The sequence below is a fragment of the Comamonas trifloxystrobinivorans genome, from assembly GCF_043359985.1.
GTDB lineage: Bacteria > Pseudomonadota > Gammaproteobacteria > Burkholderiales > Burkholderiaceae_C > Comamonas > Comamonas trifloxystrobinivorans.
Map to the genome: position 1 here is coordinate 1 of NZ_JBHZGV010000012.1, position 55,916 is coordinate 55,916.

General features: G+C 63.0%; 50 protein-coding genes (1 of these 50 running past the window's edge). 16 read left to right on the forward strand and 34 right to left on the reverse strand.

What is annotated here, in order from left to right:
- Window positions 1-833: 833 nt before the first annotated feature.
- The 5 genes from ACFIQF_RS15485 to ACFIQF_RS15505 form a co-directional block, all read right to left on the reverse strand.
- Window positions 834-2,267, reverse strand: a complete 1,434-nt coding sequence (locus tag ACFIQF_RS15485) for an aminopeptidase P N-terminal domain-containing protein (protein ID WP_393944199.1) — start codon at window positions 2,265-2,267, stop codon at window positions 834-836.
- A 285-nt stretch (window positions 2,268-2,552) separates the two neighbouring features.
- Complete coding sequence (locus ACFIQF_RS15490; protein ID WP_393944200.1) at window positions 2,553-3,536, reverse strand: N-carbamoyl-D-amino-acid hydrolase; 984 nt, start codon at window positions 3,534-3,536, stop codon at window positions 2,553-2,555.
- 79 nt (window positions 3,537-3,615) lie between these two features.
- The gene (locus ACFIQF_RS15495) at window positions 3,616-4,854 is read right to left on the reverse strand and encodes a Zn-dependent hydrolase (protein ID WP_393944202.1); all 1,239 of its coding nucleotides are present in this window, start codon (window positions 4,852-4,854) and stop codon (window positions 3,616-3,618) included.
- Entirely contained in the window at window positions 4,851-6,104 is a 1,254-nt protein-coding gene (locus tag ACFIQF_RS15500; protein ID WP_393944203.1) for a diaminopropionate ammonia-lyase, read from the reverse strand. Before ACFIQF_RS15500 ends, ACFIQF_RS15495 begins: the two co-directional genes overlap by 4 nt.
- Before the next feature lie 40 nt (window positions 6,105-6,144).
- Window positions 6,145-7,020: a MurR/RpiR family transcriptional regulator gene (locus ACFIQF_RS15505; protein WP_393944204.1), complete on the reverse strand. Its 876-nt coding sequence runs from the start codon at window positions 7,018-7,020 to the stop codon at window positions 6,145-6,147.
- A 288-nt stretch (window positions 7,021-7,308) separates the two neighbouring features.
- Between ACFIQF_RS15505 and ACFIQF_RS15510 the strand changes: the two genes are divergently transcribed.
- From ACFIQF_RS15510 to ACFIQF_RS15530, 5 genes are all read left to right on the forward strand, one after another.
- Window positions 7,309-8,106: a transporter substrate-binding domain-containing protein gene (locus ACFIQF_RS15510; protein WP_393944206.1), complete on the forward strand. Its 798-nt coding sequence runs from the start codon at window positions 7,309-7,311 to the stop codon at window positions 8,104-8,106.
- A gap of 81 nt (window positions 8,107-8,187) precedes the next feature.
- Window positions 8,188-8,841: an amino acid ABC transporter permease gene (locus tag ACFIQF_RS15515; protein ID WP_393944208.1), complete on the forward strand. Its 654-nt coding sequence runs from the start codon at window positions 8,188-8,190 to the stop codon at window positions 8,839-8,841.
- Window positions 8,842-8,855: 14 nt separating this feature from the next.
- Window positions 8,856-9,506: an amino acid ABC transporter permease gene (locus ACFIQF_RS15520; RefSeq protein WP_393944209.1), complete on the forward strand. Its 651-nt coding sequence runs from the start codon at window positions 8,856-8,858 to the stop codon at window positions 9,504-9,506.
- Between the two features lie 47 nt (window positions 9,507-9,553).
- A complete protein-coding gene (locus ACFIQF_RS15525) occupies window positions 9,554-10,309 on the forward strand; it encodes an amino acid ABC transporter ATP-binding protein (RefSeq protein ID WP_393944211.1) in 756 nt (251 codons plus the stop codon).
- A 54-nt stretch (window positions 10,310-10,363) separates the two neighbouring features.
- Window positions 10,364-10,873, forward strand: a complete 510-nt coding sequence (locus ACFIQF_RS15530; RefSeq protein WP_393944213.1) for an NUDIX hydrolase — start codon at window positions 10,364-10,366, stop codon at window positions 10,871-10,873.
- Window positions 10,874-10,934: 61 nt separating this feature from the next.
- Here ACFIQF_RS15530 and ACFIQF_RS15535 read toward each other — a convergent pair whose 3' ends face one another.
- From ACFIQF_RS15535 to ACFIQF_RS15550, 4 genes are all read right to left on the reverse strand, one after another.
- The gene (locus ACFIQF_RS15535; protein ID WP_393944215.1) at window positions 10,935-11,918 is read right to left on the reverse strand and encodes a Bug family tripartite tricarboxylate transporter substrate binding protein; all 984 of its coding nucleotides are present in this window, start codon (window positions 11,916-11,918) and stop codon (window positions 10,935-10,937) included.
- A 139-nt stretch (window positions 11,919-12,057) separates the two neighbouring features.
- Window positions 12,058-13,266, reverse strand: coding sequence for a tricarballylate utilization 4Fe-4S protein TcuB (gene tcuB / locus ACFIQF_RS15540; RefSeq protein ID WP_393944217.1), 1,209 nt, complete (start codon window positions 13,264-13,266; stop codon window positions 12,058-12,060).
- Between the two features lie 3 nt (window positions 13,267-13,269).
- The gene (gene tcuA, locus ACFIQF_RS15545; RefSeq protein ID WP_393944219.1) at window positions 13,270-14,709 is read right to left on the reverse strand and encodes an FAD-dependent tricarballylate dehydrogenase TcuA; all 1,440 of its coding nucleotides are present in this window, start codon (window positions 14,707-14,709) and stop codon (window positions 13,270-13,272) included.
- Between the two features lie 216 nt (window positions 14,710-14,925).
- Window positions 14,926-15,864: a LysR family transcriptional regulator gene (locus tag ACFIQF_RS15550; RefSeq protein ID WP_393944221.1), complete on the reverse strand. Its 939-nt coding sequence runs from the start codon at window positions 15,862-15,864 to the stop codon at window positions 14,926-14,928.
- 156 nt (window positions 15,865-16,020) lie between these two features.
- On the opposite strand from ACFIQF_RS15550, the gene ACFIQF_RS15555 reads away from it, so the two are divergent.
- Window positions 16,021-18,501 carry a penicillin acylase family protein gene (locus ACFIQF_RS15555; protein ID WP_393944223.1) on the forward strand — a complete coding sequence of 827 codons (2,481 nt, stop codon included), beginning with the start codon at window positions 16,021-16,023 and terminating at the stop codon, window positions 18,499-18,501.
- Between the two features lie 139 nt (window positions 18,502-18,640).
- Here ACFIQF_RS15555 and ycaC read toward each other — a convergent pair whose 3' ends face one another.
- The gene (gene ycaC, locus ACFIQF_RS15560; RefSeq protein ID WP_393944224.1) at window positions 18,641-19,264 is read right to left on the reverse strand and encodes an isochorismate family cysteine hydrolase YcaC; all 624 of its coding nucleotides are present in this window, start codon (window positions 19,262-19,264) and stop codon (window positions 18,641-18,643) included.
- 218 nt (window positions 19,265-19,482) lie between these two features.
- On the opposite strand from ycaC, the gene mnmA reads away from it, so the two are divergent.
- Window positions 19,483-20,640, forward strand: a complete 1,158-nt coding sequence (gene mnmA, locus ACFIQF_RS15565) for a tRNA 2-thiouridine(34) synthase MnmA (RefSeq protein WP_393944226.1) — start codon at window positions 19,483-19,485, stop codon at window positions 20,638-20,640.
- A gap of 45 nt (window positions 20,641-20,685) precedes the next feature.
- Here the strand turns inward: mnmA and ACFIQF_RS15570 are convergent, their stop codons facing one another.
- The 8 genes from ACFIQF_RS15570 to ACFIQF_RS15605 all read right to left on the reverse strand — a co-directional run bounded on the left by ACFIQF_RS15570 (window position 20,686) and on the right by ACFIQF_RS15605 (window position 29,238).
- Window positions 20,686-22,029 carry a hypothetical protein gene (locus tag ACFIQF_RS15570; protein WP_393944228.1) on the reverse strand — a complete coding sequence of 448 codons (1,344 nt, stop codon included), beginning with the start codon at window positions 22,027-22,029 and terminating at the stop codon, window positions 20,686-20,688.
- A 144-nt stretch (window positions 22,030-22,173) separates the two neighbouring features.
- The gene (locus ACFIQF_RS15575; RefSeq protein WP_393944230.1) at window positions 22,174-23,712 is read right to left on the reverse strand and encodes a rhomboid family intramembrane serine protease; all 1,539 of its coding nucleotides are present in this window, start codon (window positions 23,710-23,712) and stop codon (window positions 22,174-22,176) included.
- A gap of 167 nt (window positions 23,713-23,879) precedes the next feature.
- Window positions 23,880-24,356: a YbaK/prolyl-tRNA synthetase associated domain-containing protein gene (locus ACFIQF_RS15580; RefSeq protein ID WP_393944232.1), complete on the reverse strand. Its 477-nt coding sequence runs from the start codon at window positions 24,354-24,356 to the stop codon at window positions 23,880-23,882.
- Between the two features lie 2 nt (window positions 24,357-24,358).
- Complete coding sequence (locus tag ACFIQF_RS15585) at window positions 24,359-25,093, reverse strand: ABC transporter substrate-binding protein (protein WP_393944234.1); 735 nt, start codon at window positions 25,091-25,093, stop codon at window positions 24,359-24,361.
- A gap of 77 nt (window positions 25,094-25,170) precedes the next feature.
- Window positions 25,171-25,560, reverse strand: coding sequence for an ectoine synthase (locus tag ACFIQF_RS15590; RefSeq protein WP_393944236.1), 390 nt, complete (start codon window positions 25,558-25,560; stop codon window positions 25,171-25,173).
- 12 nt (window positions 25,561-25,572) lie between these two features.
- Complete coding sequence (locus tag ACFIQF_RS15595; protein WP_393944238.1) at window positions 25,573-26,901, reverse strand: amidase family protein; 1,329 nt, start codon at window positions 26,899-26,901, stop codon at window positions 25,573-25,575.
- Window positions 26,885-28,390 carry an amino acid ABC transporter permease/ATP-binding protein gene (locus ACFIQF_RS15600; RefSeq protein ID WP_393944240.1) on the reverse strand — a complete coding sequence of 502 codons (1,506 nt, stop codon included), beginning with the start codon at window positions 28,388-28,390 and terminating at the stop codon, window positions 26,885-26,887. The genes ACFIQF_RS15595 and ACFIQF_RS15600 overlap by 17 nt, the downstream gene beginning before the upstream one ends.
- Window positions 28,391-28,404: 14 nt before the next feature.
- Window positions 28,405-29,238: an ABC transporter substrate-binding protein gene (locus ACFIQF_RS15605; RefSeq protein ID WP_393944241.1), complete on the reverse strand. Its 834-nt coding sequence runs from the start codon at window positions 29,236-29,238 to the stop codon at window positions 28,405-28,407.
- Between the two features lie 294 nt (window positions 29,239-29,532).
- Here ACFIQF_RS15605 and ACFIQF_RS15610 point away from each other — a divergent pair, with 294 nt between their 5' ends.
- Window positions 29,533-30,384 (forward strand): urea carboxylase-associated family protein, encoded by an 852-nt coding sequence (locus tag ACFIQF_RS15610; protein ID WP_393944243.1) that lies wholly within the window; start codon window positions 29,533-29,535, stop codon window positions 30,382-30,384.
- A 24-nt stretch (window positions 30,385-30,408) separates the two neighbouring features.
- Window positions 30,409-31,092: a GntR family transcriptional regulator gene (locus tag ACFIQF_RS15615; RefSeq protein WP_393944244.1), complete on the forward strand. Its 684-nt coding sequence runs from the start codon at window positions 30,409-30,411 to the stop codon at window positions 31,090-31,092.
- 82 nt (window positions 31,093-31,174) lie between these two features.
- On the opposite strand, the gene ssb is transcribed toward ACFIQF_RS15615, so the two are convergent.
- Together ssb and ACFIQF_RS15625 are read right to left on the reverse strand one after the other, a co-directional pair.
- Window positions 31,175-31,780: a single-stranded DNA-binding protein gene (gene ssb, locus ACFIQF_RS15620; RefSeq protein WP_393944246.1), complete on the reverse strand. Its 606-nt coding sequence runs from the start codon at window positions 31,778-31,780 to the stop codon at window positions 31,175-31,177.
- Between the two features lie 228 nt (window positions 31,781-32,008).
- On the reverse strand, window positions 32,009-33,202 hold the full coding sequence (locus ACFIQF_RS15625) for an MFS transporter (RefSeq protein ID WP_393944542.1): 1,194 nt from the start codon (window positions 33,200-33,202) through the stop codon (window positions 32,009-32,011).
- A gap of 391 nt (window positions 33,203-33,593) precedes the next feature.
- Between ACFIQF_RS15625 and uvrA the strand changes: the two genes are divergently transcribed.
- Both uvrA and ACFIQF_RS15635 read left to right on the forward strand, forming a co-directional pair.
- Window positions 33,594-36,758, forward strand: a complete 3,165-nt coding sequence (gene uvrA, locus ACFIQF_RS15630) for an excinuclease ABC subunit UvrA (protein ID WP_393944247.1) — start codon at window positions 33,594-33,596, stop codon at window positions 36,756-36,758.
- 13 nt (window positions 36,759-36,771) lie between these two features.
- Window positions 36,772-37,230, forward strand: a complete 459-nt coding sequence (locus tag ACFIQF_RS15635) for a GNAT family N-acetyltransferase (RefSeq protein WP_393944249.1) — start codon at window positions 36,772-36,774, stop codon at window positions 37,228-37,230.
- 48 nt (window positions 37,231-37,278) lie between these two features.
- Here ACFIQF_RS15635 and ACFIQF_RS15640 read toward each other — a convergent pair whose 3' ends face one another.
- Window positions 37,279-38,430 carry a PQQ-dependent sugar dehydrogenase gene (locus ACFIQF_RS15640; protein WP_393944250.1) on the reverse strand — a complete coding sequence of 384 codons (1,152 nt, stop codon included), beginning with the start codon at window positions 38,428-38,430 and terminating at the stop codon, window positions 37,279-37,281.
- 57 nt (window positions 38,431-38,487) lie between these two features.
- On the opposite strand from ACFIQF_RS15640, the gene ACFIQF_RS15645 reads away from it, so the two are divergent.
- Window positions 38,488-39,678 (forward strand): NAD(P)/FAD-dependent oxidoreductase, encoded by a 1,191-nt coding sequence (locus ACFIQF_RS15645; RefSeq protein ID WP_393944252.1) that lies wholly within the window; start codon window positions 38,488-38,490, stop codon window positions 39,676-39,678.
- A 97-nt stretch (window positions 39,679-39,775) separates the two neighbouring features.
- A complete protein-coding gene (locus tag ACFIQF_RS15650; RefSeq protein ID WP_393944254.1) occupies window positions 39,776-40,735 on the forward strand; it encodes an EamA family transporter in 960 nt (319 codons plus the stop codon).
- 56 nt (window positions 40,736-40,791) lie between these two features.
- On the opposite strand, the gene ACFIQF_RS15655 is transcribed toward ACFIQF_RS15650, so the two are convergent.
- Together ACFIQF_RS15655 and pyrF are read right to left on the reverse strand one after the other, a co-directional pair.
- Window positions 40,792-41,349 (reverse strand): 2TM domain-containing protein, encoded by a 558-nt coding sequence (locus ACFIQF_RS15655; RefSeq protein WP_393944256.1) that lies wholly within the window; start codon window positions 41,347-41,349, stop codon window positions 40,792-40,794.
- 125 nt (window positions 41,350-41,474) lie between these two features.
- Complete coding sequence (gene pyrF, locus ACFIQF_RS15660; protein ID WP_393944258.1) at window positions 41,475-42,302, reverse strand: orotidine-5'-phosphate decarboxylase; 828 nt, start codon at window positions 42,300-42,302, stop codon at window positions 41,475-41,477.
- A gap of 113 nt (window positions 42,303-42,415) precedes the next feature.
- Between pyrF and ACFIQF_RS15665 the strand changes: the two genes are divergently transcribed.
- Window positions 42,416-43,297: a DMT family transporter gene (locus ACFIQF_RS15665; RefSeq protein ID WP_393944260.1), complete on the forward strand. Its 882-nt coding sequence runs from the start codon at window positions 42,416-42,418 to the stop codon at window positions 43,295-43,297.
- Between the two features lie 18 nt (window positions 43,298-43,315).
- Here ACFIQF_RS15665 and ACFIQF_RS15670 read toward each other — a convergent pair whose 3' ends face one another.
- From ACFIQF_RS15670 to def, 9 genes are all read right to left on the reverse strand, one after another.
- Window positions 43,316-43,834 (reverse strand): DUF2165 family protein, encoded by a 519-nt coding sequence (locus tag ACFIQF_RS15670; protein ID WP_393944262.1) that lies wholly within the window; start codon window positions 43,832-43,834, stop codon window positions 43,316-43,318.
- A 362-nt stretch (window positions 43,835-44,196) separates the two neighbouring features.
- Window positions 44,197-44,775: a FlgO family outer membrane protein gene (locus ACFIQF_RS15675; RefSeq protein ID WP_393944264.1), complete on the reverse strand. Its 579-nt coding sequence runs from the start codon at window positions 44,773-44,775 to the stop codon at window positions 44,197-44,199.
- Window positions 44,772-45,422 carry a hypothetical protein gene (locus ACFIQF_RS15680; RefSeq protein ID WP_393944266.1) on the reverse strand — a complete coding sequence of 217 codons (651 nt, stop codon included), beginning with the start codon at window positions 45,420-45,422 and terminating at the stop codon, window positions 44,772-44,774. The genes ACFIQF_RS15675 and ACFIQF_RS15680 overlap by 4 nt, the downstream gene beginning before the upstream one ends.
- A 188-nt stretch (window positions 45,423-45,610) precedes the next feature.
- Window positions 45,611-46,804 (reverse strand): phosphoglycerate kinase, encoded by a 1,194-nt coding sequence (locus tag ACFIQF_RS15685; RefSeq protein ID WP_393944268.1) that lies wholly within the window; start codon window positions 46,802-46,804, stop codon window positions 45,611-45,613.
- Window positions 46,805-47,002: 198 nt separating this feature from the next.
- A complete protein-coding gene (locus ACFIQF_RS15690; protein WP_393944270.1) occupies window positions 47,003-47,347 on the reverse strand; it encodes an AzlD domain-containing protein in 345 nt (114 codons plus the stop codon).
- Window positions 47,344-48,168, reverse strand: a complete 825-nt coding sequence (locus ACFIQF_RS15695) for an AzlC family ABC transporter permease (RefSeq protein ID WP_393944272.1) — start codon at window positions 48,166-48,168, stop codon at window positions 47,344-47,346. Before ACFIQF_RS15695 ends, ACFIQF_RS15690 begins: the two co-directional genes overlap by 4 nt.
- On the reverse strand, window positions 48,165-49,151 hold the full coding sequence (gene fmt, locus ACFIQF_RS15700) for a methionyl-tRNA formyltransferase (protein WP_393944273.1): 987 nt from the start codon (window positions 49,149-49,151) through the stop codon (window positions 48,165-48,167). The genes ACFIQF_RS15695 and fmt overlap by 4 nt, the downstream gene beginning before the upstream one ends.
- 84 nt (window positions 49,152-49,235) lie before the next feature.
- Window positions 49,236-49,748 carry a hypothetical protein gene (locus tag ACFIQF_RS15705; protein ID WP_393944274.1) on the reverse strand — a complete coding sequence of 171 codons (513 nt, stop codon included), beginning with the start codon at window positions 49,746-49,748 and terminating at the stop codon, window positions 49,236-49,238.
- Window positions 49,749-49,758: 10 nt separating this feature from the next.
- On the reverse strand, window positions 49,759-50,280 hold the full coding sequence (def, locus tag ACFIQF_RS15710) for a peptide deformylase (RefSeq protein ID WP_393944275.1): 522 nt from the start codon (window positions 50,278-50,280) through the stop codon (window positions 49,759-49,761).
- Between the two features lie 175 nt (window positions 50,281-50,455).
- On the opposite strand from def, the gene ACFIQF_RS15715 reads away from it, so the two are divergent.
- Together ACFIQF_RS15715 and dprA are read left to right on the forward strand one after the other, a co-directional pair.
- Window positions 50,456-51,679 (forward strand): LysM peptidoglycan-binding domain-containing protein, encoded by a 1,224-nt coding sequence (locus ACFIQF_RS15715; RefSeq protein WP_393944276.1) that lies wholly within the window; start codon window positions 50,456-50,458, stop codon window positions 51,677-51,679.
- Window positions 51,680-51,709: 30 nt separating this feature from the next.
- Entirely contained in the window at window positions 51,710-52,888 is a 1,179-nt protein-coding gene (gene dprA, locus ACFIQF_RS15720; RefSeq protein ID WP_393944278.1) for a DNA-processing protein DprA, read from the forward strand.
- Window positions 52,889-52,922: 34 nt separating this feature from the next.
- Here dprA and ACFIQF_RS15725 read toward each other — a convergent pair whose 3' ends face one another.
- Both ACFIQF_RS15725 and secF read right to left on the reverse strand, forming a co-directional pair.
- On the reverse strand, window positions 52,923-55,376 hold the full coding sequence (locus tag ACFIQF_RS15725; protein WP_393944280.1) for a DUF1631 family protein: 2,454 nt from the start codon (window positions 55,374-55,376) through the stop codon (window positions 52,923-52,925).
- Window positions 55,377-55,426: 50 nt separating this feature from the next.
- Window positions 55,427-55,916, reverse strand: the 3' portion of a protein-coding gene (gene secF / locus ACFIQF_RS15730; protein ID WP_393944281.1) for a protein translocase subunit SecF. It continues 461 nt past the right edge of the window; only the last 490 of its 951 coding nucleotides appear in the window; its start codon lies off the right edge, out of view; its stop codon occupies window positions 55,427-55,429.

Consider the following 55,916-nt stretch of genomic DNA (forward strand, 5'->3'; position numbering starts at 1 on the left):
GCAAAGAAACGTGCCCTACATCCAGCGTCCCCGAAAGCTTCGCAAAGCGAATCTTTCGCGGCAACCTGCGCTCGAAGCAAACGGCGGCGCGCATACCAACTCCCTCCGCGCCAAGGCGCTCCGCTCAAACAGCGTCTGCGAGTCAGAGCACGAAGTTTGGCTGTCCTGCGGCAGCCAAACCGCCGCCGTTTACTCCGATCGCAGGCGCAGGCTGAAGGGGTGGAGGAACTACCAACAGCCTGCCAGGGCTGCGCTCACTAACTACGACAGGTGCGAGTTTCTGGCTGTTGGCTGTCTACTCCTTCTCCCGCTGGAGGGAGAAGTGGGAGAAAAAACCGTCAGCCATCGTTAACGACCTCCGCTCATCCACGAAGCTATCCCGGCCCCACCCCTTTTGCATGCGCCGAGGAGCACAGGGCGTGGGCTGGCAGTTGCACCGCAGAGTGCAACTGCTTCGTGCTCTGACTCACCGTGTCTGTTTGAACGGAGAGCCTTTGGCTCGCAGTGAGTTTCACGGTGCAGGCCACGCCCGAGCACTCGCAGGTTGCCCTCTTGAATTTCGCCAAAGCGAAATTCAAAGGGACGCAGGCAGCAGGGGCCGCCTTGCTTTGGTTACTTTCATTGGCGGCGCAATGAAAGTGACTGCGCCGCCGGGCGCACATCCCGGCATCTGCGCGAAGCGCAGACGTCCTCGCAGAGTAAACGGACGCCCACCGCTACGCGTTCGCAGCCAACCCGCAAGCAATAACAAAACCCCATAAAAAAACTGCGAGCGCCTAACCAAAGGCACTCGCAGTGTGCGACATGAGCGCTGCGAAAAGCTAAGCCGCGCTTTACAGCGCAGCCGGCACCTCTGCCCCTTCCCGCATCAGCGCTTCAATCTCATCGGCTTCCACCGGCACATTGCGCGTCAGCAGCTCACAACCGTCTTCGGTGATCAGCGCATCGTCTTCAATGCGGATGCCGATGTTGTGGAACTGCTCGGGCACGCCGTCGGCCGGGCGCACATAGATGCCGGGCTCGATGGTCGAGATCATGCCGGGCTTGAGGATGCGGCTCGGGCGGTTCAAGATCAGCTCGCCCGAGAGCGGATCGCGGCGCTCGCTGATGTGGCCCAGCTCGCTGGGCTCCACATAGCTGCCGCAATCGTGCACGTCCATGCCCATCCAGTGGCCGGTGCGGTGCATGTAGAACTGGAAGTAGCTGCGGTTCTCGATCACGTCCTGCACGCCGCCCACCACGTTCTTGTCGAGCAGGCCCAGATCGAGCATGCCTTGCGCCAGCACGGCGACGGTCGCGTCGTGCATGTCGTTGAAGCGCTTGCCTGGCTTGGCTTGCTCAATCGCAGCGTACTGGCTGGCCAGCACCAGGTCGTACAGCGCGCGCTGCGGGCCCGTGAACTTGCCGTTGGCGGGAAAGGTACGGGTGATGTCGCTGGCGTAGCCGTCGAGCTCGCAGCCCGCGTCGATCAGCACCAGATCGCCGCTCTTGATTTGCGCGGCATCCGCACGGTAGTGCAGCACGCAGGCGTTGGCGCCACCGGCCACGATGGAGCCATACGCAGGGTACTGCGAGCCGTATTCGCGGAAAGCCTGCAGCAGCTCGGCGTCCAGATGGTATTCGCGCAAATCCTGGCCGGCGCGCAGCATGCGGGCCGAGCGCTGCATGGCCAGAATATGGGCGCGGGCGCTGATGACACCAGCGCGGCGCAAAATTGGCAGCTCGTGCTCGTCCTTGATCAGCCGCATTTCATCGAGAATCGCGCACAGATCGCGCTGCTGCTCGGGCACCAGCGCGCCATAGCGGGCACGGGCGCGCACCGCGTTGAGCCACTGCGCCAGCGTGCCTTCCAGGCCTTGGTGAATGGCAAACGGGTACCACACGGTGCTGCGGTTTTCCAGCATCTTGGCCATGCGCGCATCGCGCTCGGTGCTGGCAAAAGCCTCGTTCACGCCCAGCGTGGGCACGGCGGCATCGGGGCCCAGGCGGTAGCCATCCCAGATCTCGCGGGCCAGATCCTTGGGCGCGCAAAACAGCGTGCTTTTGCCGTCGGCGGTGATCACCAGCGTGGCATTGGGCTCGCTGAAACCGGTCAGGTAGTAGAAGTAGCTGTCGTGCCGGTACAGGTAATCGCTGTCGCGGTTACGCATGCGCTCGGGCGCGGTGGGGATGATGGCGATACCGCCCTCGCCCAGCTGGCGCGCAACTCGGGCGCGGCGTTCAGCATAGACGGCGGCAGCAGCGATAGGGGTGGCTGTGGTTTGCATCCTGCTATCGTACTGCCGAAACAAAGGCACTGGCAGCGCCATGTCCCCGCAGAAACCATTAAATAACAGCCCATTTTCCAAGGAATATGGTGCGCACCAGCCAAGTGGCGAAACAGGCAAAGCTCTGGACTTTGAGAGTCTTCGTGCTGGGTTGGTGATATGACCGCGCAGGCTTTGTTGCGGGGGCTGGCCGTACGTACTGCCGAAACAATGGCACTGGCAGCGCCATGTCCCCGCAGAAACCAGTAGAACGGGCCACCCCAGGCGACCCGTTTCAGCGTGGTACTACACCGCCACTGCCGGCCAGCGGCGCTGCGCGGGCGCGATGGGCTGGCCCTTGGCGTCCAGCGTCTCGCCTTTGCGGCTGGCAATCAGGCCATAGCATTCGGGGTGGCGGTGCAGGTCGAAATTGAAGGTGGTGCGTTTGTAGACGGCGCAGAAATCCAGGTCGGCGCGGCCCAGCACCACTTCGTCGTCCTTGGTCACGCAGCGCGCCACTACTTCGCCGCTGGGCGCCACCAGCAGGCTGCCGGCAATGCTGTCCACGCCCTCTTCCACGCCGCCCTTGGCCACGCTGGCCACCCAGCAGCCGTTCTGGTAGGCGCCTGCCTGCACGGCCAGTTGGTTGTGGAAGAGCGAGAGGTCGTCGTGCAGCGGCGCGGGCGCGTTGTGCACCGGCGTGTTGTAGCCGATAAAAATCATCTCGGCGCCCTGCAGCGCCATCACGCGGTAGGTTTCAGGCCAGCGGCGGTCGTTGCACAAGGCCATGCCCACCACGCCGCCAAAGGCCTCGGTCACGCCAAAGCGCTCGCCGGGCGTGAAGTAGCGTTTTTCCAGGTGCTGGAATTTGCGCCAGGGCTCGTGCTCAAAATGGCCGGGCACATGGATCTTGCGGTACTTGCCGATGATCTGGCCGGCCTTGTTCACCAGGATCGAGGTGTTGTACTGGCCGATCTGGCCGCCCTCGTTGGCCAGCTCGGCATAGCCCAGGTAAAAGCCGATGCCCAGCTCACGCGCCAGGTCGAACAGCGGCTGCGTGCTGGCATTGGGCATGCTGTGCTCGTAGTAGCTGTGCAGCTCTTGCCGGTCTTCGATATACCAGCGCGGGAAGAAGGTGGTCAGCGCCAGCTCGGGGTAGACGATGACGTCGGCGCCCAGGCTTTTGGCCTCGCGCATCATGCTGCACAAACGCGCCACCACGGCGGCGCGGGAATCGGCTTTTTGCACCGGGCCGAGCTGGCCCAGGGCGACGTTGACAATACGGGTCATTCTTGTTTTTCCATGTATTTGGTGGCAGCTGGCGCAGGCCTTGCCGCGCCAGCTGCCTGGGTTTCAATAGCTGCTTGTCTTATGCACGCTGCGCTTGTTCCAGCAGCACTTGCAGCAACACGTTTGCGCCTTGCACCAGTTGCTCGGCATCGGTGTGTTCACGCACGTTGTGCGACAGGCCGCCGGCCGATGGCACAAACACCATGGCCGTGGGGCAGACACGCGCCAACATTTGCGCGTCATGCCCGGCGCCGCTGGGCATGCGCAAGGTGGACAAGCCCTGGGCCTGCGCGTGGCGTTCCACGCTGCTCACCAGTGCGGCATCGAACGCCACCGGCGCAAAATCGGCCAGTTGGCGGTGCGAAAAACGCACGCCTTGCTCGGCTGCCAACTGGCGGGCAAAGGCCAGTACTTCGGCCTGCGCTTGCTGTAGCAAAGCGCCATCGGTGTTGCGCAGATCAACCGTCATCACTGCTTGCGCGGGAATGACGTTGATGAGATTAGGCTTGAGCTGCAAAGCGCCCACGGTGCCCAACTGGCGCCCGCCGTAACGCGCAACCAGCTCTGCAACAAATGCGGCTGTGCGCATGGCGCAAACGCCGGCGTCGTGGCGCAAAGCCATGGGCGTGGTGCCGGCGTGGTTGCTGGTGCCGTCAAAGCTGAACTCCATCCAGCAAATGCCTTGCACGCCTTCGACCACGCCAATTTGCACGCCCTCTTGCTCCAGCACCGGGCCTTGCTCGATGTGCAGTTCCACAAAGCAATCCACTTGCGGCGCACCTACCGGCGCACTGCCTGCGTAGCCAATGCGCTGCAGCTCAGCGCCTACGGTAGCGCCGTTGTCGACAGCTTTCACCGCCAGCGCTTCTTGCAGCGCCATGCCGCCCACCAGCACCAGGCTGCCCATCATGTCGGGCTGAAAGCGGGCCCCTTCTTCGTTGCTAAAGAAAGCCACCTGGATCGGCCGGCGCGTGCGCACACCGGCAGCACGCAAGGTGGCCACCACTTCGAGCCCGGCCATCACGCCGTAGTTGCCGTCGTACAAGCCGCCGGTGCGCACTGTGTCGATATGGCTGCCGGTCATCACCGGCGGCAAAGCCTCGCTGCCCGCGTAAGTGGCGACCACGTTGCCGATGGCGTCCACCTGCACGCTCATGCCCAGCGCTTGCATTTGCGCCACGGTCCAATCGCGGGCAGCCTTGTCCGCATCGCTCAAAGCCAGGCGGTTGGTGCCGCCACCGGGCAAAGCGCCAAATTGGCCTAGCTCGTGCAAGCTTTGCAGCAAACGGGGGCCATTGATCTGCAGTGCTGCGCTCATGCTGTTGCCTTGGCTGCTTGGCGCTCGGCGCGTTGCTGCACCGAGGCAGCGCTTTCGCCTACCAGTTCTTCGTACAGCACGGGGTCGGTAGCGGCTTCGCTGCCGAAGAAGAGAATGCGGCTTTCTGCCGTCAGCCCCAAGCTGGCGCGCGCCTGAGCGCTCTGGCAAGCGGCCACGGCAGCGGCCACCCCGGCCACCGCAGATTCGCCGGCCACCACCACCGGGTCGTTTTGCAGCGGGTAGGCCATCAAACGCATGGCGGCTACTGCGGCCTGGTCTGAGATCACGGCGAAAGCGTCCGTGCCTTTTTCCAGAATCTCCCAGGCCAGGTGCGATACCTCGCCGCAGGCCAGGCCGGCCATCAAGGTGTCCAGATCGCCCGTCACCGCGGTGATGGCGCCGGCCTTGCCGCTTTGCGCCAGGCAGTCGGCGCGGTCAGGCTCCACCACCACAAACACCGGGCGCTCAGCTCCGTCGCGCTCCCAGAAATAGGCGCACACCGCAGCGGCCAAACCACCCACGCCCGCTTGCACAAAAATATGCGTGGGGCGCTGCGCCAGCTGCGTGGCGGCTTCGTCGACCATCAGCTGGTAGCCCTGCATCACATCGCGTGGCACGTCCATGTAGCCAGGGTACGAGGTGTCCGATATGACAAAGCGCCCGTGCAGCTTGGCGTCACTGTCGGCCTGGCGCACGGCGTCGTCGTAGTTGCCTGCAGTGCGCACCACATCAGCACCGTACTTGGCGATGGCTTGTTTGCGGCCTTCGCTGACGGTGGCGTGGATGTAGATCACGCAACGGCAGCCAAACAGCTGTGCGCCCCAGGCGACCGAGCGGCCATGGTTGCCGTCGGTTGCGCAGGTGACGGTGATGTCGGCACACAGCGCACGCACTTCGGGCGCCTGCAAATCCTGGCTGCTCAGCGTGCGGCCCAGCTTGGCGCCCAGCTCGCGGCACAGCAGGCGCGCCACGGCATACGCACCGCCCAGCGCCTTGAAGCTGCCCAGGCCAAAGCGGCCACCTTCGTCTTTGTAGTGCACTGCTGCCACGCCCAGCTCTTGCGCCAGCGCGGGCAGGCTGTGCAGCGGCGTGACCGCATAGCCTTGCCAGTGGCTCAGCGCCTGGCGGGCTTGTGCCAGCGCGGCCTGGCCCAGTATCTCGGTACGGCGCGCGCCATAGGCTTGTGCACGGTCACGCGCAGGGTTGTCAAAACAGCTCAGGGGCAAGGTTGGCAATGGGTTTGCTTGCATCAACAGTTTCTCTTTCTTCAGGGCAAGTCGGACAAAAAATTCAGGGAGTGGGCGCCAGATCGTCCAGCGCCACATGGATGTGTTCTATGCGTTGCAGTTGCTCTTGCGCACGCGTACCGCGCTGGCGTGCTACGGCGGTGGCCAGGTAGTTGATCAGGCTGACCGCGCCGGCATACGAATCGAACAGATCGGTCTGCGCCAGACCATCGCAGCGCAGCACTTGGGCGGCTTGCGCATCGAGGCGCGAAGCCGGGCAATCGGTGATCAGCAGCAAAGGCAATGGCACGGCGGCAGCGCCTGCCAGCAAGGCCGGCAAGCGCTGGCTGCGACGGCGAAAATCCACCGCCAGCAAAACATCTTGTGGGCTGGCAGCGGCCAGCCAATCGGCCTCGCGGCCTGCCGGGTCGTTCAGGCCCAGCACATCGGGGCGCACTTGCGCCAGCAGCGACTGCGCATAAAAAGCCGTCACATAGCTGTGGCGAAAACCGACCACCCAAATCTTGCGTGCCGCAGCCAACAGGTGCACCGCTTTTTCAGCGGGCGCGCTGTCCACCGTCTGCGCCCACTGCGCCAAACGCCGCGCATCGGCAGCCAGGTGAGCACGCAGCGGATGGCCTGGCTCGTTGGCCTGCGCGCCGGTCTCGCCAAAGCGGGCAAACGGCGAATACTGCTCGCCTTGCGTGCGCAAAGCCTGGCGGAATTCGGCAAAGTCGGCATAGCCCAGGCGGCGGAAAAAGCGCGCCGCCGTGGCCTTGGAGACGCCGGCTTGCAAAGCCATTTCTGTGGCGCTGAAGCCTTGCAGCTCAAAGCCGCGCTTCAAGGCCACGTCGGCCAGGCGGCGCTCGGCGTCGGGCAGGCTGACATAGGCTTCGCGCAAGCGCGCATCGAGTGGGGTTTTGACAGTCATCTTGCGCATCGGAAACTCCTGCTGCAGTAGCACCACGGGTGTTTCACATCTTGGTGCGCCGTGCACCAAATAGAAACAGGGGTTTCACCAAAAAGGTTAGTTCGAACAAATATTTCATCCACACCCGCCCCTCCATGCAAAAGCAATGCCTGCTTGCATCTAACGGCCTACACCAGAGAAAAACACATTCAGAAACAAGGACCTGAGAACGCTCGCCGGCGCCCGCCCGGCCCGGCGGCAGCGCTTGGCACGCTATCTGCAATAGAGCCTGGCATCCCTCACTCACTGGAGCCTTTCATGCAATTCACCAAGCGCGGTTTTCTGGCCTGTTCCATCGCTGTGGCAAGCAGCTTTGTCTGCTCGGGCAGCTGGGCCCAAGACGATGCCCTGCAGCGCGTGCTGGACAAGAAGTCCATCACCATCGGCATTCCTACCGACTACCCGCCTTATGGCTATATGGGCCCGGATTTCAAGCCGACCGGCGTGGATGTGGCGGTGGCGCAGCTGATTGCCGACAAGCTCGGCGTCAAGGCCAATCTGATGCCGGTGACCACGCCCAACCGCATTCCCTTCCTCGAAGCCAAGAAGATCGACCTGATCGTCTCGGCCCTGGGCAAGACGCCCGAGCGCGAGAAGGTGATCGACTTCACGACCTCGTACGCGCCTTTCTTCCAGGCGGTGTTCGGGCCCAAGAACCTCAGCGTCAAATCGTTTGACGATCTGGCAGGCAAGACCATGGCGGTGACACGCGGCACCATCCAGGACGATGCGCTCGTCAAACTGGCACCGGCCTCGCTCAAGATCCAGCGCTTTGAAGACGACAGCGCCACCATGGCCGCCTTCATGACGCAGCAGACCCAGTTCGTCACCGTGGGCGCTGCCGTGGCTGCCGCCGCGCTGCAGAAGAACCCCAAGGTCGATGCCGAGTACAAGCTGCTGATCAAGGATTCGCCCAACTATGTGGGCCTGCGCAAGGGCGAGACCACGCTGCTCAACAAGGTCAACGAGATTTTGCGCAGCGCCAAGCAGGACGGCACGTTGGAGAGCTACTCGCAAAAGTGGCTGGGCCGTGGCACCGGCAACCTGCCTGACTGAGGCCGCGCCCGCACGCCCCGCGCAGGCGGTGCTTGAGCACCGCCTGCTCCTCTCACCCTCACCGCACAGCCATCACCACCCATGGAGTTCACCCCGATTCTTGCCGCCTGGCCCATGCTGCTCAAAGGCCTGGCGCTCACCTGCCTGCTGACCCTGGTGGCCACGCCGCTGGGCGTGGGCCTGGGCATTGGCTGCGCCTGGAGCCGCGTGTATGGCGCGCCCTGGTTGCGTTGGCTGGTGAGCAGCTATGTGGAGCTGTTTCGCAACACGCCCTTCATCATCCAGCTGTTCTTTCTGTTTTTTGGTTTGCCCTCGCTCGGCCTGCGCCTGCCGCCTGAGGTAGCCGGCATGCTGGCCATGGTGCTGAACCTGGGCGCCTATGCCTGCGAGCAAATTCGCGCCGGTATCGAGGCCACACCGCGCGGCCAGATCGAAGCGGCCAACAGCCTGGCGCTGACGCCGTGGCAAGTGTTCTCGCGCGTGGTGCTGCCGCCTTCGCTGGGCCGCGTGTGGCCGGCGCTGGTGGGGCAAATCATCATCGTGATGCTGGGCTCGTCAGTGTGCAGCCAGATCTCGACCGAAGAGATCTCCTACGCCGCCAACCTGATCGCCAGCCGCAGCTTTCGCAGCTTCGAGGCCTACATCGTGGTCACCGTCGTCTACCTCGGCCTGGCCGTGCTGCTGCGCAGCCTGCTCAACTGGATCGGGCCCCGTTTCATTTTCAACCGCCGCTGACAGGAGCCGACCCCATGGTGGAATTTAGCAACTGGATGATCGCCACCCAACTGCTGCTGGCGCTGCGCTGGACGGTGGGCTTGTCCCTCATCGCCTTTGCACTGGGCGGACTGCTCGGCATGGCTTTGCTGGTGCTGCGCATCAGCCGCGTGCCGGGCGCAGAACGCGCCGTGGCCGCCTATGTGCAAGTGTTCCAGGGCACGCCGCTGCTGATGCAGATTTTTCTGGTGTACTTCGGCCTGGCCATGCTGGGCCTGGACGCATCGCCCCTGCTCTCGGCCTGCGTGTGCCTGAGCCTGTATTCGGCCGCGTATTTGTGCGACATCTGGCGCGGCGCGGTGAACGCCGTGCCCAAGGGCCAGTGGGAAGCCTCGGCCTGCCTGGCCATGGGTTTTGGCGAGCAGCTGCGCCACATCATCCTGCCGCAGGCGCTGCGCCTGTCGATCGCGCCCACCACCGGCTTTGTGGTGCAGATCATCAAGGCCACGGCGCTGACCAGCGTGATCGGCTTTGTCGAAATCACCAAGGTCGGCCAGCTGGTGGCCAACGCCACCTACGAGCCTTTCAAGATTTACGGCCTGGTGGCAGCGCTGTACTTTGCGCTGTGCTTCCCGCTCTCGCTGTGGAGCCAACGCCTGGAAAAACGCTTGCGCCCCAAGCGCTGATGTGCCCACCCGCTCTCCCCCAACCTCCGCTCTCTCTTTGCAACGCCATGATCGCCTCTCACCCTCCGACCCAGCCCCTTGTCGATATCCGCCAACTGCGCAAGCGCTATGGCAGCAACGAAGTGCTCAAAGGTGTAGACCTGCAGATTGCGCGCAGCGAGGTGGTCTGCATCATCGGCAAAAGCGGCTCGGGCAAAAGCACGCTGCTGCGCTGTATCAACGGGCTGGAGGACTACCAGGACGGCGAGCTGCAGGTGCACGGCCTGCGCGTGGACAGCCAGCAGCCGCAGCAGCTGCGCGAACTGCGCCGCAACGTGGGCATGATCTTCCAGAACTTCAACCTGTTTCCGCACCTGAGCGTGGGCAAGAACGTGATGCTGGCGCCGCGCCTGGTGAACAACCAGCCCGATGCCAGTGCCGAGCAGCAGGCGCAGCAATTGCTGGCCCGCGTGGGCCTGGCCGACAAGTTCCACGCCATGCCCGACCAGCTCTCGGGCGGCCAGCAGCAGCGCGTGGCGATTGCCCGCGCCCTGGCCATGGACCCGGAGATTTTGCTTTGCGACGAGGTGACCTCAGCGCTCGACCCCGAACTGGTGGGCGAGGTGCTCGGCGTGGTGGAGCAACTGGCCGAGCAAGGCATGACGCTGATCATGGTGACGCACGAGATGAACTTTGCGCGCAAGGTGAGCGACCGTGTGGTTTTCATGCACCAGGGCAAGGTGCACGAGTGCGGCCACCCCGAGCAACTGTTTGCCCACCCGCAGACGCCGGAGCTGCAGCAGTTTTTGCGCAGCAGCCATTGATGCAGACCATGGAAGGGGTTTTTCCGATCGCTGCGACTTCGCACATAATGCCGCATGCCCCACCGCTGGAAACCCAATGTCACCGTGGCCGCCGTCATTGAGCGCGATGGCCGATTTTTGCTGGTAGAGGAAGACACCTCGGACGGCATCCGCCTGAACAATCCGGCCGGCCACCTGGACCCCGGCGAATCGCCCATCCAGGCTTGCGTACGCGAGGTGTTGGAAGAGACGGCTTTCGACTTCAAGGCCACGGCGCTGCTGGGCGTGTACATGAACCGTTTTGTGCGCACCAAGACGGGCACCGATACCACCTATATGCGCTTTTCCTTCACCGGCACGCTGGGCACTTTCCACGAAGGCCAGCCACTCGACGACGGCGTGCGCCGCACCGTGTGGATGACACCCGAAGAGATTCGCGCCGCCGACGCCGAGGGTTTGCTGCGCAGCCCGCTGGTCGTCAAATCGCTCGACGATTACCTGGCCGGCCAGCGCTTTCCGCTGGGGCTGTTCTTTACCGACGAATCGGTACTGGTGCAGCCCGAAGGCATACGCCCGCTGGAATAAAAAAAACAAGCCCATGGCTCTGCACCATGGGCTTGTTTTTTTGAGGGAGCGGCGCGCGCAATCAGTTCATCGAGATCTTGCGTTCTTTCACCACCTTGCCCCACTGCTCGTATTCCTTCTTCATGAAGGCCGTGAACTCGGCGCGCGTGGTGGGCTGCGGCGTCAGGCCGTGCACCTTCAGCGCTTCGGCCACTTCGGGGTCTTTGAGCACTTTGACGATTTCCAGATTCCAGCGGTCCAGCACGGGCGCTGGCGTTTTGCCCGGGGCCACAAACGCATACCAGTTCAGCGCTTCAAAACCGGGGTAGCCGGCTTCGGCCACGGTCGGAATATTGGGCATGTAAGCCGGGCGCGTGAGGCCGGTGGTGGCCAGCGGGATGAGCTTGCCCGTTTCGATGTGCGGCAGCGCGGTAGGTGGCGCGGCGAAGTACGAGGTGACGCGCTCGCCAATCAAATCCTGCAAAGCCGGTGCGCCGCCTTTGTAGGGCACGTGCACCATGTCCACGCCCGCGCGCTGGTTGAACAGCTCGCCCGCCAGGTGCGAGGCGGAGCCCGCACCAGTCGATGCGTAATCCACCTTGCCGGGCGCTTGCTTGGCCAGCGCTACAAACTCGGCCAGGTTCTTCACGCCCGCTCCCTTGTGCACCACCAGCACGTTGGGAAAATTGACGCCGCCGGAGATGGGCGCCAGATCTTTGAACGGGTCGTAGCCGACCTTCATGATGTGCGGCGCAATCGTCAGCGGCCCGACCGAGCCGAACAGCAGCACCGTGCCATCGGCCGGGCCTTTGGCGACGAATTGGTGCGCGATGTTGCCGCCTGCGCCGCCGCGGTTGTCGACCACCACGGTCTGGCCGATGTTCTCGCCCAGCTTTTTGGCCACCAGGCGCGCAGCCGCATCGGCCGCGCCACCAGCGGCAAAGCCGACGACCAAGGTCACCGGTTTGTTGGGAATCCAATCGGGCGCAGCGCTCGCCGCCGTGCCCAGACTCAGCAGCGCAGCGGCAGCCGCCGTGGCGCGCAGAAATTGGCGTTTTTTCATCATGGGTTGCCTCCTTGGCAGGGTGGGAGCCGGTGAACCGGCTCGCTTTGGGAAACAGGTACAGGGCAGCGCCTGTGGATGGGCAGAGATGAGCGCGTGTGGACGATCTCTGCGCAGCAGCGAATTGCTTGTGAATACGCTCTCAGTCCGCACCCAGGCCGATGGGGCTGGGCTCACGCTTTTCCACCGCGTGGCGCAACAGCGAAGCACTGCGAAACACGCCGTGCGCAAATTTGCCGTAAGGCAGCGTGGCGAACAGCGCCATCACCGCGCCCAGGTGCAGACACAGCAGCAAGGCGAGCGCGGGCGTGCCTCGGCCCAACCACAGCGCCAGGCCGCTGGCAGAGACGAGGAACAGCAGCGCGATAAAGCCCAGGTCCATCGGCTTTTGCTTGGCATCGCCGTGCAGCGGGTGGCGGCTACGGTTCAGATGCCAGAGGCCGGCCGTGCCGATGAGCATGCTCACGCCACCGACTGCGCCCAAGAGCTTGGGCAAGCTGGGCAGCTCGTAAGGCGCTGGCAGCTGGAAGAAATAGTGGTACACAGTGCCCAGCGCAGTAGCCGCAAAGCACAGCATGAAACCGTAAAAAGTGAAGTGGTGGAAGCGGCGGCGCTTCAAGGTGTATTCGTCATCCTCGTTGTGGCAACCGTCGCCGTGGCCGCCGTCGAGGTACTTGAGGCGCAGCACATCGTGCGTGGCTTCAGCAGCGGCCGGGCCGCTGACATCGACACCGCTGGTGGCGGGCTTGACCTCTTTCCAGAAACTGCGCACGCCCATGAACAAGGCGAACACCACAAACAAGAACACCGGCGCAAATATGCCGACCAGCAGGTTGTGCGGGAACAGGTTGTAGAAGTTGTTGCCCAAGTTGTGGTTCCACAACTGGCCTAAGCCACCTTGCAAAACCACGGCCAGCGCCAGGAAGATGGACAAACCAGCCACCAGCGCCAGCGAGAGCGTCAAACCATTGCGCTGGTAGAGCTTGCCCAGCGCAGGCGGCCAGGCGTAATCGGCGTAAGTCTGGCCGCGCACCTCGGCCATGGCCTGGGGAATGTTGATGGCAAATTCATGCGGCGGCGCGTACTGACAGGCGTGCAGACAAGCGCCGCAGTTGTGGCACAGATTGGCCAGGTAGTGCACGTCGGCCTTGCCAAATTCCAGGCGGCGCGTCATGGCAGGGAACACGGCGCAAAAGCCTTCGCAGTAGCGGCAGGCATTGCAGATTTGCATCACACGCGCTACTTCACCTTCGGCGGCAGTCTCGGTGGGCGCGGGAATGATGGGGATCACTTTGCCGCTAGCCAAAGTTTGGGCTTGCTTGCCCAGTTCTTGCAGAGATTGGATGCTCATGACTCAGACCTCGTCCTTCACCGCGCCGTGCACGGCCGGTTTGCCGGCGGCTGCCAGCGCCGCATTGCGCCCGGCGATGCGGCCAAACGCGGTGCCAATCGACATGCCGACGCCGGCGGTATAGCCCTTGCCCAGCACATTGCCGGCCATCATTTCGCCGGCCACAAACAGGTTCGGGCTGGCCTGGTCGCCAAAGCGCACGGCGGCGGTGTCGTCCACCTTCAAACCCAGATAGGTGAAGGTGATGCCGGGCTTGAGCGCGTAGCCGTAGAAAGGCCCGGTATCAAGCGGACGCGCCCAGTGCGTCTTGGCGGGAGCCAGGCCTTCGGTGTGGCAGTCGTCCAGCGCGGTGTGATCGAAGTGGCCCACTTGGCAGCTGCTGTTGTAGGCGTTCATGGTCTGCATGAAGCGCTCCACATCCAGGCCCAGCTTTTGCGCCAGCTCCGGCAGGCTGTCGGCCTTTACGCCCGGGAACACCGGCGGCATGAAGCGGCCAATGGCCTTGCTGTCGATGACCGAATACGCGATTTGTCCCGGCTGCTGCGCCACCAGACGGCCCCAGATCGCATAGCGCTTGGGCCAGAAGTCTTCGCCCTCATCGTAGAAGCGCTGGGCCTCGCGGTTCACCACCACGCCCAGCGAGACGCAATCAATGCGTGTACAGATGCCGCCGTCGTACAGCGGCGCGCGTGCGTCAATCGCCACCATGTGCGCCTGCGTCGGGTCGCCAATGCCGTCGGCGTGTTGCTCGTCCAGCATGTGTTTGAGCAGCACGCCCTGGTTGAAGGCGGTGCCGCGGATGAGAAAGTTGTCGGCCGGCCATTCGCCACGCTCGTTCTGGCCCCAGGCCTCGCGCAGCCATTCGCGGTTCGACTCAAAGCCGCCAGCGGCCAGCACGCAGCTTTTGGCGGTGATGCGCTGGCCCTTGCTCCACGCGGCCCGGAACTGGCCGTTGTCGATTTCGAGCTTGTCCACCGGCGCTTCGTAGCGGATCTCCACGCCCAGCTTTTCGGCACTGCGGTAATACGCATTCACCAGCGCTTTGCCGCCGCCCATGAAGAAGGCGTTGGTGCGCGCCACATGCAGCGCGCCCGACAGCGGCGGCTGAAAATGCACGCCATGTTGGCGCATCCAGTTGCGGCAGGTGCTGGAGGCGCGGATCACCATGCGCGCCAGGTGTTCGTTGGTGATGCCGCCAGTGACCTTGAGCAGGTCTTGCCAGTATTCCTCTTCGGGATAGGCCTCTACCAGCACGTCTTGCGGCGCATCGTGCATGCAGCGCAGGTTGCGGGTGTGGGCCGAGTTGCCGCCGCGCCAGGCACGCGGCGCAGATTCGAGCAAGAGCACGCGGCTGCCGGCCTCGCGCGCCATGAGCGCGGCGCAGAGCGCAGCATTGCCACCACCGATGATGAGCACATCGGTGTCAAAGGCTTCAGTTTTCATGATGGGCAACCACCGACCAAGGCCGGCAGCGATTCAACGTGGTTAAGCCCCGCCGTGGCTGCCGCGCTGAACAACCGCGCCAACACTGCAGCCCGCAGGTGTTGCGCCCCACTGTAGAGAGAGTGGCCCGCGCCGTGCAGGCGGGCAAAGGCATGGGGGCATCAGTTTTTGTGATGCCTGTACACACCCGCACTCAGACGCCGGTGACGGCGTGGGTCAGGCGCTCAGCGTTGCGCCTACCCAGTCGCCCGACTGCACCAGCTGGCGCACACAGTCCATCAGCACCACGCGGGCGGCGAGCGCGGCGGGCGAGAGCTCGTCCTCAGACAAAGCGCAGAGCGCGGCTTTGCGCCGCACTGCGTCGTCAGCCATTTGCGACCATTGAAAGCGCTCGTCCGCATCGCGGTACATGCCCACGGCCGACCAAGGCTGCACGGTAGCGCCCATGCCCGCATCTACCGCTTCCATCAGCAAGGTCAGCGAGTCAATTTCCATGGCCATTTGCGATTGAAAGCCGGCGCTGCTGAACGAGGCCATGACCGAGCTTCGCAGCCCATGGCTGCCCGAAGGCAGGATGAGCGGCACCTGCTGCAGCTGCTCCAGGCTGACCGGCTCGCCATGCCGAATTTGCGGCGCCACCGGGTGCTGGCGCGATTGGATGAGAAAGAGCTGCTCTTCCAGCAAGGGCAGCACGCTCCAGCGGCGGGCGCTCTGGGTGTCGAAAAGAATCGCCAGATCCATCTGCCGCGCATTGAGCAAGCTAGTCAAATGCCCGGACAGGGCCGAGACCATGTGCAGCCGCACGTCTGGGTAACGCTCGCGCAAAGCGCGCATCAGCGGCAGGCCAAGCACGTTCGATATCGTGGGCGACAAACCAATGCACACCGCCCCCGACAGCCGCGCCTGCTGCGCCGCATGCACGGCCTGCTCGGCATGGCGCAAGGTGAGTTGCGCCTCATGAAAAAAAGCCTGGCCCGCTTCGGTCGGCACCACGCCACGCGGCGTGCGCTGCAGCAGCCGGGTAGACAGCTCCGACTCCAGGCGGCTGATCTGCTGGCTCAGCGCCGACTGCACCATGTCCAAATCCAGCGCGGCCCGGCTCATCGAGCCGAGTTCAACAATCCGTACAAAGTAGCGCAGCTGGCGCAGTTCCATAGCCTGTCCTTGGTGAGTTTGGAGAAGCCTTGGGCCTGGCCCGCCCGCTGCATCTCCGCAGCTGCCGATCTTCGCACAGCGCATTGGCGCAAACACGATTGCGCGGCCTGGCGGGGCGTGGCATTGTCCGCTGACCACCACCGCAAGGAGACCCGCATGCCACGCACATCCGCCCTTCCCTCGGTCCGCCGCAGCGCTGCGCGGCTGGCCTTGCCACTGGCTGCCGCCTTGGTAGCGGCTGGCTGCAGCTCCTTGGGCCAGGCGCCCAGCAGCCAGAGCAGCGCCAAGATCGCCGGGCTGGAGAAACCCGCCGAGGTGCTGATCGACCAATGGGGCGTGCCGCATATTTACGCGGGCACGACCTACGACGCCTTTGTGGTGCAAGGCTATATGGCCGCGCGCGACCGGCTCTGGCAGATGGATTTGTGGCGCAAGCGCGGCCTGGGCGAGATGGCCCAGGATTTTGGCCCCGCCTGGGTGGAGAGCGACAAAGCAGCGCGGGCCGTGCTTTTCCGCGGCGACATGTACCGCGAATGGCTGGCCTATGGCTCTGACTCCAAGCGCGTGGCCGAGGCTTTTGTTGCGGGCGTGAACGCTTTTGTCGCGCAGACTGAGGCCGACGCCAGCCTGCTGCCCGAGGAGTTCAAACTGCTGGGCTACAAGCCGGCACAGTGGGCGGCCGAGGACACCGTGCGTATTCGCCACCATGGCCTGACCCTGAACTTTACCGGCGAGGTGGACCGCGCCCAGGCCTTTTGCGATGGCAAGCAGAACGGCGCGCGCGTCGATTGGCTGCGCCGCGAGCTGGTGCCCGATGTGAAGGTGCAAGTGCCCGAGGGCCTGGACACTTGCGGCCTCCCCGCCAAAGAGCTCAAACGCGCCTACGGCCTGGCCACCGCCAGCCCGCGCTTTACCAAGGACAACGTCAAGCTAACGCAAGCCAATATGACGCCCGAGCAGCTGCTGACGCTGTCCGAATCGACCCTGAACCAGCCGGACGCCAACACCTTGGCCAGCTACGGCAGCAACAACTGGACGATTGCGCCTGGCATGACCACCACCGGCCGCCCGATTCTGGGCAGCGACCCGCACCGCGCCCACAGCGCCCCCAGCCTGCGCTATATCTCGCACATCTCGGCGCCGGGCATGGATGTGATTGGCGCTGGCGAGCCGTTTCTGCCGGGCATCTCCATCGGCCACAACGGCCGCATCGCCTTTGGCCTGACGCGCTTTTACATGGACCAGGAAGACCTGTACGTGTACGAAACCAACCCGCAAAACAGCAAGGAATACAAGTACCAGGGCCGCTGGGAGCCCATGACCAAGGTGCTGGAGAGCATTGCTGTCAAGGGTGCGGCCAAGCCGGTCATGGTGGAGAACTGGTACACCCGCCACGGCCCGGTGCTGGCGGCCGAGAAGAACCGCGCCTATGCACTGCGCGCCGCCTGGCTGGACTTGGGCATGGCGCCCTACTTCGGCTCGATGGAATATATGCGGGCGCAAAATTTCGACCAGTTCCGCGCCGCCATGAACCGCTGGGGCGCGCCCGGCGAGAACCAGGTCTATGCCGACAGCAGCGGCAATATCGGCTGGATTCCCGGAGGGCTGACGCCGATCCGCCCCAACTGGGACGGCTTGCTGCCCGTGCCCGGCGATGGCCGCTACGAATGGACGGGCTACCGCAACGGCGACGAGCTGCCATGGGAATACAACCCGCAGCGCGGCTACGTGGTGACCGCCAACGAGAACAACGTGCCGCCCAAGCACCCGCTCTACCAAAAAGGCATTGGTTACGAATGGGCGGACGCGGCCCGCGCGCAGCGCCTGCATGCCTTGTTTGAGAAGGCGGCCAAGGACGGCAAAAAGCTCAGCCTGGCCGATTCCGAGGCCTGGCAGAACGACATCGTCGCCGTGCCTGCGCAGCGCCTGCTCAAACTGTTGGCGCCGCTGCAAAGCAATGACGCGCCAACCGCCCAAGGCCTGGCCATGCTCAAAGCCTGGGACGGCACCATGGCCAAGGACAGCGCCGCAGCCGCGCTGTACGAGGTGTGGAGCAATGCCAGCTTGAAAAAAGCGCTGACCGACAAGGTGCTGGCTGCGAGCGAGCGCACCTTTGCCAAAGAGACCAATGCCACGCGCATGATCAGCGTGTTGGAAAACCCGCAAGGCTGGATGAGCCCGGCCGAGCGCGACCAGGTGCTGCTCTCGTCCATCGCTCCGGCCATGCAGTGGCTGCAAACCAAGCTGGGCGCCGACAGCACAACCTGGACCTGGGGCGATCTGCACCAGGCCATTTTTGTGCACCCGCTCGCCGGCGTGGTGGACAACGCCACCAGACAAAAGCTGAATGTGGGCGTGGGCGGCATCGGCGGCTCGTGGGCCACGCCCATGGCCGCCAGCTACAACGTCGACACCTACCATCTGACGGCGGGCGCCTCGTTCCGCATGGTGGTCGATGTGGGCAACTGGGACGCATCGCGCGCGGTGAATACGCCTGGTCAATCGGGCAATCCGGCCAGCCCGCATTACCGCGACCTGGCCAACACCTGGGCTACGGGCCAGTATTTTCCGCTGGCCTATTCGCGCAGCGCGGTGGAAAAAGCCACGCGTGAGCGCATTGCGTTGACGCCGCAATAAAGCTGCCGCACGGCTACGGTCCAGGCGCCGCCCACGCTGGCGCTGGCCCGGCAGATGGCAGCCAAGCAAAAGGCGATCCACGGATCGCCTTTTTCATGGGGCTGCGCAATGCGCTCTTGCATGCAGCCCGCAGGCCGCGTTACTTGCTGGCGCGTGCGTAGCTGTTCATCAGGTTGCGGTAGTCGGGGATGTGGTTGCTGAACAGCGTGCCCAGGCCTTCGACGTCGTTGCGCCAGTCGCGGTGCAGCTCGCAGGCCACGCCAAACCAGGTCATCAGCTGCACGCCGGCGGCTTCCATGCGGCGCCAGGCGGAGTCGCGGGTGAGTTCGTTGAAGGTACCCGATGCGTCGGTGACCACAAACACCTCAAAGCCCTCTTCAATGGCCGACAGCGCCGGGAAAGCCACGCACACCTCGGTCACCACGCCGGCGATGATGAGCTGCTTTTTTCCGGTGGCCTTGACGGCTTTGACAAACTCCTCGTTGTCCCAGGCGTTGATCTGGCCGGGGCGCGCAATGAATGGCGCCTTGGGGTGCGCTTGCACCAGCTCGGGCACCAGCGGGCCGTTGGGGCCATCTTCAAAACTGGTCGTCAAAATGGTGGGCAGCTTGAAGTAGCTGGCCAGGTCGCTCAGCGCCAGCACGTTGTTTTTGAACTTGTCGGGATCGATGTCGCGCACCAGCGAGAGCAGGCCGGTCTGGTGGTCCACCAGCAGCACGGCGGCGTTGTCTTTGTCGAGGCGAACATAGGGCTTGTTGGACATGGTGGCTTTCCTTTTCAGAGCGCTCGGCAGGCACTGCCGGCAGTTGGCGTTGGCAACGAAGATTCGTGCTTGACGCATGGGCAGAATATTAAAAACAGAACGACCTTAGAAAATTCAGCTTTTTTCACATTCATCGTTCAAAAAAATGAACGATAAGCTGCAGCACCCGCATAGCCCTGTCAAAGCAGGCGAAAGCGGCTGCGGCGGATAATTGCGCCATGGTTAAACAGCGCATCGTAGTGGGATTGAGTGGCGGCGTGGATTCGGCCGTCACCGCTTATTTGCTCAAAAAGCAGGGGCACGAGGTCGTCGGCATCTTCATGAAAAACTGGGAAGATGACGACGACAGCGAGTACTGCTCGTCGAACATCGACTTTGTCGACGCAGCGGCCGTGGCCGATGTGATCGGCATCGAGATCGAGCACGTCAACTTCGCGGCCGATTACAAAGACCGCGTGTTCGCCGAGTTTCTGCGCGAATACCAGGCCGGCCGCACGCCCAACCCCGACGTGCTGTGCAACGCCGAAATCAAGTTCAAAGCCTTTCTCGACCACGCCATGCGCCTGGGCGCCGAGAAGATTGCCACCGGCCACTACGCGCGCGTGCGCCAGAACCCCGAGACGCAGCTGTTCGAGCTGCTCAAGGGCCTGGACCCGGCCAAGGACCAAAGCTATTTTCTGCACCGCCTGAACCAGGCCCAGCTGTCCAAGGCGCTGTTCCCGGTGGGCGAGCTGAAAAAGACCGAGGTGCGCCGCATTGCCGAAGAGATTGGCCTGCCCAACGCCAAGAAGAAGGATTCCACCGGCATCTGCTTTATCGGCGAGCGCCCTTTCCGCGACTTTTTGAACCGCTACATCAGCAAAGAGCCCGGCCTGATTCTGGACGACCGCAACCGCAAACTCGGCAAGCATGTGGGCCTGTCGTTCTACACGCTGGGCCAGCGCTCGGGCCTGGGCATTGGCGGCGTCAAGGAAAAAGGCGCAGCCCGTGGTGCGGGCGACCACGCGCCCTGGTTTGTGGCGCGCAAAGACCTGGAGAAAAACATTCTGCGCGTGGTGCAAGGGCACGACCACCCCTGGCTGCTCTCGCACGCGCTCGATGCCGACAACGTGAGCTGGGTGGCCGGCCATGCACCGGCAGCGGGCAGCTATGGCTCCAAAACCCGTTATCGCCAGCCCGATTCGCCCGCCCTCATTGGCAGCGATGCCAGCGACACGCATTTCCACCTGGATTTCCCCGAAGCGCAATGGGCGGTAACGCCCGGCCAATCGGCGGTGCTGTACGACGGTGATGTGTGCCTGGGCGGCGGCATTATCGCCAACGTGGCAGCCGCGCCGGCCAATGCGCCCGCAGGCAAGGCCCGGCAAGCCGCCTGACACGCGCACGAGCAGCGCCCAGCGCTGCCTCAGCGCTTCGTCACGTCAGGCGAGCTTGGCAGGCGCTGACGGCGAGGCCTGCAATTCGTCGCGCAAAATCCAGGCTGCCTCTTGCGTGCAGGGGTGCTCGGGAAAATGCTTTTGCATGCGCGCAAACAGCTTGAGCGCCTGGTCGGGCTTGTTGGCCCCTTGCTTGAGCACGCGCACCGCCAGCTCTTGCGCCTGGGGCACCAGCTCGCTGGTGCCAAAGTGCAGATCAAAGCCATGCAACAAAGCCAGCGCATGCGGCACCATGTTGCGCTTCCAGGCCATCTGCGCCATGTTGAAGGTGTTCTCGGCACCGTTGAGGCGGAAGGTTTTGTCTCGCTTGTAGCAACTGCCCCAAACCTCCAGCGCATCGCCCCCTCGCTGTTTTTGCAGCAATAGTGGGATGTACTGCTGCGCGTGCGTGATCAGGTCGTCCACCCGGTCCGTGAGCTTGAGCACGCGGTGGTAACGGCGCTGGTCGTCGAGGTTGTCGTAGCTCACGCGCTGCCATTCGCGTGCTTCGTCCACCGCGGTTTTCATATCGCCGTCCTGCACCAGGCGGGCCACCATCGCATCGCGCCGCCGGGCTTCGGCCGCCAGCGGGTCCTGGGGCGCAACGCTCGCTGCCGAGGCCGAGGCCGGCGCCTTGTCGGGCTCAATGCCGAATTCCTGGTGGTTCTGGTACATCACATAGCCCACCATCACCGCCATCACCCAGCTGAAATAAATCACCACAAAGGTGATGGCCGGCAAGAGCAGCGTACTCGGCACGAAGGGCAGCAGCAGCATCATCGCCATTGGCGCACCCTGCATCAGCAGGAACAAGAACAGGCAAAGCAGAAAGTACGGCAGACCGATGCCGCCAATGGCGCCCAGCAAATTGGCCGGGCTGATGGCGGCCCGCAGGCTGCCGGTGCCGATCAGCACCATCAAGGTGGCCGGAATCAAAAATGCCGACACCAGATTGCCCAAGGCGCCTAGCCCACGGTTCACATTTTCGAGCAAGGCGATAAAAACGCCGTGCACCACCATCACGCCAAAAAACTTCCAGGGCAGCACCTGCCAGTCGTCATCGCTGCCGTACTGGCTGTAATCGGCCGTATCCAGAATGCCGCGCGAGGCGAAGGCCGCCGCTTTGAAGGAATAGCGGCTGACCGCCAGCATCAGGCCAAAGGCCGCCAACGCAAAGGCCAGGAAACCCAGCGTCAACACATAGCTGCACAGCGACAGCACGACGGCGTAGAACAGCGGCCGCAGCTGCAAGGGGAACAAAAAGAAACGGTTGAGCTGCTGCCAAAACGGCGGAATGTCCCAGTTGGCGCTGTCCGGCTCGTCTTGCGAGCGTGAACGCGTTCGGCTCATGGCCACAACCTCCATTGATTAAATATGGAAAAGAAACTTTATGTATAGACAGAAACAATCATAAAACAATTGTTGGCAATTGCTTTTTCGGCATCGCACCAGGGCGTGCGGTCTTTGCGCTGCATCAGCTGGCTCGGCCAAGCCTCACCGGCCCGGCGCGCCAGCCGCCTGCGCCAGCCAGCGGGTGATCGGCTCTTGCGGCGCCGCCTGCTGCAGCGCGGGCAGCCAGCTGCGGGCCTCCTCCACCCGGCCCGCCTTGGCCAAACCATTGGCCACCTGGGCCAAGGTGCCGGGCCACAGCCGGTGCTCAGGCGTTTTGGCCAACATGTGCAGGAGCTTTTGCGCATCGTCCCACTCGCCAATGCGAGCAAAGCTGAGCGCCAGCGCGTGCATGCTGTCGGCGCTGATGCGCGGCAGCGGCTGCGCTTTCTCGCAGTAGCTGCGCCAGCTGTGGTGCTGCAGCTGGCGTTCGGCATCGCTGCGCACCGGCAGTTTGAAGATGGCGCGCGCCGCCTGGTGAAAATCTTCGCTCTCGGGCCGGTGGCGCGAGCTCTCGAACCAGGCGCGCAATACCTTGGCGTCGCCCGGCAGCAGCTTGGCCGCCTGGCGCCAAGCGGGTGCGGCGCGGTCAAAATCGAGCGCATCGGTGAACTGCTGCGCCCGCTGCACCGCCGCTTTTTGGGCGCCGGCTTGCTCGTCGGCCACCAGTTTTTCGCGGGCAGCCACTTCCACCACCGACTCCTTGCGGCGCATTTGCAGGTACAGCGCCATCAGCATGCCGCCCACCAGCAAACCGCCAAAGTGCGCCATATAGGCCACGCCGCGCCCGCCCATCCAGTGCTGTGCCAGCTCAAACGCCATCCACACCGGCAACAGCACCAGCGCTGGCCAGGTGGCGTAGTTGAAGTAGAAAGCCAGCATGTAGAAAAAGCGGATGCGCCGCATGCGGTAGAGCACCACATACATGGCCATCAGCCCGGCAATCGCGCCCGATGCGCCCAGCCCGTAGCTGCCGCTGCCGGCATAAAACTGCAGCGCAAACAGCGAGGCGCTGACGCCGCACAGCAGGTAGAACGCCAGGTAGCGGAAGGCGCCCAAAGCCATCTCCAGCGTGAAGCCGAACAGGAACAAAAACACCATATTGCCCAGCAAGTGGCTGGTGCTGCCATGCAAGAAAGTGGAGGTGAGCGCCTGTACCGGTTGCCAGCCCGCATCGGCGCTGTAGCTCATGGCCCAGCGCGTGGTAAAGGGCTTGTGCTCTTGCCGTGCAAAGCGCTTGCGCGCGGCGTGCCAATCGGCATAGCGCGGGTCGCCGGGCGTGATCACCTCGTCGGCCAGCAGCCTGTTGCGGAAGACCACTTCCTGCTCCATCCACCGGTACAAAACCTCGTACCGCTGCTCTTTGAGTGCGCGCCGGGCTTCGCTCAACATCAGCTTGCTGATCTCTGCATCGTCCCTCTCGCTCTCGCGCTGGCTTTGCTTCTCCAGGTATTGCACGAACAGTGGCAGCTCGATGGCCGGCAACTCGGTGGCCGCATACAGCTTGGCCGAGCGCTGTACGGCGCGGTGCTCGCCGCCTTGCCAGCCCCAGAAGATCAGGCAGTTGATGGCAATCAGCAGCAGCGTCATCCACGGCGGCGAGCGCCAGGACGGCTTGTTTTCGAGCGGAATGGCAATGAACATGCCGCCATTGTGCTGCGCCAAGCGCAGCAAGCACTCACGCCAAGCGACAAGCTGTTGGATTTATGCCTGCCCAACGGATGTGCTGTGCGCAAATGCGCGCATCCGCTATCAAAAACAGAGCAACCTGTGGCTGTTTGCTAAAAGCACCGCGCAACCGGGCTTCAGGGCTAGACGCAGATCAAATGCTGCGCAGGTTGGGCAATGCGCACATAGTCGGCGCTGTTGAGCACCATCGAGCGGTCCAGCCGACCGGCGTTGAATGCGATCTCGTCATAACGGCTGAGCAAACCCGGGTCGACCACCAGCTGAATCTGTGGCGCCAGGCTGAAAGGCGGCACCGCGCCCATCACGCAACCGGTGAGCGCCGTCGCCTCTTGCGGGCTGGTCAAGGTCAGCTTCGGCAAGCCCAAGGCGGCCGCGAGTTTGCGGAAGTCCAGTTTCTGGTCACCCGGCAACACGGCCAACACCCAATGCTCTCCTTGCGCTGCGCTCTTGGTTTTGCACAGCATGGCCTTGGCGCCCTGGCCTGGTTCGGTGCCGCGAATGCGCGCCACCTCGTCAGACTTGCCTTCGGCCGAATGCTCCAGCACCCGGTAGCGCGCGCCGTGGCTGTCCAGCAGCTGCTGCAATTGCTCAAACACCATGCTCAGCCCCGCAGCGGCGCCACGCTGGCGCCCTGGATCTGGTGCCGCGCCAGCGCCTCGGCCACAAAGCCGGAGGCCTTGGCCTCTTCGACAAAATCGCCCAGCCACTGCGCCACCGCCGGATCGCGCCCCTTGGGCACGCCCATGGCCTGCTGAATCACCATGAAGCGCCCGGGCAACATGCGCAGATCGCTGCGCTGCGCCACACTGGCTTCCAACTGGGTTTTGACGCCGGCAGCCACATCGCCAGTGGGCGCCAAAAACACATCCACCACCGCCGGCGAAGTAGGCGCACGCACAATGCTCGCGTGTTTCAGCTCGCGCGAGAGGTAGAGATCGTAAGCACTGCCCTGCCCCACCACCACGGTGTGGCCGGCCACATCGACCTGGGCGTTGTCCGTCAGCGGCGAATCGCTGCGCACCATGTATGCGCCTTCGATCAGCACATAAGGTGCAGAAAAAGCAATGCCGGCACCGCGCACCGGATCTACCGCAAAAAAACCGAAATCGGCCTGCTCGTGGGTCACCGCATCGACCGACTTGGCCGCCGCCTCAAACACCTGCAACTCCAGCGGCAAGCCCAGCCTGGCCGCCAGCTGCTGCGCCAGATCGATGGACACGCCCGCCGGTGCGCCATCGGCCTGCAGCCGCGCAAGAATCGGGTTCCCCACATTGATGGCCGCGCGCAGGCGGCCCGTGGGCGCAAAAGCGGAAACAAGATCGGCAGTCACGGTCATGGTGTGGCTCGGTATAAAACAAAAGGCCTGCATGCGCAAAGCGATGCAGGCCAAGATTACAGCACGGACCTTGTTTTTCAGCCCAGATCCGGGAGATAGCTGCCATCGGCATCGTGGGTCTCCTTGCCGCTCAAGGGCGGGTTGAAGACACAGACCAGGCGCAGATCGCCCTTGGTGGCACGCAAGATGTGCTGATCGTGCTTGTCCAGGGTATAGATCGTGCCCGGGCAGATCGGGTGTACCGTGCCGTCTGCCAGATTCACCACTTCGCCCTCGCCCTCAAAGCAGTAGTTCGCTTCGATATGGTGTTTGTAGTGCAGCTTCAGTTCCGCGCCTTCGAAAACACGGGTTTCATGCACGGAGTAGCCCGCACCATCGCGCTTGGTCAGCAAACGCAGGCTTTCCCAACCCGGGCCTTGGGCATGGAACTCGGTATCAACAATGGATTGGCTGGTGGTCACCAACATGGTGTTCTCCTTTCAAGTGTTAGAAATAGCAATGGTCTTGAGCTGCGACTCCAGCTGCAGAGCCCATGCCAGCAGTTGTTCATCGGCCTGGTTCTGGCCTGTCAACAAAATGCCCATCCAGGCAAATGGCTCGGGCAGAGGCAAGCTGATGCTGGGCAAATCCAGCCGATTGGCAGGCTCGGTCAACGCAAACGATCGTGCGTTCAGTGCGAGGTAGCGCTCCAGGTCTTCCAGCTCTTGCACCGTTGGCGGCGGCATGGGCACGGTGGGGGACAAGACCAAGGCCGCGTCTCCGAGCTCAGCCGTGAACGCGTTGCGCAGTTGCTCCAGCTCTTGGCAAGCGCTCAGGTAGTGGGCGGCCAGCACCTGCTGGCCTGCCAAAATCCGCGGCCCCACTTTGGGGTCGTAAGCAGCTAGCGAAGTCTGCAAACAGGCCTGATGCGCAACAAAGGCCTCTGCGGCGATGATTCCACCGGTGCGAGCCACACCGGGCGCACGCTGCCAGCTTTTCAGCTCACGCACTTCGACGGTGTACCCGCTTTGCTGCAGATACGCCATCACCTGTTCAAACGCGCTTCGCACTTTCTCGTCAAGCAGCTCCAGCATGTGTGCCGGCACCAGCAACAGAGGCGTTTGGCATTGCTCTGCCGCCCGCTGAGGCAAGGGCAGAGCAGCCACTTTGTCCAGCTGAATGCAGGTGGCGACGTCTCTGGCGATGAATCCCGGCACGTCAAAGCTGGTGGACAGCTTCTGCATTCCCCCATCCGCATAGCGGTGTTTGCTGGGCTTGAAACCCACCACACCGCAAAATGCCGCAGGAATACGCACCGAGCCACTGGTGTCGCTGCCCAAGGCAAAGGTCTGCATGCCTCGTGACACGGCAACCGCTCCACCGCTGGATGAGCCCCCCGAGACCCGAGCCTGGTCTGCCAGCGTGGTGCACAGCGGCGTGCCATAGGTGCTGTTCTGCCCTAACGCGCCGTAGGCGAACTCGGTCATATTGTTATGCCCCAGTAAGACCGCACCAGCCTCGCGCAGCCTGGCCACCAAGGGCGCATCTGCGGTTGCGGCAGCACTGTCTGCCAACACCTTCGAGCCCGCATGGTTGACCCAACCTTGCACGTCAAAACAGGCTTTGACACCAAATACCTGGCCCTGCAATGGCAAAGACATGGCGCCACGGGCACGCAAGGCGTCGACTGCACGCGCTTCGGCGCAAGCATCCTCTACCCGCAAGCGAGTGAAGGCCAGAGAAGCATCGCTCGCAAACGCGTCCAACATTTCTGAGCAGCTGCGCAGCTGCTCGGTGCTGCACTCTGGCCGATCAAAGGACATGGACATGGTGCAAGAACTCCTGAATGCGTTTGTCATCGCTGGCTTTGATTTCGGCGGGCGTGCCCTCTTGGAGCACCGAGCCTGCATCCATGAACAGGATTCGGTCCGAGACGTTGAACGCAAAGTTCATCTCATGGGTGACGATGAGCATCGTCATGCCCTCTTGCGCCAAGCCCTCAACCACCTTCAACACCTCGTTGACCAGCTCCGGATCCAGCGCCGAGGTGGGCTCATCGAACAACATGATCGATGGATGCATGGCCAGTGCCCGCGCAATGGCTACCCGTTGCTGCTGCCCGCCTGAGAGCTGGTGCGGGTACTTGTTGACATGGGCGAGCATCCCCACTTTCTTCAGCAAACCCAGCGCCTCTTGCTCCAACACCTGCTTATTGCCACGGCCGTGGTATTGCGGCGCCAGCATCACGTTCTGCAGCACGGTCTTGTGCGGGAAAAGATTGAAGCTCTGGAACACCATGCCAATCTCCAAGATCAGCGGGCCTGGCTCCTGTTGTTTGCCGCTGCTGACAGCTTGCAGAAAAGGCTGACCGGCCAACTTGATCTGTCCGCCGTTCAACGCCTCCAGACCATTGAGCGTACGAATCAGCGAGGTCTTGCCTGAACCCGATGGCCCGATGATGGAGACCACCTCGCCAGCCTGAATCTGCAGATCGATGCCCTTGAGCACTTCGTGACTGCCATACAGCTTGCGGATCCCGCTGGCTTCCAAAGCGGGGGCGCCATGGCCCTGGCGCTGCGGGCGGCTCTGCCCCAGGCAGGCTTCGTCGATGCGGATCTCGTCGGCATTCACCGGCTTGGGAGCACGTCGCAAAATATTCATGTGCGACTCCAGCCAGGCCAGCATCTTGTCGAAGAAGGTGACAATCAGCACGTAATACACGGCCACGGCCAGCATGGTCTCGAACACCAGAAAGTTCTGCGTATAGAGCCGCTGTCCGACCAGCAAAATCTCGGCCAGAGAAATCACCGATACCAGCGAGGTCAGCTTGACGATGGTGATGAACTCATTGCTCAAGGTGGGCAACGCAATGCGCAAAGCCTGTGGCACCACGATCAAGCGCTGGATGCCCGCATACCGAATCCCCAGCGCACGCCCTGCCTCAATCTGCCCCTTATTCACCCCGATCAAGCCACCCCGGTGTATCTCGGCAATAAAGGCGGTCTCACTCACCACCAAGGCCACCAGACCGGCATAGAAAGGGTTCGACAAGACGCTCGCCGAGGCCGGGAAAATCTGGGGCAAGTTGTAGACAAACACCAGCAGCACCAACAAGGGCAAGCTTCTGAAAAACCAGATATAGAGCCCCGCTGCTTTGCGAAACAAGGGCTTGTCGGACTGCTTGGCCAAGGCCAGCACAAAGCCTGCAGCAACGCTGAGCAACCAGGTCAGCACACTCAGCTGCACCACCACCCACACCGCCTGCCAAAAATCACGATCGGCAAACAGACTGAAGGCGTACTTCCAATCAAACTGCATGTCTGGCTACCGGTTTATTTGGCGGTTCCCGCCAGCGCATCACGAACATCGCTCTCGGACGGAGCTTCCAAACCGTACTTGCTGAGCAAGGCTTGGTACTCACCACTGGCCTTGGCGCCATCGAGCGCCTTGCTCAGCAGGCCCTTCAGCTCCGACGCGTCTTTGTGCAAACCCACACCAATGACCATGGGGTAGATGACTTCGGTCGAGCTCACTTTGAGGCCGCTGTCCTTGCGTGCGGCCAAGCCATGGGCTACGGCGGCGTCTTCCATCAGCAGATCGGCCGCTTTCGACTTCAGCGCCATCAACGCTTCCGGGGTGGTGGGAAATTCCAGAATCTTGATGTCGCCCGCGTTTTTCGGCTTGCAGTTTTCTGCCGAGAACTTGTTGAGCTTGGGCGTCCAGGATGCGCCCTTGATGGTGGCCAGGCGCTTGCCACACAAGTCTGCAATCTGTGCCGGGGCATAGGTACTGCCCTCCAAGACCAAGAGCGACGAGCCGGTTTTGAGGTAGGGCACGTAGTCCACCAGTTTGGCGCGCTCAGGCGTCACAAACAGGGCGGACGCCACCGCATCGAAGCGCTTGGCACGCAGCCCCAACACCAGGTCGGCAAACCGGGTATCGAGGAACTCCGGCTTGAGTGACGCGTGTTTGGCGAGCAGGTAGGAGAAATCCACATCAAAGCCCGCTGGCTGCCCCTTCTCCATGAACGCGTAGGGCGGATAAGTCAGATCCGAGCCAACGGACAACACTCCCGCCTTGATGGTTTGGGCCTGAGCCCCCGCCAGCCCCGCCAAGGCAATGCTTACCGCGCCCAGGGCTTGTTTGAAATGGAATTTGCAGTGCATGTGACCCCCATGATTGTTCAACACATTTTCGAAAAACAAAGGTAGTTGAAGCTGATTTCCACAAATCAATTGTTCAACAATTGAAATGAATTTTTTGTCATATCAGCTCAATGCACCATAGGACTTTCCCTAGATAGAGCTGTTTATTTTTTCGAAAAACAAGATAAATTGATTGTTTTTCAACAGAAATTTATGAACATCCTTTTGTCATCTGCAGGAGACCCAAGACGCCAAAGAGAAAATTTTATAGAATAATTGTTGAACAACGTAATTCAACCCAAGGAGCCCAACACCATGTCCAACTATCCCGCCGCCTATCAAAAAAGCATGGCCCCCCAACTGGCCGTGAACCAGGACTTCTATGCACAAATCGCCCAAGCCGTTGGTGCCAGCCAGCCGGTGCAAAGCCACGTGGTACCGATCCGCAGCGGCTTTGCCTGGCAGGTAAAGGCCGGACAGGTCTTTCGCATCACCACCCTCGAAGGCCCGCAAGTGGCGGACTTCAACATGTGGAACCTGCACAACCCGCGCGAGCGCATGTGGGCCTCGCGCACCCGCCAATTGCAAGCAGCCCATGTCACCACCTATGACCGGTTGTGGTCCAACCTGCCCTATCTGCGTCCCATGGCTACCATCACGCACGACACGCTGGCCCACTACGGCATCGATGGCGACGGCGGCCGGGTTCACGACCTGCTGGGCACGCGCTGCGATCCCTATGTCAACAAGCTGTTGTCAGGCGAGGAGTTCCACTTTCACTGCCACTCCAATCTGACGCGGGCGGTCATTCCCTATGGCCTCAACGAGCTGGATGTGCACGACGTGCTGAACGTCTTCCAGGTCACGGGCTTGAATGATTCCGACGAATACTTCATGAAGGCCTGCCCGGCGCAAAAAGGCGATTTTTTGGAGTTCTTTGCTGAAATCGACCTCTTGTGCGCACTCTCAACCTGCCCGGGCGGCGATCTGTCCATCCCGATGTGGGGAGAAGATGCGCGCGACCCCATCGATGTCTGCCGCCCCCTGGGCGTGGAAATCTATGATGTCGACGCTGCGCTGCTGCAATCCTGGAGCTCGCCACCCGTTGCCGACTACCAGGGACACCACGGCATGCAACCACAACAAGTGCATTGGCAAGCGCAGTAAATCATTTGGCGACCTGGAGGAGACATGCCACCTGCAAACGAGAAGGTTTCGGTCATTGACCGCATCCATCGAGAGATCCGCGACGACATTTTGGAAGGCAAACGCCCGCCGGGTCAGCCCTTGGTGGAGATGGACCTGTGCGTGCAATACGGCGCTTCGCGCAACAGCATCAGAGAAGTCTTGCACCAACTGGGCAGAGAAGGCCTGGCCACCTTTGTGCGCAACAAAGGGGTGATGGTGCGCACCATGCAGCGCAAGGATCTTCGGGAGATCTACGTGGCACGGCGAGCACTGGAAATGCAAGCCGTGTTGGGCGGTACACCGCTGAGCGCAGCCGTGCTGGAGCGCATGCAGACTGTCACCGAGTCGGCCGAGAAAGCCCATGCCGCTGGCAACTGGCGCAAGGTCGGCACGCTCAGCCTGCAGTTCCACCAGTTGCTGGTATCGCTGATCGGCAGCGAGTTGCTCGATGACTTTTTTCTGACGCTTTGCGCACAGTTGCGCCTGGTCTTCTCTTGCGAGGACCGCGAAGAAAACATCCAAACCATGGACTGGATCGACAAAGAGCGCAAGATTGCCCACTTGCTGCGCAAAGGTGAGCGCCAGGCTGCGGCGGCCGAGTTGGAAGACTATCTGAGCCTGTCAGAAAAGACCCTGACCCAGGTGGTCATCCGCTGGACCCGCAAACAACAAGCAGAGTTGTCGTAAAGCCTTGCCCGCCCAGTAAAAAGACCCGCAGCACTTGGGTGCAGCGGGTCTTTTTTATGGGCCTGGCAGAGAGACGTGCCGGTTAGAACGGAATATCGTCGTCCATATCGTCAAAGCCCGAGGCTGCACGGGGGGCCGGGGCGGGCATGGGTGCGGGGGCTGGGCGCTGCACTGGGGCGGGCGCTGCCTGGCGCGGTGCCATTTGGGGCGCTGGCGCGGGAGCGCGGCGCTGTTGGTAGCCACCTTGGTTACCACCCTGGTAGCCGCCTTGATTGCCACCTTGGTCGCCGTAACCGCTGTCGCCGTAGCCGCCGTCGTCATAACCACCGCCTTGGCCGCCGCCCTGGCCTTGGCGGCTGCCCAGCATTTGCATGGTGTCGGCTCGGATTTCGGTGGCATAGCGCTCTTGGCCGCTGGCCTGGTCGGTCCACTTGCGGGTGCGCAGGCTGCCTTCCACATACACCTGGCTGCCCTTGCGCAGGTACTGGCCTACGATTTCGGCCAGGCGGCCGTTGAAGACCACGCGGTGCCACTCGGTGGCTTCCTTGTTTTCGCCGGTGTTTTTGTCGCGCCAGCGGTCGGTGGTGGCGATGGTGACGTTGGCCACCTGGTCGCCACTGGGGAAGGTGCGGATTTCAGGATCGCGGCCGAGATTGCCGACGATGATGACTTTGTTGACGGATGCCATGTTGCGCGTATGTCCTATGAAAAATGGGCGCCTACTATGCGTTGGCAGCCTGGCTGGCACTGCGGCCATCAAGCGCCCATCACTGCTGAAAAAACAGGATCGTATCCTAACCCAAAGCTGCGGGACTTTTGTCTGCTTCTCAGGCCAAACCACTACTCGGCTTGAACTTATTTTGCATTGCTGTGCCAGCGCTTACTTGCGCAGCTGCCAGCACAGCAACAAGCTGCCTCAGTGCGCTGCGCCAGCGCCCGCGTGGCGCCCTATCGGCTGGAGTTTCCAGGTCAGCGCCAGCCACAGCAGCACCAGAACAGCGGTGCAAGTGAACAGACCTGTGGTGCCCGCCCATTTGTCGATGGCACCGCCCAGCGCACCGCCGGCAAACAGGCCCAAAGACTGCAAGGTGTTGTAGCAGCCCAGCGCTGCACCGCGCAGCGGCGCAGGCGCCATGCGCGACACCAGGCTGGGTTGGCTGGCTTCCAGCGCGTTGAAGCCGCAGAAGAACAGGAACATCAGCAAGGCAATGCACCAGATGGTCGGGATGGCACCGCTGGCGGACAGCATGCCCAGGCCCACTTGCACCACCAGCACCAGGCCGATCGAGCCCAGCAAGGCAAAGCGCAAGCGGCCTTTGCGCTCCAGCGCAAACAACCAGCCCATGGCCAGAAACGACAGCAGCACCGCTGGCAGGTAGATGTGCCAGTGCTCGGCCTTGGGCAAACCAGCAGCCACCAGCATGGCCGGCACTGCCACCCACATGGCCATTTGCACGGTATGCAGCACAAAGACGCCGGCGTTCAGGCGCAGCAGATCGGCGTGCTGAAACACGTCGCGCAGGCTGCCACGCGGGCCTTCGTTGTGCGCAGCCGTTTCGGCCGGCACCACCCACAGCACCACGGCAATACCGCCCAGCGCCAAGCCGCAAGTCAGCAGAAACAGCCCCGACAAACCGATGTGCACCACCAGCAGCGGGCTGATCACCAGCGCCAGCGCAAACATCAGCCCGATGCTGGCGCCGACCAAGGCCATGGCTTTGGTGCGCACGGCATCGCGGGTCTGGTCGGCCAGCAAGGCGGTAACGGCGGCCGAGACGGCGCCCGCGCCTTGCAGTGCGCGCCCGATCAGCAGCGTGTGCAGATTGCCCGCCATGGCAGCGAGCAAGCTGCCGGCCGCAAACACCAGCAGGCCCGCCACGATGACTTTTTTGCGCCCCCAGCGGTCCGAGGCCATGCCCAGCGGCAGCTGGCACAGCGCCTGCGTCAGCCCGTAAATGCCCATGGCCAGGCCGACCAGGGCCGGATCGTCGCCACCGGGGTATTTGCGCGCCTCCAGCGCAAACACGGGCAAGACCAGAAACAGCCCCAGCATGCGCAGCGCAAAGATCAGCGCCAGACCGACGCTGGAGCGGCGCTCTTGCGGCAGCATGGCAGTGGCAGAAGAGGAGGAACGGCTGGAACGAGACAAGGGAGAAAAAGGCAGAAGTGGGTGGGCAGAAAAAGCTGAAACCGGCTGACAGCGCCGTGCGGGCCGCCTGCGCGAGCAGGCTGGCAGCCAGGGTTGCAGCCCGCCAGTGTAGGGCGCTGCCACAAGCCTTGCTGCCGCCGGGGTTCCAGCCCTGCTGCCGCTGCTAGCAAAAAGCATAGCTACCCAGGCTTGCATGGCCTTCCATTTCTGGCTTTTCACTGCTGGATGCAGGCGGCAAATCCCACCGCACTCACTCGCTTTATCCGCAATCTGCATGCCGCGATAGTGGCAACACCACGCGCAATTCGGGCACTCTGGCTATCATGAGGGGTTTTGGTTTTTGCCGCCGCCCATGCCACCACGCAACGCTTCAGCCTCTTCTGCCGCCATCGACTTGCGCGCCGAGCTCAACGAGCCCGCTGGCGAGCAGGACGACAGCCGCTACCTGGGCGCCCGGCTGGCGCACAGCCGTATTGCGATCCGCGGGGCGCGCACGCACAACCTCAAGAACATCGATCTGGACATTCCGCGCCACCAGCTGGTGGTGATCACCGGGCTGTCGGGTTCGGGCAAATCCAGCCTGGCGTTCGATACCTTGTATGCCGAGGGCCAGCGCCGCTATGTGGAGAGTCTGTCGGCCTATGCGCGCCAGTTTCTGGGCCGGCTGGACAAGCCCGATGTCGATCTGATCGAAGGCCTGTCGCCGGCCATCAGCATCGAGCAAAAAGCCACCAGTCACAACCCGCGCTCCACCGTGGGCACGGTGACCGAGATCCACGATTACCTGCGCCTGCTCTACGCCCGCGCCGGCACGCCGTTCTGCCCCGACCACAACCTGCCGCTGACCGCGCAGACCGTGAGCCAGATGGTGGATGCGATTTTGGCGCTGCCCGCCGAGACCAAGCTGATGGTGCTGGCCCCGGTGGCACGCGGCAAAAAAGGCGAATTTGTCGAGCTGTTTGCGCAGATGCAGGCGCTGGGCTATGTGCGTTTTCGCGTCGACGGCCAGATGCTGGAGCACGAGGCGCTGCCACCGCTAGCCAAGAACGAGAAGCACGATATCGACGTGGTGATCGACCGCGTCAAGATCCGCCCCGATCTGCAGCAGCGCCTGGCCGAGAGCATTGAGGCCGCACTGCGCGTGGGCGGCAACGAAGGCAATGGCCGCGTGCTGGCGGTCGAGATGGATACCGGCAAGGAGCACCTGTTCAGCAGCAAATTCTCCTGCCCGATTTGCAGCTACGCCCTCGCTGAGCTGGAGCCGCGCCTGTTTTCGTTCAACTCGCCGCACGGCGCCTGCCCGTCTTGCGACGGCCTGGGCGTGCACGAGGTGTTCGATGTGGAGCGCGTGGTGGCCTTCCCCACGCTGAGCTTGGCGAGCGGCGCCATCAAAGGCTGGGACCGCCGCAACGGCTACTACTTTGCCATGCTCGAGAGCCTGGGCCGGCACTACAAGTTCGATATCGAGCAGCCGTTTGAAGCGCTGCCGGACAACGTGCGCCAGGTGGTGCTGTACGGATCGGGCGACGAAGAAATTGCCTTCAAGTACGAGCTGGCCAGCGGCGAGAACGCTGGCAAGATGGTCACCAAAAAGCACCCGTTCGAAGGCATTTTGCCGAACATGGCACGGCGCTACCGCGAGACCGATTCGAGCATCGTGCGCGACGAGCTGGCCCGCTACCAAAGCGTGCAGCCCTGCCCCGATTGCCACGGCGCCCGCCTGCGCCGCGAAGCGCGCTTTGTGCGCGTGGGCGATGGCGACGAAGCCCGCGCTATTCAGGACATCAGCCACGTCACGCTGAGCGAAGCCTACGACTGGTTCAGCCACGTTACCCTAAGCGGCGCCAAGGCCGATATTGCGGCGCGCGTGATTCACGAAATCCGCACCCGCCTGCAGTTCTTGAACGACGTAGGCCTGACCTACCTGAGCCTGGACCGCAGCGCCGAAACCCTGTCGGGCGGTGAGGCTCAGCGCATTCGCCTGGCATCGCAAATCGGCAGCGGCCTGACGGGCGTGATGTATGTGCTGGATGAGCCTTCCATCGGCCTGCACCAGCGCGACAACGACCGCCTGATCGCTACCTTGCAGCACCTGCGCGATATCGGCAACAGCGTGATCGTGGTGGAGCACGACGAAGACATGATGCGCGCGGCCGACCAGATCATCGACATGGGCCCGGGCGCTGGCGTGCACGGCGGCCAGGTCATGGCACAAGGCGATTACGCGGCCATTTGCGCCAGCCCGCAATCGCTCACCGGCCAGTATTTGAGCGGCAAAAAATCCATCGCCGTTCCAGCACACCGCACACCTTGGCTGCCGGTGCTGGCCGATACGGTGGGCGCGCCCGTGGGCAAGCCCGCTGGCGAGAAAGCCGAATCGCATTTCCCGACCGTGCAAGCGTCGCTGGACAAAAAGAAGGGCGGCAAAAAGCTGACCGCCAGCGCGCCCAACACGGCCAGTGCGGCCACTGCAGCCGTCAGCGCTTTTGACGGCCAGCATATCGACCCGCGCAAAGTGCAAACCCTGCGCGTCATCGGCGCCAGCGGCCACAACCTGCACGATGTGACGGTGGACTTCCCGGTGGGCCTGTTCACCTGCGTCACCGGGGTTTCCGGCTCGGGCAAATCAACACTCGTCAACGACACTTTGTACGCGGCGGCGGCGCAAAAAATCAACCGCGCGCAGGCCGATATATCGCCTTACGAAGAGATCGAAGGGCTGGATTATTTCGACAAGGTCATCAACGTCGACCAAAGCCCGATCGGCCGCACGCCGCGCAGCAACCCGGCCACCTACACCGGCCTATTCACGCCCATCCGCGAGCTGATGGCCGAAACCAATACCGCCAAAGAGCGCGGTTACGGGCCGGGACGCTTCAGCTTCAACGTGGCCGGCGGCCGCTGCGAAGCCTGCCAGGGCGACGGCATGGTGAAGGTGGAAATGCACTTTTTGCCCGACGTTTACGTACCTTGCGACGTGTGCCACGGCCAGCGCTACAACCGCGAAACACTGCAAGTGCAGTGGAAGGGCCAGAACATTGCGCAGATTCTGGACATGACGGTGGAGGACGCGCACGCCTTTTTCAAGGACGTGCCGACCATTGCGCGCAAGCTGCAAACCTTGCTGGACGTAGGCCTGTCGTACATCCGCCTGGGCCAGAGCGCCACCACCTTGTCGGGCGGCGAGGCACAGCGCGTCAAGCTCGCGCAAGAGCTGAGCAAACGCGACACCGGCCGCACGCTCTACATTCTGGACGAGCCCACCACCGGCCTGCACTTTGCCGATATCGATCTGCTGCTGAAGGTGCTGCACCAGCTGCGCGACGCGGGCAACACGATTGTGGTGATTGAGCACAACCTCGACGTCATCAAAACCGCCGACTGGGTGATCGACATGGGCCCCGAAGGCGGCGCAGGCGGCGGCCAGGTAGTAGCGCAAGGCACGCCCGAGCAAGTGGCCGCGCACCCGGAAAGCCATACCGGGCGGTATTTGGCGCCGTATTTAGCCACCTCTTGAATCTTCAGCATCCATGACTCTGAGTTTTCGCACCGCCACCCTGGCGGATCTGCCCGCCATCATTGCCTTGCTGGCCGACGACCGCCTCGGGCGTGAGCGCGAAGTGCTGAGCGACCCGCCAGACAGCCGCTATGTGAGCGCTTTCGAAGCCATTGCGGCCGATGCCAACCAGCGCCTGGTCGTGGCCGAGCAAGCGGGGCAAGTGGTGGGGACTTTGCAAATGTCGTTCATCCCCGGGCTCTCGCACAAGGGCGCCTGGCGCGGCCAGATTGAAGCGGTGCGCATTGCATCCAGCCTGCGCGGCAGCGGCGCTGGCCAGCAGATGTTTGCCTGGGCGCTGGCCGAGTTCAAAGCACGCGGTTGCGATGTGGTGCAGCTGACCACCGACCAGTCACGCACCGATGCGCAGCGCTTTTACCAAAAGCTGGGCTTTGTGGGCAGCCATCTCGGCTTCAAGATCCAACTGGCATAAACCATAGGCCGCCGCTGGCATGAACCTGCCAGCGCCAGCGGCGTAGCTTCAACCACCATTGCTGGGCAGCAAGCGCAGCAGCTTGCCATTGGGGCCATCAGTCAGCAGGTACACCACGCCATCCGGGGCTTGGCGCACATCGCGGATGCGCTCGCCCAAGTCGGCCAACAAGCGCTGCTCGCCGGTGATGCGCCCGTCTTTGACCGTGAGGCGCGACAGGCTGCGCGACTTGAGGCCGCCCACCAGCAAACTGCCTTTCCAGGCGGCGCCGTAGCGATCGGTGGTGACAAAAGCCATGCCCGACGGCGCAATGCTCGGCACCCAGTAGTGCAAGGGCTGTTCCATGCCGGCTTTTTGCGTGCCTTCGCCGATCTTGCCGCCGCCGTATTCCTCGCCATAAGTGATGACAGGCCAGCCGTAGTTTTTGCCCGGTTGCGGGCGGTTTACCTCGTCGCCGCCTTGCGGGCCGTGCTCGTGCATCCAGATGGCGCCGTCCGGGCCCAAAGTCAGGCCCTGGCTGTTGCGGTGGCCCCAGCTGTAAATCTCGGGCAAAGCGCCGGCTTTGCCTACCAGCGGGTTGTCCTTGGGCACGCTGCCGTCTTTGGCAATGCGCACCAGCTTGCCATGGTGGTTGTCCAGGGTTTGCGCGTCGTGGCGTTGCGAGTAGCGGTCGCCCAGGCTCAAGAAAAGGCTGCCGTCTTTGGCCTCCGCGATGCGGCAACCAAAGTGGGCGCTGCTTTTGACCTTGGGGCGCTGGCTGAACAGCACTTTCAGCTCTTCCAACTGGCGCTCGTTGGCGGCGATGCGCGCCGTGGCCAGCGCGGTGCTGTTGGTGTCTTTGTCCGCACCAGGTTCGCTGTAGCAAAAGTAGATGCGGCGGTTGGCTGCAAACTGGCTGTCGGCCACCACATCGAGCAAGCCGCCCTGGCCGCCATAGGCCACCGGTGGTACGCCTTGCAGTTCGGCCTGCTTCTGGCCCTTGGCGTCCAGCAGCCACAATTTGCCAGGGCGTTCGCTCAGCACAAAGCGCTGGTCGGGCAAAGGCGCAATCGCCCAAGGGTTGGCCAGGCCTTCGGCCAGCACCTCGGTCTTGGGGCTGGCGGGCTGGGCCCAGGCGCTGGCGGCCAGGCACGCGGCTGCGGCCAAGGCCAGTGGACGCAGTGGGCGCGTGGAAAGCGGTGGGAGAGAGTGCAATGCCATGGCTGCTCCTTGTCTTAGTGGCGTCAAAGGACTGTTGCAAACAGTACCATGCGAGGCATGAATAGCAACAACAGTTCCCCTGCCCAGACGGCTCCTGCGGTCTGGGATTTTGTCGTGATCGGCGCCGGCATGGCCGGCAGCTCCACCGCCTGGCAATTGGCCAGCCAAGCCAGCGTGCTGGTGCTGGAGCGTGAATCGCAGCCCGGCTACCACACCACCGGCCGCTCGGCCGCCTTGTTTGAAGAACATTACGGCCCCGCCCAGGTGCAAGCGCTGACCCGCGCCAGCCGCGCTTTTTACGAGCAGCCGCCCGCCGATTTTGCTGACCACGCCCTGGTCAGCCCGCGCGGCGTGTTGTATGTGGCAAGCGCCGAGCGCCTGCCGCAGTTGCAGGCCGAGTACCAGAACGTGCTCCAGCATTCGCCCCAGGCTCGCTGGCTGGATACGCCAGCGCTCCAGGCCTTGTTGCCGGCGCTGAATACTGAGGTGCTGGTGGCCGGTTTTACCGACGATGGCGCCCGCGATATCGACGTGCACAGCCTGCATCAAGGCTTTTTGCGCGGCCTGCGCCAGCGCGGCGGCCAGTTGTGGACCGACGCCAATGTGCAAGCGCTGCAGTGGGATGCCGCGGCGCAGACCTGGGCCGTGCAATTAGCTGATGGACGCAGCGCACAAGCCCGCCATATCGTTAACGCCGCTGGCGCCTGGGCGGACGTGATGGGCCAACTGGCTGGCGCGCAAAGCATCGGGCTCACGCCCAAGCGCCGCAGCGCCTTTACCTTTGCCGTGCCCGAGGGCATGGACGCGCACAGCTGGCCTGCGGTGATCGATATCGACGAGCAGTGGTACTTCAAGCCCGATGCCGGCCAACTGCTGGGCTCGCCCGCCAACGCCGACGCCACCACGCCGCACGATGTGCAGCCCGAAGAGCTGGATATCGCCATCGGTATCGACCGCATCATGCAGGTGACGCAGTTCGATATTCGCCGCCCCAAACACACCTGGGCTGGCTTGCGCAGCTTTGTGGCCGATGGCGAACTGGTGATTGGCTGGGACGCGCAGGCGCCGCAGTTTCTGTGGGTGGCAGCGCAAGGCGGCTACGGTATCCAGAGCGCGTTCGGCTATTCGCTGCTGGCATGCAACCTGGCGCTGCGCGAGCCGCTCGATGAGCGCTTGCTCGCCCAGGGCGTAGACGCGCAGGCCTTGTCGCCCCAACGCTTGCCCGCTGCAAAACAAACCAGCAATTAGGCAGTAATTTCATAGCAATACCGCAGCGCCAGCAAGGCGCTGTGCTTGCTTTTACACTGGCAAAAAAGACAAAAAACCACATAACAACAAGCCGCCCATGCCTTCTTCGCCTGCGCCCTCGCCGTCTTCAGCCTCCTCGTCTTTACCGTTTCGCTCCACCGATTTGCTGCTTGCCCTGGTAGTGGTCGTGGTCTGGGGCGTGAACTTCGTCATCATGAAATGGGGCCTGCGCAGCCTCACGCCTTTCCAGCTGGGCGCCATGCGCTATATCTGCGCGGCTTTTCCGCTGGTGCTTTTTATCAAGCCGCCCAAGGTGCACTGGCGTTGGGTAGTGCTCTTTGGCCTGCTGCAAGGCGTGGGCCAGTTCGGCTTTTTGTTCACCGCGCTCAAGGTGGGCATGACGGCATCGCTCGCCAGCGTGATCTTGCAGACCCAGGTGTTTTTAACAGCCGTCTGGACCTGGATTTTGCTGCGCGAGAAGCCGGGCCGCCCGCTGGTGGCCGGCATGGGCATTGCGGCTCTGGGCCTCGGTTGCCTGCTGATCAACGAGCTGCGCAGCAACGGCACTGGCGGCACCAGCCTGCTCGGCTTGTTGCTGGTGGTGTGTGCAGCCACCTCGTGGGCCTGTTCGAACGTGGTGGTGCGCCTGGCGCAAAAGGAAAACGCCGGTTACGACCCGGTGGCCTTCATCACCTGGAGCAGCCTGATGCCGATCGTGCCCTTCATCGCGCTGAGTGCCTGGTTCGACGGCGGCGTGGAGCAATGGTTGCACGCCAGCACCTGGCAGCAGATTCCGTGGCTGGCCTGGGCATCGATCGCCTACCTGGGCTGGGTAGCCACCACGCTGGGCTACGGCCTGTGGACCAAGCTGATCCAGCGCTACTCAGCCAACCGCGTGGCGCCTTTCAGCCTGTGCGTGCCGGTGATCGGTTTGACCACCGGCATGCTGGCGCTGGGCGAAACCGTAGCGCCCTGGCAATGGGCCGGCGCTGCGCTGGTGGTACTGGCGCTGGTGGTGGTGATCTGGGGCGGCAAGCTGGCCGCCCGCAAGCGCTGAACACGCAAAAGCAAGCTGCGGGCACTGGCTAAGCCAGTGTCAGCTGCGGCGTAACGCTACAAAGGCCGGTTCAAGCGCTTTTCCACCTGTTTGCGCTCCCAGTCAGCCCCCAGCCAGGGGAACCAGTCAAACAGTGCGTTGGCCTGCATCAGCAAGCCCAGGCCCCAGCCCAAGGCAGGCCAGACAAACCACCAGTAGTGGCGCTGCGTGGAAGCATTGATGATGGCCAGCAAGCTGATGATCAAGGCATACAAGGCCAGCTGTCGGTAAAAGCGGCGCAGTTTGCGCACGTGGCGCATGGCCAGCCACTCTTCCTGCTGGCGCTGCTGGTCGCTGGCAGCGGGCGCGGCGGAGAGGGCAGAGTCTGGGAGTGAAGCGGCGGGTGCTGACACCGCCGCCGGGCTGGGCTCAAAAGAATCGTTGGAGGGCATGGCAGGAACTCCGCGTAGTTGCTGAAAGTCCACCTCAAAGACGGACGCCAACGACTTCCAGGATTCCACCGTGGCCTCTTTGCCCTGCTCGATGCGCTGGATGGTGCGCACACTCAAGCCACTCAGATCGGCCAGCTGTTGTTGAGACCAGCCGCGCTGCAAACGCAATTTTTGAACCAGCATGTATTGCTCCTGAAACATCGCCTGGGCAATGTGCCCGGTGGCGATGCTTTGCACCACGCCAGCATAGCGACTTTGGCACGACACGGGGCCGCCAGCCCGTGTCAGGAGTGCGCTGGTACGCTGCTTTACGCCTGCGCGGCAGCGTTCAGAACATCTCGCGTTTGCACGGCGGCAGCGCGGGCGGCCTGGGCAAAGTCCGCGCCCGACGACGCATACAGAATGGCGCGCGAGGAGTTGATGACGATGGGGCCGCCGCCGATGCGCGCTGCCTTGACGGTTGCCACGGCATCACCGCCCTGCGCACCCACGCCCGGAATCAGCAGTGGCAAGGTGGGCGCCACGGCGCGCACCCGCTCAATCTCGTGTGGGCGCGTTGCGCCCACCACCAGGCCGAGCTGGCCATTGGTGTTCCAAGGGCCTTGGGCCAGGCGGGCCACATGCTCGAACAAATGCGGGTTGCCGGGCAGATCGGCCATGCGCTGAGCCTGCAAGTCGTCGCCGCCGGGGTTGGAGGTGCGGCACAGCAGAAAAGCGCCTTTGCCGTGGTACTTGAGGTAAGGCGTGATCGAGTCAAAACCCATGAAGGGCGACAAAGTGACGGCATCGGCACCGTAGCGCTCGAAAGCCTCTTTGGCGTACTGCTCGGCGGTGGAGCCGATGTCACCGCGCTTGGCATCCAGGATCACCGGCACCTGCGGCGCCACGCGGCGCATGTGGGTCATGAGCTTCTCCAGCTGGTCTTCGGCACGGTGGGCGGCAAAGTAGGCGATCTGCGGCTTGAAGCTGTTGACCAGGTCGTGCGTGGCATCGACGATGGCGGCGCAGAAATCGTAGATTTTGCTGGCGTCACCTTGCATGGCGCCCGGGAAGCGGCTGGGCTCCGGATCCAGGCCCACGCACAGCAGGGAGTTGTTTTGGGTGGCTGCAGCGCGCAGCTGGTCGATAAAAAGCATGGCCGCCATTGTAAAAGTTTGGCGTCAGCCTCGCCCGCCATGGGCCTTGCCTGCGGCTGCGCTTTCGCGCAGCGGACTGCGGCGCCGGCCGGTTACCGCTACCATCGCAGCCCATGCCCACCCTGTCACGCCAACAACTGATCACCCTGACGCTGCTGACCTTGGTGTGGGGCTTGAACTGGCCGGTCATGAAGCTGGGGGTGCAGAACTTTCCGCCGCTGGCTTTCCGCGCCAGCGCCATGCTGCTGAGCGTGCCGATTCTGGCCGCCGTGCTGCTGGCGCGGAAAATTCCTTTCAGGCTGGAGCGCCGCTACTGGGGCCGGTTGCTGCTGTTGGGCTTTGTGAACATGGTGCTATGGAATGCGCTGATCATCGTGGCCCTTCCCCTGCTGCCCAGCGGGCGGGCGGCGATTCTGGGCTATACCATGCCTATTTTTTCAGCAGCGATAGGCGCCATTTTCTTCAGCGACCGCTTGCCGGCTCGCGCATGGGCCGGTGTGGCAGCTGCCGCCAGCGGCGTGTTGCTGCTGCTGTGGAACGAGATGGACAAGCTCGGCGGCAAGCCCACCGGCGTGGCGTTGATGCTGCTGGCCGCCGCCAGCTGGGCGCTGGGCACGCAGCTGATGCGCCGCATCCAGATCCCCGCACCCACGCTGACCTTGGCTTTCTGGATGACGGTGGAAACAGCCGTGTGCCTGGCCGTGCTGACCACCGCATTGGAGCGGCCGCAATGGCACGTACCCAACGCTGCCGCCTGGGGCGCAATCGCCTTCAACGCCATCTTGGTGATCGGCTTTGCGCAGGTGGCCTGGTTTTTTCTGGTGCGCACCCTGCCGCCGCTCGCCTCCACCCTGAGCGTGATGCTGATCCCCGTGCTGGGCGTTTTCAGCGGTGCCTGGTGGCTGGGCGAGGTGCTGCACTGGCAGGATTGGACAGCCGTGGCGCTGATGATGCTGGCCATCGCATCAGTGCTCTGGCCCAGCAAACGGGCCTGAGCCCGCGCCCACGCTAACTCAGCGGCTGGCCGTGCTGCTGCGCGCTTCGGTGCCGTCGTTGTCCATCGTCAGGTAGACCAGCACCAGCAACAAGGTGATGAAGAAGCGGAAGGCATCGGGCACGCCGTTCCATTGTTTGGACATCCACATGCCAAACCATTCGCCGCCCACCGACATGAAGGCCACCTGCCAGGTCAGGAAACCAAGCGTCAAGCCAGCAATCGCCCAAGATTTGACGGCACGGAATTCCGCATTACCCGCCCGGCGCGCTGCCAACAGTTTGCAGCCGCCTACCCAGCACAGAATGGCGGTGAGCGTCTCCAGCGTGATGATGCCGATATAGCCCGCGTGGTGCACCCACTCGGTCTCGATGGCGCGGTACATGATGCCGTTGCCCGGGAAGGTGGTGTCCATCAGAAACACATGGTGGACAAAGGCAAAGTTGGTGGCGTAATCGGTGATATTGCCAAAGGCAACGAGCGTGGCAAAGAAAGCCATGGCCAGCACCATGGCGGCCTTGGACAGACGAATAGTCATACGAGACTCCGAACAAAAGTAAAAAAGGGAGAGCGCGAGCGAACGCACGGCATGCGCAAAGTTGCGCAGCGCCAGGTTCGAAGCAAAGACACCAACCGGGTTGGCAAAGACAGCTGCAAGAGCAAAAAGGCGCGGAGATCGGGACTGGAACACCTGAAGCCAGCAGCGGGTTGGGGAAACACGCTGGCCGACTGGATCGAGGTCCGCGCCAGGAGGGCGGCGCGATTGTCCCATTGCCTGAATGGCGCTGTCAAACAAGGGCTATCCATTGGGCGCAGCACGGCGGCAGCGGCCAAAAGAAAAGCACTACCCAAAGGTAGTGCTTGGCAGGGCGCAGCGCCCTGGGGGCTTGGCAGCGTGGCTTAGCGCGAGGCGTTGACCAGACGGCTCACATCGCGGTCGTTGGGCAGCGCGTAATCGTAACCAGCCAAAATGCGGCTGTCTTCGGTGCGCACCAGCTTGAGGCTGACGTAAGTGAAGTTGGCTGCTGGCGAGAAGGTGCCCACCACCACCATCGAGGCGTTCTGGCTGCGGGCGATGTCGCGCATCTCACGCGAGAGCATCAGCTCGCCCGTGCCTTCGCGCACATAGATGTCGGTGCGCAGCTTGACTTCCTTGACGTGGAAACCACGGGCCACCATCTGGTTGGCGTAAATCTCGGAGAGCGTGCGACCCAGTGGCGACGAGGACGCCGTGTTGTTGACGTTGACCACCGTAGCCACCAGCACCGGGCCGGTACCGGTTGCCTGGGGCGACACGGCAGCGGTCAGCTTGTTGATGGCGTCCTGGCTGCTGGCCAGGAAATTGTTGGCGTCGGCCGACTGGTAGGTGGGTTCGGTGCGCACGGTGGTCACCGGTTGCTCGGGGCCATTGAGGGTGGTACAGCCCGTCACAGCGGCCAGCGACGCGAGCGCAGCAATAGAGGTGAGGCGCATCATCATTTGTTCACCACCTTCAGGTTGACGGCGCGATACGCCTCGCTCTTGGCGAACTGGCCGACGGTGGCGTTGTCCACGTAGTACACGTTGGACTTGCGGGCCACGTACTGGCCTTGGCGCAGCACGGTCGAGGTCAGCAGCACTTCGGAGTACGCAGGTGCGCCAGCGGCAGTGGCAGGCAGGTAATCGGCATCGCCGATCGTGGCGCCAAAGCCGTAGTAGCCGGTGCGGCCGTAGGCGTTGCCATCGGCGTTCCAGGCACCGTAGTGCTGCAGGTTGTGGTGCACCACCTTGGCGTCGTAGCTCAGCTCCAGCTGCTGGCCGGGCGTGTTGTAGACGGAGGCGCCGTTTTGCACCAGCTTGGTCACGACCAGGTCGTGGAACACGGCATCAAAGGCGCTCGCGTTTTGCGGCAAGGCCACGTACAGCGGCGTCTTGGCACTCAGGCCATTGCGCTCGAGCGTAGCCATGGTTTCTGCCACCACGTCGTTGGCCATCAGATCCCAATGGCCAGCCGCACGCACTTTCATTTGCGTGGGCTGCGTGAAGTTGGCGCCGTATGGAACCGGTGCGTCAACGACGGCGCAGCCTGTCAATGCGAGCACAGCGCCAGCCAGCGCTGCAGCTCCTATGGTCTTTTGCAATGCCATGTTTTCCCTCCTCGGAATTGGATTGTGGGCAGGCCCATCCCCGCCCAAGCTTGCGTCCATTGTTGTAGAGGTCGTAGCGCTAAGACAAGAAAAACGATCCAAAGCGCGAGCACAACACCGCATTTTGTTGTTTTTGCTCACACTTTGGCGTTGGCTTGGCGCCACCCTCCGCCCTCTATCGGTCGGCTTCAGCCGTTGGCGCGCTTTTCCAAAATCTCGAAAGCCGGCAGGGTTTTGCCTTCCAGCACTTCGAGGAAAGCGCCGCCACCGGTGGAAATATAGCCCACCTTGTCTTCGATACCGTATTTGGCGATGGCAGCGAGCGTATCGCCGCCGCCAGCAATGCTGAATGCGGGCGATTCGGCAATGGCCGCTGCAATGGTTTTGGTGCCGTTGGCGAACTGGTCGAACTCGAACACGCCGACCGGGCCGTTCCAGACGATGGTGCCCGCCTTCTTGAGCTGGGCGGCCAGCAAAGCGGCGGTTTCGGGGCCGATGTCCAGAATCATGTCGTCATCGGCCACTTCGGTGGCTTTTTTCACCGTAGCTGGCGCATCAGCGGCAAAGGTTTTGGCCACGACCACATCGCTGGGAATAGGCACATTGGCGCCGCGCGCGGCCATGGCTTCGATCACGGCCTTGGCTTCGCCCACCAGATCGGGCTCGGCCAGCGACTTGCCGATCTTCAGGCCCGCAGCCAGCATGAAGGTGTTGGCAATGCCGCCGCCGACGATGAGCTGGTCGACATTCTTGGCCAGGCTTTGCAAGATGGTGAGCTTGGTCGAGACCTTGGAGCCCGCCACAATGGCCGCCAGCGGGCGAGCCGGAGCGGCCAGCGCCTTGCTGATGGCGTCGATCTCGGCCGACAGCAGCGGGCCGGCGCAAGCCACCTTGGCATATTCAGCGATGCCGTAGGTGGTGCCTTCGGCGCGGTGGGCCGTGCCAAAAGCATCGTTCACGTAGATGTCGCACAGCTGGGCCATTTTCTGCGCCAGCTCGGCGTTGTTCTTTTTCTCGCCCTTGTTGACGCGGCAATTCTCCAGCAGCACGACCTGGCCGGGCTGCACGCTCACGCCGTCGACCCAGTTGGCCACCAGCGGCACTTCGCGGCCCAGCAGCTCGCCCATGCGCTTGGCCACCGGGGCCAGCGAGTCTTCGGGCTTGAATTCGCCTTCGGTGGGGCGGCCCAGGTGGCTGGTCACCATCACGGCAGCGCCGGCCTTCAAGGCCATTTCGATGGCGGGCACCGAGGCGCGCACGCGGGTGTCTTCGGTGATCTCGCCTGGGTCATTGAGCGGCACGTTCAGGTCCGAGCGGATAAAGACACGTTGGCCTTGCACCTTGCCTTGGGCGCAGAGATCGGAGAAGCGGAGGATGTTCATGGGTTTGCAGTAAGGACAGAGTCAAAAAACCGGTGCGTGGCGCTGCTCGCAGCCCGCGGTGGCGCCATTGTAGGGGCGGGCTTTTGCCCCAGGCAGGAAGCGCCGTTCTGCGCTGTCTGGCAGGCGCAAAAACTCTGCAAGAAACACCAATAAAAGCGTTGACAGACAAGCATCAATCGCTTTTATTTTTATAGCAAACTACCAACCCAGGCCAATATGCAGCGGCAGGTAGACCGCCATGCCGACCACGATGGTGCCCAGAATGCCGCGTTTCTTGAAGTAGTAGATGGTGGCGCAGACGACGGCCGGCAAGCGCGCATCGAGCAAGGTGGTGATCACATGGCCTTGGCTCATGAACACCTCGGGCGCAAGCACGGCCGTCAACGCCGCCAGGGGCGCATATTTGAGGCCGCGCTTGAGCCAGTCGGGCAGCGGCAACTCTTCTTTGGGTGCCATGAAAAATCCGCGCGTGATGATGGTGATCAGCATCAGGCCCAGCACCGCTGTCACCTGGTACAGCAGCTCCCAATCGTCGGCGCTCATCGCACGTGCTCCTCGCGCACCGGCACGGCACTGGTGCCATCATCAGGCTGCTCCGGGCCGGGCGAAGGCAGCGGCTGGCTTTTGGCCACCACCACAATCTTGGGTTTGCGGCCGCGCTGGTCTACCGCCTCGATCAGCAAACCGATCGTGACGGCGCAGGCAATGGCCACCAGGATATTGAGTTTGAGCGGCAGGGCAAAAGCAGCCACTGCAGCCGATGCCGCCACCAGCGCAGCCACCTTGGTGGCGCGGTCCATCAGCATCGAGTACAGCACGCCCAGCAAAGCCAGCACGCCGGCAAAGCCCAGGCCCCATTCAAGCGGCACGACGTTGGCCATCAAAATGCCGGCAATGGAGAAGCCCTGCCAGACCAGAAAGTTGGTGATCGATGCGCCCCAAAAGTAGTACACCTGCTGCGGCTTGGGCACCGGCGCGGTGTAGCGGCGCATGAAGGCGACAAAGATCACATCGCCACTGAAGAAGCCAATGCACAAGCGGTGCCACAGCGGCAGGTGGGCAAAGTAGCTGCGCCACATGCTCGACAAGATGACAAAGCGCAGGTTGACGCAGGCTGCGGTGAACCAGATCACCCACAAAGGCGCACCCGCGGCCAGCAAGGGCAAAACCGCCAATTGCGCGCTGCCGGCGTACACCGTCAACGAGGTGAAGATGGCAATCGGCACCGAGATACCGGCCTTGACCATGGCAACGCCGGTGACCAGCGCCCAGGCGGCAATGCCGACCGAGGTGCCCGACATGTCGACCACCCCGGCGCGAAAGCTCGGGTGCTGCATGGCGCGCTGGAGTTGCTGCAGGGTCATGCAGCCGCCGGTGGATGGCTGGATTCGCCCAAAATCTGGCCCGCCTGCAAGGCGTGACCACGCAGAAAATCAGCAGCTGCCAGGCGTTTGCCGCCTGGGCGCTGCAGCTCGGTAATACGCAGCGCGCCTTCACCGCAAGCCACCACCACGCCTGCATCTGTGGCAGACAAAATCTGGCCGGGCTGTGCATCTGCGGCGCGCGCAGCGCTGTCGATTTGCGCTACCCAGAGTTTGACCACTTCATCGCCGATGCGGGTGGAAGCGGCCGGGAAAGGGTTGAAGGCGCGAATGCGGCGGTCGATCTGCTCGGCGCTGTCGGCCCAGTTCACCGTGCTTTCGGCTTTTTCGATTTTGTGCGCATAAGTTACGCCCTCGGCAGGCTGCGGCGTGCGGCTCAGGCCGCCGCAAGCGCTCAGCTCCAGCGCCTCCACCACCATGCGGCCGCCCAGCTCGGCCAGCTTGTCGTGCAGGCTGGCCGTGGTGTCGGTGGCGGTAATGGGCAGGCGCTCGATCAGGCACATGTCGCCCGTGTCCAGGCCAATGTCCATCTGCATGATGGTGACGCCGGTTTGCGCATCACCCGCCTCGATGGCCCGGTGGATGGGCGCCGCGCCGCGCCAGCGCGGCAGCAGGCTGGCGTGGATGTTGAGGCAACCCTTGGCGGGCAAGTCCAGCACCCATTGCGGCAGGATCAAGCCGTAAGCGGCCACCACCATCACATCGGGCTGCACGGCCAGCAAGGCTTCGCGCGCAGCGGCGGCTTCCTCGGGGTATTTTCCATCCAGGCGCAAGCTGTGCGGCTGGCTGACGACAATGCCATGGGCTTGCGCGCATTGTTTGACGGGCGAAGCCTGCAGCTTCATGCCCCGGCCGGCCGGACGGTCGGGCTGGGTGAGCACCAGCGGCACCTCAAAACCTGCGGCCAGCAGCCGCTCCAATGCCACGCGGGCAAAGTCCGGCGTGCCGGCAAATACTACTTTCATGTCGTTGCTACTCTTTCGCCCGGGCGTTGCCGCCGGGCCGTCAGGCGCTCTCTGCCCGTACCAGGTGGGCAGCCTCGCCTTGCATCAATCCTTGGCGCGCGGTTCGGGCAGGGGCTCGTCCATGAACATCAGGCGTTGCACCACGCCTTGCGGATCGACGTGCACATGCGCAAAACGCTTGATGTTATTGTCCCAAAAGCGGTAGGTAAACACGCGGCCCTGGAAACTCGCCACCTGGGTGACTTCGGCCGGCGGGCCAAAATCTTGCAGCAGTTGGCGCTCGGTGTACTGGCCATTGCGAATGGCGCCAAAGTTATCGGCCGTCAGCACCTGCGTGTTCGATTGCAATTGGCCGTCGGCGGCAAAGCGCAGCTGGAAAGCCTCGCGCCCCATGGGCTGTGTGGAGTAAAGCCAGCGCTCGCCGCCATCGTCGAGCTTCAACACGCTATAGGGCGCGCCCAGCTTGGCCTGCACGGCTGCAGCAGAGGCGCCCGGCTTGAACTGCGACGGATAGGCGCAACCCGCCAAAACCAGGCAGGCAGCCACCGCCATACCCGCTGCGCCGCGGCGCATGTGGTGCAAAAGTGACGATGGCATTTGTGGCATATCAAGCCTTGGCGTCTGCCAGATCGCGCTTGTGCTGCTTGACCAGCTTGGTCTTGATGCGGTTGCGCTTGAGCGGCGAAAGGTATTCGACAAATACCTTGCCCATCAGGTGGTCCATCTCGTGCTGGATGCAGATGGCGAGCAGGCCTTCAGCGTCAATCTCGCGGCTTTCGCCTTTTTCATTGAGCGCGCGCACCTTGACGGCTACCGAGCGCTCCACGCCGTCGTAAATGCCGGGCACGGACAGGCAGCCCTCCTCGCCCAGCTGCTTCTCGTCGCTGGCCCAGAGGATTTCGGGATTGATGATGACCATGGGCTGGTCGCGCTCTTCGGACACGTCGATGACGATGACGCGCTCGTGCACATCGATCTGCGTGGCCGCCAGGCCGATGCCATTGGCGTCGTACATGGTCGCCAGCATGTCTTGCGTGAGCGTGCGGATACGGTCGTCCACCGCTGCCACAGGCTTGGCCACCTTGTGCAAACGGGGATCGGGATAGCAAAGAATCGGCAGAATTGGCATAGATTTGATCTGTGAATGTCGTTATTTTCGCCACTTTTGCTCGCCAATGCCTGCCCGGCTTGCAATAATCATTGATCGATCAAGGGCTTGGCCCGAGAATCAGAGGGAATTACAAACGATTGAAAGCTGGTCGGCGGCCACCGCCCACCAGTGTCTGTGAGGGAGTCACAAGGCAATGCCAGCATCCAAGCCACTGTCCAAACCACTGCGCAACACCGCCATCGCGGCCGCTCTGGCCTCGGTCTGTATCACCAGTTTCGCGGCCACGCCTGCGTCGCAGCTGCCGGTTACGGCGCAGCAGCGCAGCACCGCCCAGAAAGTAGCGTCGCAAGGCATCCCCGAGGGCGATCTGGCAGCCAATGCGCCCGACACCTACGTGGTCAAACGCGGCGACACGCTGTGGGACATCTCGCGCATGTTCCTCAAGCAGCCCTGGCGCTGGCCTGAGCTGTGGGGCATGAACCTGAAAAGCATTGCCAACCCGCACCTGATCTACCCTGGCCAAACCCTGTACCTGGAGCGCAAGGACGGCTTTGCCCGCCTGGTCACCTCTCGCAATGGCGAGGAAGAAGTGGTGCGCATCTCGCCGCGCGTGCGCAGCGAAAGCCTGTCTGGCTCGGCGCTGCCCGCTGTCAACCAGCGCCTGATCGAGGCCTTCCTGGTGGAGCCCGAAGTGCTGGCCGCCGGCGAAAGCGACAAAGCGCCGCGTCTGGTGGGCCTGGCCCAGCCAGATCGCCAGCTGATCACCACGGGCGACCGCATCTACGGCCGCTCGGCCGATGACCAGACCCTGGAGATGGGCGACGAGCGCCGGTTCTACCGCGTCTTCCGCAACGCGGTGCCGCTGAAAGACCCGGAGACGGGCAACATCCTCGGCTACGAAGCCCAGTACCTGGGCAAGGTACAGCTGGTCGCTGGCGAGCGCAAGGAAACCACGCTCGACATCAAGGGCAAGGCGCACACCGATCCGGTGCCAGCCACCCTGGAAGTGGTGTCGGTCAAGGAAGAAATCCGCGTGGGCGACCGCCTGCTGCCGCTGCCCGTGCTCAACGTGGCCAGCTACGTGCCGCATGCACCCGACGAAAGCCTGCAAGCCAGCGTCGTATCCATCTACGGCAGCAACTCGGTGGCTTACGCATCGCGCAACAATGTGATCTCGATCAACCGCGGCCAAGCCGATGGGGTGGAATTGGGCCATGTCTTCCGCCTGATGACCCGTGGCGCCCGCATACTGGACAAGACCGACCCTGGCAAGTCCGTGATCAAGCTGCCCAACGAACCCAATGGCTTGGCCATGGTGTTCCGCACCTTCGACAAGGTGTCCTACGCGCTGATTCTGGAAACCAAGGAGGGCGTGAAGATCGGCGACGCGCTGGTCTCGCCCGACTACCGACCCTGACCTTCGCGCACTCCCGTTGCGCAGTAGCTGATGACCGAACAAGAACTGCGCAACTGGATCCAGCTCACAGCCACGCCCAAGCTGGGCAACACCTCGATTCGCCGCCTGCTGGCCAGTTTTGGTTTGCCGGCGCAGATTCTGGCGCAGTCCAGCGAGGCGCTGCAAACCTGCATCAACAGTGCCCAGGCCAAGGCCTTGCTCCAGCCCAGCGAAGAGCTGCTGGCGCTGCAAGCCAGCACCTGGCAATGGCTGCAAGGCGCCACGCCGCCTTTGCGGCGCCACATCATTACGCTGGGCGACAGCGATTACCCGCCCTCCTTGCTGGAGACCGCCGATCCGCCCGTGCTGCTGTACATCACCGGCCACGAGCGCTGGTTTGACGAGCTTGGCCGCCTGCGTGCCTGGCCCGGCAAAGCCTTGGCCGTCGTGGGCAGCCGCAACCCCACGGCCCAAGGCGCCAGCAACGCCCACAGTTTTGCCAAAGCACTGGTCGCGCAAGGCATTTGCGTGGTTTCCGGCCTGGCCCTGGGCATTGATGCAGCCGCGCACCAGGGCGCTCTGGCCGCTGGCGAGCCGGGCCGTTTCCCGGCCACGCTGGCCGTGGTGGGCACCGGCATTGACCGCGTCTACCCCAAACAGCACCACGCGCTGGCGCGGCAGATCGCCGAGCAAGGCTGGATCGTGAGCGAATACCACCTGGGCACACCGCCGCTGGCGCAGAACTTTCCCAAACGCAACCGCCTGCTCTCGGGGCTGACGCTGGGCACGCTGGTGGTGGAGGCCGCGCCTGAATCGGGCTCGCTGGTCACCGCACGCATGGCCAGCGAACAAGGGCGCGAGGTGTTTGCCATTCCCGGCTCCATCCACTCGCCGCAAAGCAAGGGCTGCCATGCGCTGCTGCGCCAAGGCGCGAAGCTGGTGGAATCGGTGGAAGATATTCTGGAAGAGTTGCCGCGCCTGACCGTTGGCGGCAAAGCCGCTGTGGCCGCTGACGCATTGGCCGAGCAGCTTGAGCTGCCCGCTGAAGCCGCAACCGAAGCAGACGCCTTGCTGCAAGCCCTGGGTTTTGACCCGGTGGATCTGGATACGCTGTCTGCCCGCACCGGCTGGAGTATTGCCAGCCTGCAGATTCAGCTGCTGGAACAAGAACTGCAAGGCCAGGTGGCCCGCTTGCCCGGCGGCCTGTACCAACGCCTGGTCAGCGGCTGAGCCGACCTAAGAGCGTGCTTACGCTCTAACGGATTTATTGCAGCAAACGCTCGGGATTGGCCTCGATCTTGGCCAGCGCATCGCACGCTGCCCGGGCAGTAATGCCTTCCACATCGCGCGGCGCCAGCAAGCCTACCTGCAGGTAGTTGCCCATGCGACGCAGCTGGAACAAGAAATACTGGCCGCTGAGCGCCGCAAACAGATGCAGCTGCTTGTGCTGGCTGTGCCAGACGTACTGCACCTGCAGCGGGTTGCCGTTGTGGTCGAGCAAGAACCAGTTGCCGATAGCCAGGTTCTTGGCCCATTCCAGCACCTCGGGTTTCACCTCAACATCGTTGTCAGCGATGACGTTGACTGCGCTGGTGTCGATGCCCAGCATCAGCTCGATGTTCTCGGCGCTCAGCGGGTACTCGGGCGACACCACTTCGTCGAGCGCATCTTCGAGGTGCGCCAGACGCTCGGCCATGGCCTGGATGCGCTCGGGCGGGATCTCGTTGGTCTTGGCCAGGAAAGCACCGGCCACAATGTCCATCAGCTCCTTGACCATTTCGTCTTGGCGCTCACCAACCACGTTCGACAAGGTCAGGCCCTGGCGCAGCACCGTCTGCAGCAGTGGCAGCTGGCGGATGACCTTGGCGCGCTCTTCCTTGCTGGGCTTGGCCGAGGCCGACCACACCAGGTCCAGCGCGGCCTTTTTGAATTTTTGCGTGTTCTCGTGCTCGGCACCAAAGCGGATGGCCGACATGGCCAGCACATCGGACCACTGTTTGAACAGAAACTCGCGTATGTCCGAATCCACCGGCATGTCCAGCAGCATGTCGCGCAGCTGGATGGTGTACTGGATGGCCAGCGTTTCCTTTTGCTCCACCTGCTGCGCCAGGCTCACCAGCTCTTGCGCCTTGGGCGCTTGTTCGGTCAAGTTTTTCTCGAGGAATTTCTGGAACTCCTTGAGCACCAGCTGGAACACTCGGCTGCCGGTTTCCGGGTACTGCTCAATCACCTGCACCACGCGCTTGACCTCGGCCTCCAGCGCGGTGCCACTGAGCGCCGCCGCTTCAAAGCCCAGCACACAAGCGCCCATGCGGTCGATCAGCTGGCGCGCCGGGTGCTCGGTATCGTTGAAGAAAGCCGGCTCGGCCAAGGCCACACGCAACACCGGCACTTGCAAGCGGGCAAACCAGATGCGGATACCGGCCGGGATGCGGTCTTCGTTGAGGATGCTTTGGAACATCAAGGCGATGATCTCGATGATCGCCTTTTCTTCGTCGGACGTCGCAACCTGCTTGAGCGCCGACGACTGCTGGCGCACCGCCAGCGCCACCGGCGCCACGATCCGGCCCGGATCATTGCCGTATTCGGCTGCCGCAGTATGGAACCAGGCCGATTGGATCACCGTGGGCTGGCCCACCAAGGCCTGCTGCAAGGCGGGTGAAATCTGCCCTGCAACCACCGGAGCGCCTGCACCACCAGCGGCTCCTGCCGGGCCCGCAGCTGCAACACCACCAGCGCCGACAAAACCACCGCCAATTGCGCCTACCGCACCCATCGCACCGCCGGCAAAGCCTGCGCCGCCTGCAGCACCTTCACCGCCAGCAGCACCACCGCCCACTACGTGGCCAGCGATACCGCCTAAGAACCCCCGCAATTGCGCCAGCACACCACTGGCCTTTTGCTTGGCTGCGCCCATGGCTCCCCAGCCTGCACCGAGGTTGCCAACAGGAGCAGCTTGCAGCCCAGCAGCGCCCGAGCCTGCAGATGCCCCCATGGCACCGGCTGCGGTGCCACCAGAGGAATGTGAAGTGTGGGAAGCGGGGCTGGCATCCCCTTCGCTGCGCTTGATGCGGTTGCTGCGCAGGTCTTCTTCGGTGGCTGCGTTGTTTTCTTCGTAAAAACGCTCAATGCCCTCATAGGCCTTGCTTCCCAGTTGGCCCAGCTGTTCGAGCAGGCAGTCGCGCACCAGAACCAGCGTACCGCGCTCCCACTTGGCGTCTTCCCAGGCTTCGATCAGGCGCAGGCACCAGGTCTCAGGTCGCAGCACGTCGGTGGCCAGCAAATCCTGGCCTTCCAGAAACTGGGTGACGCGGCGCACACTGTCAAAACTGCTGCCCAGCATTTCCATCATTTGCGCCGTCAGGCGCGAGGCGATGATCTTGCCTTCCATGGCCTCGTCGGTCACCAGCTCGAAACTGGTCACTGGCACCGTGGCACGGGCAGCGGCCTCGTCGCCGGTCAGCAGGCTTTGGCGCAAACGCCGGTTGGCGGCGTCGAGCCATGCTTGGCGGTTCTCAAAATCCTTGGCGGCCGCCGTGAGCGCCAGATGCAGGTGGACCGAGTCATCCTCGGGCTTGGCCAGCATCTGGCCCACCTGTACTTGCAGTTGCACCACCACATCGGGCAAGCCGGCACACAGGCTGCCGACAAAGCGCAGGCGCGCTTGACGCGCCAGTTTTTTCTGCCAGATGCGCTGGTTCGAAGGTGCAACGGCCACAGGGTTCTCGTTAGGTGAGTTGTTGTATTGAGAAGCTTGTTATCGCCTGTTTATACCGTGGCTCCAGCGTTGGGGTCGTTGGGGTCGATCTCTTTCTTGGTCGACTTGACCAGGTCCTCTCGCTTCACGCCCAACCACATGGCAATCGCTGCCGCCACGAAAACTGACGAGTAGATACCGAAAAGGATACCGATAGTCAGCGCCAAAGCAAAGTAGTGCAGGCTCGGGCCGCCAAAAAAGAACATAGACAGCACCATGGCCTCGGTCGAGGCGTGGGTGATGATGGTTCGGCTCATGGTCGAGGTGATGGCGTGGTCGATCACCTCGTGCGTGTTGAGCTTGCGGAACTTGCGGAAGGCTTCACGAATCCGGTCAAAAATCACCACCGATTCGTTGACCGAGTAGCCCAGCACGGCCAACACCCCCGCCAGCACCGAGAGCGAGAACTCCCACTGGAAGAAGGCAAAAAAGCCCAGAATGATCACCACGTCGTGCATGTTGGCGATGGCCGCAGCCACGCCGAACTTCCACTCGAAGCGC

Bases quoted from the DNA above. Each gene is read 5' to 3' on its own strand.
- ACFIQF_RS15655 (WP_393944256.1), bottom strand. From the start codon at position 41,349: ATGCTGGTTCAAAAATTGCGTTTGCAGCGCGGCTGGTCTCAACAACAG.
- ACFIQF_RS15515 (WP_393944208.1), top strand. From the start codon at position 8,188: ATGGAGTTCACCCCGATTCTTGCCGCCTGGCCCATGCTGCTCAAAGGC.
- ACFIQF_RS15615 (WP_393944244.1), top strand. From the start codon at position 30,409: ATGCCACCTGCAAACGAGAAGGTTTCGGTCATTGACCGCATCCATCGA.
- ACFIQF_RS15670 (WP_393944262.1), bottom strand. From the start codon at position 43,834: ATGACTATTCGTCTGTCCAAGGCCGCCATGGTGCTGGCCATGGCTTTC.
- ACFIQF_RS15485 (WP_393944199.1), bottom strand. From the start codon at position 2,267: ATGCAAACCACAGCCACCCCTATCGCTGCTGCCGCCGTCTATGCTGAA.
- ACFIQF_RS15650 (WP_393944254.1), top strand. From the start codon at position 39,776: ATGCCTTCTTCGCCTGCGCCCTCGCCGTCTTCAGCCTCCTCGTCTTTA.
- ACFIQF_RS15685 (WP_393944268.1), bottom strand. From the start codon at position 46,804: ATGAACATCCTCCGCTTCTCCGATCTCTGCGCCCAAGGCAAGGTGCAA.
- ACFIQF_RS15695 (WP_393944272.1), bottom strand. From the start codon at position 48,168: ATGACCCTGCAGCAACTCCAGCGCGCCATGCAGCACCCGAGCTTTCGC.
- ACFIQF_RS15505 (WP_393944204.1), bottom strand. From the start codon at position 7,020: ATGCGCAAGATGACTGTCAAAACCCCACTCGATGCGCGCTTGCGCGAA.
- ACFIQF_RS15490 (WP_393944200.1), bottom strand. From the start codon at position 3,536: ATGACCCGTATTGTCAACGTCGCCCTGGGCCAGCTCGGCCCGGTGCAA.
- ACFIQF_RS15520 (WP_393944209.1), top strand. From the start codon at position 8,856: ATGGTGGAATTTAGCAACTGGATGATCGCCACCCAACTGCTGCTGGCG.
- ACFIQF_RS15595 (WP_393944238.1), bottom strand. From the start codon at position 26,901: ATGTCCATGTCCTTTGATCGGCCAGAGTGCAGCACCGAGCAGCTGCGC.
- ACFIQF_RS15645 (WP_393944252.1), top strand. From the start codon at position 38,488: ATGAATAGCAACAACAGTTCCCCTGCCCAGACGGCTCCTGCGGTCTGG.
- ACFIQF_RS15580 (WP_393944232.1), bottom strand. From the start codon at position 24,356: ATGGTGTTTGAGCAATTGCAGCAGCTGCTGGACAGCCACGGCGCGCGC.
- ACFIQF_RS15530 (WP_393944213.1), top strand. From the start codon at position 10,364: ATGCCCCACCGCTGGAAACCCAATGTCACCGTGGCCGCCGTCATTGAG.
- ACFIQF_RS15590 (WP_393944236.1), bottom strand. From the start codon at position 25,560: ATGTTGGTGACCACCAGCCAATCCATTGTTGATACCGAGTTCCATGCC.
- ACFIQF_RS15500 (WP_393944203.1), bottom strand. From the start codon at position 6,104: ATGCAAGCAAACCCATTGCCAACCTTGCCCCTGAGCTGTTTTGACAAC.
- ACFIQF_RS15640 (WP_393944250.1), bottom strand. From the start codon at position 38,430: ATGGCATTGCACTCTCTCCCACCGCTTTCCACGCGCCCACTGCGTCCA.
- ACFIQF_RS15555 (WP_393944223.1), top strand. From the start codon at position 16,021: ATGCCACGCACATCCGCCCTTCCCTCGGTCCGCCGCAGCGCTGCGCGG.
- def (WP_393944275.1), bottom strand. From the start codon at position 50,280: ATGCCAATTCTGCCGATTCTTTGCTATCCCGATCCCCGTTTGCACAAG.
- uvrA (WP_393944247.1), top strand. From the start codon at position 33,594: ATGCCACCACGCAACGCTTCAGCCTCTTCTGCCGCCATCGACTTGCGC.
- ycaC (WP_393944224.1), bottom strand. From the start codon at position 19,264: ATGTCCAACAAGCCCTATGTTCGCCTCGACAAAGACAACGCCGCCGTG.
- tcuB (WP_393944217.1), bottom strand. From the start codon at position 13,266: ATGAGCATCCAATCTCTGCAAGAACTGGGCAAGCAAGCCCAAACTTTG.
- ACFIQF_RS15705 (WP_393944274.1), bottom strand. From the start codon at position 49,748: ATGCCATCGTCACTTTTGCACCACATGCGCCGCGGCGCAGCGGGTATG.
- ACFIQF_RS15510 (WP_393944206.1), top strand. From the start codon at position 7,309: ATGCAATTCACCAAGCGCGGTTTTCTGGCCTGTTCCATCGCTGTGGCA.
- ACFIQF_RS15635 (WP_393944249.1), top strand. From the start codon at position 36,772: ATGACTCTGAGTTTTCGCACCGCCACCCTGGCGGATCTGCCCGCCATC.
- mnmA (WP_393944226.1), top strand. From the start codon at position 19,483: ATGGTTAAACAGCGCATCGTAGTGGGATTGAGTGGCGGCGTGGATTCG.
- dprA (WP_393944278.1), top strand. From the start codon at position 51,710: ATGACCGAACAAGAACTGCGCAACTGGATCCAGCTCACAGCCACGCCC.
- fmt (WP_393944273.1), bottom strand. From the start codon at position 49,151: ATGAAAGTAGTATTTGCCGGCACGCCGGACTTTGCCCGCGTGGCATTG.
- ACFIQF_RS15665 (WP_393944260.1), top strand. From the start codon at position 42,416: ATGCCCACCCTGTCACGCCAACAACTGATCACCCTGACGCTGCTGACC.
- ACFIQF_RS15525 (WP_393944211.1), top strand. From the start codon at position 9,554: ATGATCGCCTCTCACCCTCCGACCCAGCCCCTTGTCGATATCCGCCAA.
- ACFIQF_RS15690 (WP_393944270.1), bottom strand. From the start codon at position 47,347: ATGAGCGCCGACGATTGGGAGCTGCTGTACCAGGTGACAGCGGTGCTG.
- tcuA (WP_393944219.1), bottom strand. From the start codon at position 14,709: ATGAAAACTGAAGCCTTTGACACCGATGTGCTCATCATCGGTGGTGGC.
- pyrF (WP_393944258.1), bottom strand. From the start codon at position 42,302: ATGCTTTTTATCGACCAGCTGCGCGCTGCAGCCACCCAAAACAACTCC.
- ACFIQF_RS15715 (WP_393944276.1), top strand. From the start codon at position 50,456: ATGCCAGCATCCAAGCCACTGTCCAAACCACTGCGCAACACCGCCATC.
- ssb (WP_393944246.1), bottom strand. From the start codon at position 31,780: ATGGCATCCGTCAACAAAGTCATCATCGTCGGCAATCTCGGCCGCGAT.
- ACFIQF_RS15575 (WP_393944230.1), bottom strand. From the start codon at position 23,712: ATGTTCATTGCCATTCCGCTCGAAAACAAGCCGTCCTGGCGCTCGCCG.
- ACFIQF_RS15675 (WP_393944264.1), bottom strand. From the start codon at position 44,775: ATGATGATGCGCCTCACCTCTATTGCTGCGCTCGCGTCGCTGGCCGCT.
- ACFIQF_RS15585 (WP_393944234.1), bottom strand. From the start codon at position 25,093: ATGACCGTGACTGCCGATCTTGTTTCCGCTTTTGCGCCCACGGGCCGC.
- ACFIQF_RS15495 (WP_393944202.1), bottom strand. From the start codon at position 4,854: ATGAGCGCAGCACTGCAGATCAATGGCCCCCGTTTGCTGCAAAGCTTG.
- ACFIQF_RS15625 (WP_393944542.1), bottom strand. From the start codon at position 33,202: ATGCTGCCGCAAGAGCGCCGCTCCAGCGTCGGTCTGGCGCTGATCTTT.
- ACFIQF_RS15605 (WP_393944241.1), bottom strand. From the start codon at position 29,238: ATGCACTGCAAATTCCATTTCAAACAAGCCCTGGGCGCGGTAAGCATT.
- ACFIQF_RS15570 (WP_393944228.1), bottom strand. From the start codon at position 22,029: ATGAGCCGAACGCGTTCACGCTCGCAAGACGAGCCGGACAGCGCCAAC.
- ACFIQF_RS15680 (WP_393944266.1), bottom strand. From the start codon at position 45,422: ATGGCATTGCAAAAGACCATAGGAGCTGCAGCGCTGGCTGGCGCTGTG.
- ACFIQF_RS15535 (WP_393944215.1), bottom strand. From the start codon at position 11,918: ATGATGAAAAAACGCCAATTTCTGCGCGCCACGGCGGCTGCCGCTGCG.
- ACFIQF_RS15600 (WP_393944240.1), bottom strand. From the start codon at position 28,390: ATGCAGTTTGATTGGAAGTACGCCTTCAGTCTGTTTGCCGATCGTGAT.
- ACFIQF_RS15610 (WP_393944243.1), top strand. From the start codon at position 29,533: ATGTCCAACTATCCCGCCGCCTATCAAAAAAGCATGGCCCCCCAACTG.
- ACFIQF_RS15550 (WP_393944221.1), bottom strand. From the start codon at position 15,864: ATGGAACTGCGCCAGCTGCGCTACTTTGTACGGATTGTTGAACTCGGC.